Origin of the sequence: Streptomyces ziwulingensis, from assembly GCF_039542605.1 — a bacterium.
Lineage (GTDB): Bacteria > Actinomycetota > Actinomycetes > Streptomycetales > Streptomycetaceae > Streptomyces > Streptomyces ziwulingensis.
In genome coordinates this window covers 56,959-114,269 of sequence record NZ_BAABIG010000019.1, presented here as the reverse complement: position 1 = coordinate 114,269, position 57,311 = coordinate 56,959, and the positions used below count along the sequence as shown (strand labels likewise).

At 72.5% G+C, this 57,311-nt stretch carries 53 protein-coding genes, 1 pseudogene and 1 riboswitch (2 of these 55 only partly in view); of the genes and pseudogenes, 47 read left to right on the top strand and 7 right to left on the bottom strand.

Translation table 11 applies throughout. The features are described 5' to 3' along the window. The 16 genes from hisS to nusB all read left to right on the top strand — a co-directional run. Nucleotides 1–1,056, top strand: the 3' portion of a protein-coding gene (hisS, locus tag ABEB00_RS09590; RefSeq protein ID WP_345618761.1) for a histidine--tRNA ligase. The gene continues 207 nt to the left of window position 1, outside the view; the window shows 1,056 of its 1,263 coding nt (coding positions 208–1,263); its start codon lies beyond the left edge, outside the window; its stop codon occupies nt 1,054–1,056. 179 nt (nt 1,057–1,235) lie between these two features. Next, complete coding sequence (locus ABEB00_RS09585; protein WP_345618760.1) at nt 1,236–1,895, top strand: vitamin K epoxide reductase family protein; 660 nt, start codon at nt 1,236–1,238, stop codon at nt 1,893–1,895. A 50-nt stretch (nt 1,896–1,945) separates the two neighbouring features. Next, complete coding sequence (locus tag ABEB00_RS09580) at nt 1,946–3,301, top strand: replication-associated recombination protein A (RefSeq protein ID WP_345618758.1); 1,356 nt, start codon at nt 1,946–1,948, stop codon at nt 3,299–3,301. Nucleotides 3,302–3,597: 296 nt separating this feature from the next. After that, the gene (gene rpsD, locus ABEB00_RS09575; RefSeq protein ID WP_345618756.1) at nt 3,598–4,212 is read left to right on the top strand and encodes a 30S ribosomal protein S4; all 615 of its coding nucleotides are present in this window, start codon (nt 3,598–3,600) and stop codon (nt 4,210–4,212) included. A 169-nt stretch (nt 4,213–4,381) separates the two neighbouring features. Beyond that, complete coding sequence (locus ABEB00_RS09570; protein WP_345618754.1) at nt 4,382–4,852, top strand: DUF948 domain-containing protein; 471 nt, start codon at nt 4,382–4,384, stop codon at nt 4,850–4,852. A gap of 7 nt (nt 4,853–4,859) precedes the next feature. Then, nucleotides 4,860–5,210, top strand: a complete 351-nt coding sequence (locus ABEB00_RS09565) for a hypothetical protein (RefSeq protein ID WP_345618752.1) — start codon at nt 4,860–4,862, stop codon at nt 5,208–5,210. Next, nucleotides 5,210–7,882 (top strand): alanine--tRNA ligase, encoded by a 2,673-nt coding sequence (gene alaS, locus ABEB00_RS09560; protein ID WP_345618751.1) that lies wholly within the window; start codon nt 5,210–5,212, stop codon nt 7,880–7,882. The genes ABEB00_RS09565 and alaS overlap by 1 nt, the downstream gene beginning before the upstream one ends. Before the next feature lie 23 nt (nt 7,883–7,905). Then, entirely contained in the window at nt 7,906–8,370 is a 465-nt protein-coding gene (gene ruvX, locus ABEB00_RS09555) for a Holliday junction resolvase RuvX (protein WP_345618865.1), read from the top strand. Nucleotides 8,371–8,493: 123 nt separating this feature from the next. Beyond that, a complete protein-coding gene (gene mltG / locus ABEB00_RS09550) occupies nt 8,494–10,269 on the top strand; it encodes an endolytic transglycosylase MltG (RefSeq protein ID WP_345618749.1) in 1,776 nt (591 codons plus the stop codon). Then, nucleotides 10,250–11,089, top strand: a complete 840-nt coding sequence (locus ABEB00_RS09545; protein ID WP_345618748.1) for a shikimate dehydrogenase — start codon at nt 10,250–10,252, stop codon at nt 11,087–11,089. Before mltG ends, ABEB00_RS09545 begins: the two co-directional genes overlap by 20 nt. 199 nt (nt 11,090–11,288) lie before the next feature. Beyond that, nucleotides 11,289–12,473 carry a chorismate synthase gene (aroC, locus tag ABEB00_RS09540; RefSeq protein ID WP_345618746.1) on the top strand — a complete coding sequence of 395 codons (1,185 nt, stop codon included), beginning with the start codon at nt 11,289–11,291 and terminating at the stop codon, nt 12,471–12,473. A 29-nt stretch (nt 12,474–12,502) separates the two neighbouring features. Further along, nucleotides 12,503–14,116 (top strand): 3-dehydroquinate synthase, encoded by a 1,614-nt coding sequence (gene aroB, locus ABEB00_RS09535; protein WP_425586468.1) that lies wholly within the window; start codon nt 12,503–12,505, stop codon nt 14,114–14,116. 316 nt (nt 14,117–14,432) lie between these two features. Beyond that, the gene (locus ABEB00_RS09530; protein WP_345618742.1) at nt 14,433–15,377 is read left to right on the top strand and encodes a Pro-rich N-terminal domain-containing protein; all 945 of its coding nucleotides are present in this window, start codon (nt 14,433–14,435) and stop codon (nt 15,375–15,377) included. 101 nt (nt 15,378–15,478) lie between these two features. Then, nucleotides 15,479–16,585, top strand: coding sequence for an aminopeptidase P family protein (locus ABEB00_RS09525; protein WP_345618741.1), 1,107 nt, complete (start codon nt 15,479–15,481; stop codon nt 16,583–16,585). 65 nt (nt 16,586–16,650) lie between these two features. Next, nucleotides 16,651–17,217, top strand: a complete 567-nt coding sequence (gene efp / locus ABEB00_RS09520; protein ID WP_345618740.1) for an elongation factor P — start codon at nt 16,651–16,653, stop codon at nt 17,215–17,217. Nucleotides 17,218–17,219: 2 nt separating this feature from the next. Then, entirely contained in the window at nt 17,220–17,648 is a 429-nt protein-coding gene (nusB, locus tag ABEB00_RS09515) for a transcription antitermination factor NusB (protein ID WP_345618738.1), read from the top strand. A gap of 133 nt (nt 17,649–17,781) precedes the next feature. On the opposite strand, the gene bldD is transcribed toward nusB, so the two are convergent. Beyond that, nucleotides 17,782–18,285 carry a transcriptional regulator BldD gene (bldD, locus tag ABEB00_RS09510; protein ID WP_018570201.1) on the bottom strand — a complete coding sequence of 168 codons (504 nt, stop codon included), beginning with the start codon at nt 18,283–18,285 and terminating at the stop codon, nt 17,782–17,784. A gap of 286 nt (nt 18,286–18,571) precedes the next feature. Between bldD and pyrR the strand changes: the two genes are divergently transcribed. The 14 genes from pyrR (at nt 18,572) to ABEB00_RS09440 (ending at nt 35,343) form a co-directional block, all read left to right on the top strand. Beyond that, nucleotides 18,572–19,186: a bifunctional pyr operon transcriptional regulator/uracil phosphoribosyltransferase PyrR gene (gene pyrR / locus ABEB00_RS09505; protein ID WP_425586465.1), complete on the top strand. Its 615-nt coding sequence runs from the start codon at nt 18,572–18,574 to the stop codon at nt 19,184–19,186. A 95-nt stretch (nt 19,187–19,281) separates the two neighbouring features. Continuing rightward, a complete protein-coding gene (locus tag ABEB00_RS09500; protein WP_345618737.1) occupies nt 19,282–20,262 on the top strand; it encodes an aspartate carbamoyltransferase catalytic subunit in 981 nt (326 codons plus the stop codon). A gap of 5 nt (nt 20,263–20,267) precedes the next feature. Beyond that, complete coding sequence (locus ABEB00_RS09495; RefSeq protein ID WP_345618736.1) at nt 20,268–21,554, top strand: dihydroorotase; 1,287 nt, start codon at nt 20,268–20,270, stop codon at nt 21,552–21,554. After that, nucleotides 21,551–22,120 (top strand): PH-like domain-containing protein, encoded by a 570-nt coding sequence (locus ABEB00_RS09490; protein WP_345618734.1) that lies wholly within the window; start codon nt 21,551–21,553, stop codon nt 22,118–22,120. Before ABEB00_RS09495 ends, ABEB00_RS09490 begins: the two co-directional genes overlap by 4 nt. Continuing rightward, nucleotides 22,117–23,274: a glutamine-hydrolyzing carbamoyl-phosphate synthase small subunit gene (carA, locus tag ABEB00_RS09485; RefSeq protein ID WP_345618733.1), complete on the top strand. Its 1,158-nt coding sequence runs from the start codon at nt 22,117–22,119 to the stop codon at nt 23,272–23,274. Before ABEB00_RS09490 ends, carA begins: the two co-directional genes overlap by 4 nt. After that, entirely contained in the window at nt 23,267–26,575 is a 3,309-nt protein-coding gene (gene carB / locus ABEB00_RS09480; RefSeq protein WP_345618732.1) for a carbamoyl-phosphate synthase large subunit, read from the top strand. Before carA ends, carB begins: the two co-directional genes overlap by 8 nt. A 153-nt stretch (nt 26,576–26,728) precedes the next feature. Continuing rightward, the gene (locus ABEB00_RS09475; protein ID WP_345618730.1) at nt 26,729–27,835 is read left to right on the top strand and encodes a quinone-dependent dihydroorotate dehydrogenase; all 1,107 of its coding nucleotides are present in this window, start codon (nt 26,729–26,731) and stop codon (nt 27,833–27,835) included. Then, on the top strand, nt 27,832–28,671 hold the full coding sequence (gene pyrF, locus ABEB00_RS09470) for an orotidine-5'-phosphate decarboxylase (protein WP_345618728.1): 840 nt from the start codon (nt 27,832–27,834) through the stop codon (nt 28,669–28,671). Before ABEB00_RS09475 ends, pyrF begins: the two co-directional genes overlap by 4 nt. Nucleotides 28,672–28,924: 253 nt before the next feature. Then, a complete protein-coding gene (locus ABEB00_RS09465) occupies nt 28,925–29,248 on the top strand; it encodes an integration host factor (RefSeq protein ID WP_190206445.1) in 324 nt (107 codons plus the stop codon). Between the two features lie 37 nt (nt 29,249–29,285). Continuing rightward, a complete protein-coding gene (gene gmk / locus ABEB00_RS09460) occupies nt 29,286–29,879 on the top strand; it encodes a guanylate kinase (protein WP_345618727.1) in 594 nt (197 codons plus the stop codon). 71 nt (nt 29,880–29,950) lie between these two features. Next, the gene (gene rpoZ, locus ABEB00_RS09455) at nt 29,951–30,223 is read left to right on the top strand and encodes a DNA-directed RNA polymerase subunit omega (protein ID WP_003988945.1); all 273 of its coding nucleotides are present in this window, start codon (nt 29,951–29,953) and stop codon (nt 30,221–30,223) included. Nucleotides 30,224–30,325: 102 nt separating this feature from the next. Further along, complete coding sequence (coaBC, locus tag ABEB00_RS09450; RefSeq protein WP_345618726.1) at nt 30,326–31,585, top strand: bifunctional phosphopantothenoylcysteine decarboxylase/phosphopantothenate--cysteine ligase CoaBC; 1,260 nt, start codon at nt 30,326–30,328, stop codon at nt 31,583–31,585. Between the two features lie 249 nt (nt 31,586–31,834). Continuing rightward, complete coding sequence (metK, locus tag ABEB00_RS09445) at nt 31,835–33,058, top strand: methionine adenosyltransferase (protein ID WP_345618725.1); 1,224 nt, start codon at nt 31,835–31,837, stop codon at nt 33,056–33,058. Nucleotides 33,059–33,192: 134 nt separating this feature from the next. Continuing rightward, nucleotides 33,193–35,343 (top strand): primosomal protein N', encoded by a 2,151-nt coding sequence (locus ABEB00_RS09440; protein ID WP_345618724.1) that lies wholly within the window; start codon nt 33,193–33,195, stop codon nt 35,341–35,343. 254 nt (nt 35,344–35,597) lie between these two features. Here the strand turns inward: ABEB00_RS09440 and ABEB00_RS09435 are convergent, their stop codons facing one another. Then, entirely contained in the window at nt 35,598–36,146 is a 549-nt protein-coding gene (locus ABEB00_RS09435) for a hypothetical protein (RefSeq protein WP_345618723.1), read from the bottom strand. A gap of 220 nt (nt 36,147–36,366) precedes the next feature. On the opposite strand from ABEB00_RS09435, the gene fmt reads away from it, so the two are divergent. The 10 genes and pseudogenes from fmt to ABEB00_RS09385 all read left to right on the top strand — a co-directional run bounded on the left by fmt (nt 36,367) and on the right by ABEB00_RS09385 (nt 46,588). Continuing rightward, nucleotides 36,367–37,299, top strand: a complete 933-nt coding sequence (gene fmt, locus ABEB00_RS09430) for a methionyl-tRNA formyltransferase (RefSeq protein ID WP_345618722.1) — start codon at nt 36,367–36,369, stop codon at nt 37,297–37,299. 75 nt (nt 37,300–37,374) lie between these two features. After that, nucleotides 37,375–38,856, top strand: coding sequence for an RsmB/NOP family class I SAM-dependent RNA methyltransferase (locus tag ABEB00_RS09425; protein ID WP_345618721.1), 1,482 nt, complete (start codon nt 37,375–37,377; stop codon nt 38,854–38,856). Between the two features lie 265 nt (nt 38,857–39,121). Beyond that, nucleotides 39,122–39,808, top strand: coding sequence for a ribulose-phosphate 3-epimerase (gene rpe / locus ABEB00_RS09420; protein WP_345618720.1), 687 nt, complete (start codon nt 39,122–39,124; stop codon nt 39,806–39,808). A gap of 78 nt (nt 39,809–39,886) precedes the next feature. After that, a complete protein-coding gene (locus ABEB00_RS09415; protein WP_345618719.1) occupies nt 39,887–40,930 on the top strand; it encodes a sugar-binding transcriptional regulator in 1,044 nt (347 codons plus the stop codon). A 137-nt stretch (nt 40,931–41,067) separates the two neighbouring features. Continuing rightward, entirely contained in the window at nt 41,068–41,439 is a 372-nt protein-coding gene (locus tag ABEB00_RS09410; protein WP_345618717.1) for a barstar family protein, read from the top strand. Between the two features lie 108 nt (nt 41,440–41,547). Beyond that, the gene (locus ABEB00_RS09405) at nt 41,548–42,990 is read left to right on the top strand and encodes a GuaB1 family IMP dehydrogenase-related protein (protein WP_345618716.1); all 1,443 of its coding nucleotides are present in this window, start codon (nt 41,548–41,550) and stop codon (nt 42,988–42,990) included. Nucleotides 42,991–43,116: 126 nt separating this feature from the next. Beyond that, a pseudogene (locus tag ABEB00_RS09400) lies at nt 43,117–43,365 on the top strand (amino acid permease); the annotation flags it as partial. 24 nt (nt 43,366–43,389) lie between these two features. After that, complete coding sequence (locus ABEB00_RS09395; protein WP_345618715.1) at nt 43,390–43,842, top strand: Lrp/AsnC family transcriptional regulator; 453 nt, start codon at nt 43,390–43,392, stop codon at nt 43,840–43,842. A 201-nt stretch (nt 43,843–44,043) separates the two neighbouring features. Then, nucleotides 44,044–44,832: a carbon-nitrogen hydrolase family protein gene (locus ABEB00_RS09390; protein WP_345618713.1), complete on the top strand. Its 789-nt coding sequence runs from the start codon at nt 44,044–44,046 to the stop codon at nt 44,830–44,832. Between the two features lie 43 nt (nt 44,833–44,875). Beyond that, nucleotides 44,876–46,588 (top strand): flavin monoamine oxidase family protein, encoded by a 1,713-nt coding sequence (locus ABEB00_RS09385; RefSeq protein ID WP_345618711.1) that lies wholly within the window; start codon nt 44,876–44,878, stop codon nt 46,586–46,588. A gap of 30 nt (nt 46,589–46,618) precedes the next feature. Here the strand turns inward: ABEB00_RS09385 and ABEB00_RS09380 are convergent, their stop codons facing one another. From ABEB00_RS09380 to ABEB00_RS09370, 3 genes are all read right to left on the bottom strand, one after another. After that, nucleotides 46,619–47,314, bottom strand: coding sequence for a DUF5995 family protein (locus ABEB00_RS09380; RefSeq protein WP_345618710.1), 696 nt, complete (start codon nt 47,312–47,314; stop codon nt 46,619–46,621). A 98-nt stretch (nt 47,315–47,412) separates the two neighbouring features. After that, nucleotides 47,413–48,858, bottom strand: a complete 1,446-nt coding sequence (locus ABEB00_RS09375; protein WP_345618708.1) for a uracil-xanthine permease family protein — start codon at nt 48,856–48,858, stop codon at nt 47,413–47,415. A gap of 145 nt (nt 48,859–49,003) precedes the next feature. Further along, complete coding sequence (locus ABEB00_RS09370) at nt 49,004–50,215, bottom strand: MFS transporter (protein ID WP_345618706.1); 1,212 nt, start codon at nt 50,213–50,215, stop codon at nt 49,004–49,006. A 118-nt stretch (nt 50,216–50,333) separates the two neighbouring features. On the opposite strand from ABEB00_RS09370, the gene ABEB00_RS09365 reads away from it, so the two are divergent. Then, nucleotides 50,334–51,614 (top strand): ROK family transcriptional regulator, encoded by a 1,281-nt coding sequence (locus ABEB00_RS09365; RefSeq protein ID WP_345618705.1) that lies wholly within the window; start codon nt 50,334–50,336, stop codon nt 51,612–51,614. A gap of 122 nt (nt 51,615–51,736) precedes the next feature. Here ABEB00_RS09365 and ABEB00_RS09360 read toward each other — a convergent pair whose 3' ends face one another. After that, nucleotides 51,737–52,186, bottom strand: a complete 450-nt coding sequence (locus ABEB00_RS09360) for a hypothetical protein (RefSeq protein WP_345618703.1) — start codon at nt 52,184–52,186, stop codon at nt 51,737–51,739. Beyond that, complete coding sequence (locus tag ABEB00_RS09355) at nt 52,183–52,944, bottom strand: SDR family oxidoreductase (RefSeq protein WP_345618702.1); 762 nt, start codon at nt 52,942–52,944, stop codon at nt 52,183–52,185. Before ABEB00_RS09355 ends, ABEB00_RS09360 begins: the two co-directional genes overlap by 4 nt. A gap of 161 nt (nt 52,945–53,105) precedes the next feature. Then, a riboswitch (FMN riboswitch) is annotated at nt 53,106–53,236 on the top strand. Between the two features lie 158 nt (nt 53,237–53,394). Here ABEB00_RS09355 and ABEB00_RS09350 point away from each other — a divergent pair. From ABEB00_RS09350 to hisG, 6 genes are all read left to right on the top strand, one after another. Next, nucleotides 53,395–53,997: a riboflavin synthase gene (locus tag ABEB00_RS09350; protein WP_345618701.1), complete on the top strand. Its 603-nt coding sequence runs from the start codon at nt 53,395–53,397 to the stop codon at nt 53,995–53,997. After that, nucleotides 53,994–54,638, top strand: a complete 645-nt coding sequence (locus tag ABEB00_RS09345) for a nicotinamide mononucleotide transporter family protein (protein ID WP_345618700.1) — start codon at nt 53,994–53,996, stop codon at nt 54,636–54,638. Before ABEB00_RS09350 ends, ABEB00_RS09345 begins: the two co-directional genes overlap by 4 nt. Then, nucleotides 54,635–55,978: a bifunctional 3,4-dihydroxy-2-butanone-4-phosphate synthase/GTP cyclohydrolase II gene (locus ABEB00_RS09340; RefSeq protein WP_345618698.1), complete on the top strand. Its 1,344-nt coding sequence runs from the start codon at nt 54,635–54,637 to the stop codon at nt 55,976–55,978. The genes ABEB00_RS09345 and ABEB00_RS09340 overlap by 4 nt, the downstream gene beginning before the upstream one ends. 86 nt (nt 55,979–56,064) lie before the next feature. Next, a complete protein-coding gene (gene ribH, locus ABEB00_RS09335) occupies nt 56,065–56,571 on the top strand; it encodes a 6,7-dimethyl-8-ribityllumazine synthase (protein WP_345618696.1) in 507 nt (168 codons plus the stop codon). Between the two features lie 13 nt (nt 56,572–56,584). After that, nucleotides 56,585–56,857, top strand: coding sequence for a phosphoribosyl-ATP diphosphatase (locus ABEB00_RS09330; protein ID WP_345618694.1), 273 nt, complete (start codon nt 56,585–56,587; stop codon nt 56,855–56,857). 50 nt (nt 56,858–56,907) lie between these two features. After that, nucleotides 56,908–57,311: the 5' portion of an ATP phosphoribosyltransferase gene (gene hisG, locus ABEB00_RS09325; RefSeq protein WP_345618692.1), read on the top strand. It continues 454 nt past the right edge of the window; only the first 404 of its 858 coding nucleotides appear in the window; its start codon is at nt 56,908–56,910; the stop codon falls past the right edge of the window.

Genomic DNA, 57,311 nt, shown 5'->3' with positions numbered 1-57,311 from the left:
GAGACCAAGGGCGGCGACCGGCTCGCCCTGCGCCCCGAGGGCACCGCCTCCGTGCTGCGCGCCGCCCTGGAGGCCAACCTGCACAAGACGGGCAACCTCCCGGTCAAGCTCTGGTACTCGGGCTCGTACTACCGCTACGAGCGCCCGCAGAAGGGCCGTTACCGCCACTTCTCGCAGGTCGGCGCCGAGGCGATCGGCGCGCAGGACCCGGCCCTCGACGCCGAACTGATCATCCTGGCCGACCAGGCGTACCGCTCGCTCGGCCTGCGCGAGTTCCGCATCCTGCTCAACAGCCTGGGCGACCAGGAGTGCCGCCCGGTCTACCGCGCGGCGCTCCAGGACTTCCTGCGCGGCCTGGACCTGGACGAGGAGACGTTGCGCCGGGCCGAGATCAACCCGCTGCGCGTCCTCGACGACAAGCGCCCGCAGGTGCGCGAGCAGCTCACCGGCGCCCCGCTGCTGCGCGACTACCTCTGCGACGCCTGCAAGGCGTACCACGAGGAGGTCCGGGACCTGATCACGGCGGCCGGCGTCACCTTCGAGGACGACCCGAGGCTGGTGCGCGGCCTGGACTACTACACCCGCACCACCTTCGAGTTCGTCCACGACGGCCTGGGCGCGCAGTCCGCGGTGGGCGGCGGCGGCCGGTACGACGGCCTCTCCGAGATGATCGGCGGCCCCGCGCTGCCCTCCGTCGGCTGGGCCCTCGGCGTCGACCGCACCGTCCTCGCCCTGGCGGCGGAGGGCGTCGAGCTGGACCTGCCCGCCGCGTCCGCCGTCTTCGCGGTGCCGCTCGGCGAGGAGGCCCGCCGGGTCCTGTTCGCCAAGGTCACCGAGTTGCGCAAGAACGGCGTCGCCGCCGACTTCTCCTACGGCTCCAAGGGCCTCAAGGGCGCCATGAAGAACGCCCACCGCAGCGGCGCGCGCTATGCGATCGTCGCCGGTGAACGCGACCTCGCCGAGGGCGTCGTCCAGCTCAAGGACATGGAGTCCGGCGATCAGAGCGCGATCGGCGTCAACGAGATCGTGGCCGAACTGGAGTCGCGGCTCGGCTGAGCCGCCGCACGGCCGACGCCCGTTCACCTGTACCGCACGGGAACGGGCGTCGGCCGAAACCGCCCCGGAAGGCCCCCGCACGCACTTCCTTATCTCCGTCGAACGGCCGGGACCGCCATGTTTACGGCACAATGGGCCTGCCCGAAGCAGGTCCAGCCTCCAGTGACGGAACCGGCGTGATGAGTAGGACGACAGTGCAGGACGTCTCCGCGGCGCACGAGCCCCCCGCGGAGCCCGTCGCCACCCCGCACGCCGAGGGCGGCAGCCGCGCCCTCGCGCTGCTGCTGGTGATCACGGGCGCGGCCGGAGTGCTCGCCGCCTGGGTCATCACCCTCGACAAGTTCAAGCTGCTCGAGGCCAAGGTCGCCGGCACCACCTTCACCCCCGGGTGCAGCCTGAACCCGGTCGTCTCCTGCGGCAGCGTGATGGAGAGCGACCAGGCGTCCGTCTTCGGCTTCCCCAACCCCGTGCTCGGCCTGGTCTGCTACGGCATCGTGATCTGCGTCGGCATGAGCCTGCTCGCCCGGGCCCGGTTCCCGCGCTGGTACTGGCTCACCTTCAACGCGGGCACGCTCTTCGGCGTCGGCTTCTGCACCTGGCTGCAGTTCCAGTCGCTGTACCGGATCAACGCCCTGTGCCTGTGGTGCTGCCTCGCCTGGGTCGCCACGATCATCATGTTCTGGTACGTGACCTCCTTCAACGTCCGCAAGGGCTTCCTGCCCGGGCCGGCCTGGCTGCGCGGCTTCTTCGGCGAGTTCACCTGGGTCCTGCCGGTGCTGCACATCGGCATCATCGGCATGATGATCCTCACTCGCTGGTGGGACTTCTGGACGAGCTGACCCCGACGGCGCCCGCCGCGTTGTCGGTGCGGTGACTTAGGGTTCTCGACGTGGAGCCCGATTTGTTCACCGCCGCAGCAGAAGAACGCCAGGAGAAGGACCCCGCCGGCAGCCCGCTGGCCGTCCGGATGCGTCCGCGCGCCCTCGACGAGGTCGTCGGCCAGCAGCACCTGCTGAAGCCCGGCTCCCCCTTGCGCAGACTCGTCGGCGAGGGCTCCTCGGGCCCGGCCGGCCCCTCCTCGGTGATCCTGTGGGGGCCGCCCGGCACCGGCAAGACCACCCTGGCGTACGTCGTCTCCAAGGCCACCGAGAAGCGCTTCGTGGAACTGTCGGCGATCACCGCGGGCGTCAAGGAGGTCCGCGCGGTCATCGACGGCGCCCGCCGGGCGGTCGGCGGGTACGGCAAGGAGACCGTCCTCTTCCTCGACGAGATCCACCGCTTCAGCAAGGCCCAGCAGGACTCCCTGCTCCCGGCCGTCGAGAACCGCTGGGTCACCCTGATCGCCGCGACCACCGAGAACCCGTACTTCTCGGTGATCTCGCCCCTGCTCTCCCGCTCGCTCCTGCTCACCCTCGAACCCCTCACCGACGACGACGTCCGCGGCCTGCTGCGCCGCGCCCTGAGCGACGAGCGCGGCCTGAAGGGCGCCGTCGCGCTCCCCGCGGACACCGAGGACCACCTGCTGCGCATCGCCGGCGGGGACGCCCGCCGGGCCCTGACCGCCCTGGAGGCCGCCGCCGGGGCCGCGCTCGACAAGGACGAGGCCGAGATCTCGCTGGAGACGCTGGAGGAGACGGTCGACCGGGCGGCGGTGAAGTACGACCGCGACGGCGACCAGCACTACGACGTGGCCAGCGCCCTCATCAAGTCCATCCGCGGCTCCGACGTCGACGCCGCCCTGCACTACCTGGCCCGCATGATCGAGGCCGGCGAGGACCCCCGTTTCATCGCCCGCCGCCTGATGATCTCCGCCAGCGAGGACATCGGCCTCGCCGACCCCGGCGCCCTGCCGCTCGCGGTCGCCGCCGCCCAGGCCGTCGCCATGATCGGTTTCCCCGAGGCCGCCCTCACCCTCAGCCACACCACCATCGCCCTGGCCCTCGCGCCGAAGTCCAACGCCGCGACCACGGCGATCGGCGCCGCCCTGGAGGACGTGCGCAAGGGGCACGCCGGCGCCGTCCCGGCCGCCCTGCGCGACAGCCACTACAAGGGCGCGGGCAAGCTCGGCCACGGCCAGGGCTACGTCTACCCGCACGACGTGCCCGAGGGCATCGCCGCCCAGCAGTACGCCCCGGACTCCCTGAAGGACCGCGAGTACTACACCCCGACCCGGCACGGCGGCGAGGCACGGTACGCGGACGCCGTCGAGTGGACCCGGAAGCACCTCGGTCGCAAGCGGTCCTGAGCGCCCTGTAGAATCCCCCGGAGTGCTGAGTCCCGTGCCGTCAGAACGGGACACCCAGCCGGAACCCCCAGCGGGTTCCAGGAGCGTCGCGCACCGTCGATCGGTGTCGCGGGCAGCCCACCACCGCCCGGAGTTCCGGAGACGGTCGGTGGGCCACTCGCGTGCTGCACGTATGTGCCCAGACCAGGGGAGCGGCTGCCCGACAGGTCCCGTGCGGACCCGGCGGGTCTCCCCGGCTGCGGATGCGACCTCCCTCAACCCTGACAAGCCGGAAACCTCAGAAAAGAGATCAGACAGTGGCTAACCAGCCCCGTCCCAAGGTCAAGAAGTCGCGTGCCCTCGGCATCGCGCTGACCCCGAAGGCCGTCAAGTACTTCGAGGCTCGCCCCTACCCGCCCGGCGAGCACGGCCGCGGCCGCAAGCAGAACTCGGACTACAAGGTCCGTCTGCTCGAGAAGCAGCGCCTGCGTGCCCAGTACGACGTCTCCGAGCGTCAGCTCGTCCGCGCCTACGACCGTGCCTCCAAGGTCCAGGGCAAGACCGGCGAGGCCCTGATCGTGGAGCTGGAGCGCCGTCTCGACGCCCTGGTCCTGCGCTCGGGCATCGCCCGCACGATCTACCAGGCCCGCCAGATGGTCGTCCACGGCCACATCGCGGTCAACGGCCAGAAGGTCGACAAGCCGTCCTTCCGGGTCCGCCCGGACGACGTCGTGCAGGTCCGCGACCGCTCCAAGGACAAGACGCTCTTCCAGATCGCCCGTGAGGGCGGCTTCGCCCCCGACGGCGAGACCCCGCGCTACCTGCAGGTGAACCTCAAGGCCCTGGCGTTCCGCCTGGACCGTGAGCCGAACCGCAAGGAGATCCCGGTGATCTGCGACGAGCAGCTCGTCGTCGAGTACTACGCCCGCTGATCCCAGCCGGACGCGGTACCCCGGCCCGCCGTCTCCCCGCCCCCACCGGGCGGGCGGGACGGCGGGCTTCGTCGTGCCCCGCCCCCAGCCGCCGGCCGGGCCGCCGCGGACCGTAATCCGGTACGGAGCCCCAGCCCCGGCGCGATAGGCTCGGTGCACGACTTTCCCGATGTACAGGCACGTTTCAGGGAGCGGGTGTCACACAGTGTCCGGTGGAGAGGTGGCCGGGATTCTGGTGGCCGTCTTCTGGGCGATTCTGGTCTCCTTCCTCGCGGTGGCACTGGCGAGGCTGGCCCAGACGCTCAAGGCGACCACCAAACTCGTGGCGGACGTGACCGACAGGGCCGTCCCCCTGCTGTCCGACGCCTCCTCGGCGGTGCGCTCGGCGCAGACCCAGATCGACCGGGTCGACGCGATCGCCTCCGACGTCCAGGAGGTCACGTCGAACGCCTCCGCGCTCTCCTCGACCGTGGCGTCCACCTTCGGCGGCCCCCTGGTCAAGGTCGCTGCCTTCGGCTACGGGGTACGCAGGGCGATGAGCGGCCGCAAGGAAGAGGAACCGGCCAAGCCGTCGAGGCGCGCCGTGATCGTCGGCCGCACGGTCCCGGCGGCCCGACGGGCGAAGCGGAAGAAGGACTGATCCAGCAATGTTCCGTCGCACCTTCTGGTTCTCCTCCGGCGTCGCCGCCGGAGTGTGGGCCACCACCAAGGTCAACCGCAAGCTGAAGCAGCTCACGCCCGACAACCTCGCCGTCGCCGCGGCGAACAAGGCCGTCGAGGCGGGCGGCCGGCTGAAGGACCGCGCGGTGGGCTTCGCCCTCGACGTCCGCGACAACATGGCCCAGCGGGAGGCCGAACTGGACGACGCGCTCGGGCTCGGCGCCCCCGTCGACCGGGAACTCCCCGCACCCCGGCGCCACACCGCCATCGAGAACCGCGACACCTCGCGGTACCTCGACAGGACGACGTACACGCACAACCGGAATGAGGACCACTGATGGAGTCGGCCGAGATTCGCCGCCGCTGGTTGAGCTTCTTCGAGGAGCGCGGGCACACCGTCGTGCCTTCGGCGTCGCTCATCGCGGACGACCCGACTCTGCTGCTGGTCCCGGCGGGCATGGTGCCCTTCAAGCCGTACTTCCTCGGTGCCGTCAAGCCGCCCTTCGACCGCGCCACCAGCGTGCAGAAGTGCGTGCGCACCCCCGACATCGAAGAGGTCGGCAAGACCACCCGGCACGGCACCTTCTTCCAGATGTGCGGCAACTTCTCCTTCGGCGACTACTTCAAGGAAGGCGCCATCAAGTACGCCTGGGAGCTGCTCACCGGCGCCCAGGACAAGGGCGGTTACGGCCTCGACCCCGAGCGCCTGTGGATCACCGTGTACCTGGAGGACGACGAGGCCGAGCGCATCTGGCGCGACGTCGTGGGCGTCCCCGCCGAGCGCATCCAGCGCCTGGGGAAGAAGGACAACTACTGGTCCATGGGCGTCCCCGGCCCCTGCGGCCCCTGTTCCGAGATCAACTACGACCGCGGCCCCGACTTCGGCGTCGAGGGCGGCCCCGCCGTCAACGACGAGCGGTACGTGGAGATCTGGAACCTCGTCTTCATGCAGTACGAGCGGGGCGAGGGCACGTCCAAGGAGGACTTCGAGATCCTCGGGGACCTGCCGAGCAAGAACATCGACACCGGGCTCGGCCTGGAGCGGCTCGCCATGATTCTGCAGGGCGTGCAGAACATGTACGAGATCGACACCTCGATGGCCGTCATCGAGCGGGCCACCGAGCTGACCGGTGTGGCCTACGGCGACGCCCACGCCTCGGACGTGTCCCTGCGGGTGGTCACCGACCACATGCGCACCTCCGTGATGCTCATCGGCGACGGCGTCACCCCCGGCAACGAGGGCCGCGGCTATGTGCTGCGCCGCATCATGCGCCGCGCCATCCGCAACATGCGGCTGCTCGGCGCCACCGGTCCGGTCGCCAAGGACCTGATCGACGTCGTGATCGAGATGATGGGGCAGCAGTACCCCGAGCTGATCACCGACCGCGAGCGGATCGAGAAGGTCGCCGTCGCCGAGGAGAACGCCTTCCTCAAGACGCTGAAGGCCGGCACCAACATCCTGGACACCGCGGTCGGCGACACCAAGGCCGCCGGTGGCGGCGTGCTCTCCGGCGACAAGGCGTTCCTGCTCCACGACACCTGGGGCTTCCCGATCGACCTCACCCTGGAGATGGCCGCCGAGCAGGGCCTGACCGTGGACGAGGACGGCTTCCGCCGGCTGATGAAGGAGCAGCGGGAGCGCGCCAAGGCCGACGCCCAGGCCAAGAAGACCGGCCACGCCGGCGCCGGCGCCTACCGCGAGATCGCCGACCAGGCCGGTGCCACCGACTTCATCGGCTACACGGACACCGAGAGCGAGTCCACGATCCTCGGCATCCTGGTCGACGGCGCCTCCTCGCCGGCCGCCACCGAGGGCGACGAGGTCGAGATCGTCCTCGACCGCACCCCCTTCTACGCCGAGGGCGGCGGCCAGATCGGCGACACCGGCCGGATCAAGGTCGACACCGGCGCCGTCATCGAGATCCGCGACTGCCAGAAGCCGGTCCCGGGGGTGTACGTCCACAAGGGCGTGGTCCAGTTCGGTGAGGTCACCGTCGGCGCCAAGGCCCTGGCCTCGATCGACGACCGGCGCCGCACGGCCATCGCCCGCGCCCACTCCGCCACCCACCTCACCCACCAGGCGCTGCGGGACGCCCTCGGCCCGACGGCCGCCCAGGCCGGTTCCGAGAACCAGCCCGGCCGCTTCCGCTTCGACTTCGGTTCGCCCGCCGCCGTGCCCACGGCCGTGATGACCGACGTCGAGCAGAAGATCAACGAGGTGCTCGCCCGCGACCTCGACGTCCGCGCCGATGTGATGGGCATCGACGAGGCCAGGAAGCAGGGCGCCATCGCCGAGTTCGGCGAGAAGTACGGCGAGCGGGTGCGGGTGGTGACCATCGGCGACTTCTCCAAGGAGCTGTGCGGCGGCACCCATGTGCACAACACCGCCCAGCTCGGCCTGGTCAAGCTGCTCGGCGAGTCCTCCATCGGCTCGGGCGTGCGCCGCATCGAGGCCTTGGTCGGCGTGGACGCCTACAACTTCCTCGCCCGGGAGCACACGGTCGTCGCCCAGCTCCAGGAGCTGATCAAGGGCCGCCCGGAGGAACTGCCGGAGAAGGTCTCCGCCATGCTCGGCAAGTTGAAGGACGCCGAGAAGGAGATCGAGAAGTTCCGCGCCGAGAAGGTCCTGCAGGCCGCGGGAGGACTGGCCGACTCGGCCAAGGACGTCCAGGGCGTCGCACTCGTCACCGGCCAGGTCCCGGACGGCACCACCGCGGACGACCTGCGCAGGCTCGTCCTCGACGTGCGCGGCCGCATCCAGGGCGGCCGGGCCGCCGTGGTGGCCCTGTTCACCACCGTGGGCGGCAAGCCGCTCACGGTCATCGCCACCAACGAGGCCGCCCGCGAGCGCGGTCTCAAGGCCGGCGAACTGGTCCGTGCGGCCGCCAAGACCCTCGGCGGCGGCGGTGGCGGCAAGCCGGACGTCGCCCAGGGCGGCGGCCAGCACCCGGCCGCCATCGGCGAGGCCGTGGCCGCGGTCGAACGGCTCGTGGCGGACACCGCCAAGTGAGCGATCCGGCAACCGGCCCCGCGATGCGCCGCGGCCGCCGCCTCGCGATCGACGTCGGGGACGCCCGCATCGGGGTCGCCTCGTGCGACCCCGACGGGATCCTCGCCACCCCGGTGGAGACGGTCCCCGGCCGGGACGTCCCGGCGGCCCACCGCCGGCTGGCGCAGCTCGTCGAGGAGTACGAACCGATCGAGGTCGTCGTCGGGCTCCCGCGCTCCCTCAAGGGGGGCGAGGGCCCGGCCGCGGTCAAGGTCCGGGGGTTCGCCCAGGAGCTGGCGGGACGTATCGCCCCGGTCCCGGTCCGGCTCCTGGACGAGCGGATGACGACCGTGACGGCGGGGCAGGGGCTGCGGGCCTCCGGGGTGAAGGCCAAGAAGGGGCGGTCCGTCATCGACCAGGTCGCCGCTGTGATCATCCTTCAACAGGCACTTGAATCCGAACGAGTGTCAGGTAATCCTCCCGGTGAGGGCGTCGAAGTGGTCATCTGATCGCGATACGGTAACGTTCCGCGCGATGCGGTGGTGTTCGAACAGCCACCGCACAGAGAGAGGCGGAACGGAAGCCGGGCCCTCCAGCCGCGCTGACCGTCGCCTCGCGGCTCTAGGGGACCGATGACTGAGTATGGCCGGGGCCAAGGCTCCGAACCGTGGCATCCCGAGGACCCGTTGTACGGGGACGGCGGATGGGGAGGTCAGCAGGCCCAGGCGGACCCGCAGGCCCCGTACGGCGGCCAGCCGCAGCAGCAGAACCCGCAGCAGGCGCAGCAGGGCCAGTACGGCGACTGGAACGACGGCGGGCAGGGCGCCTACGGCCAGGGCCGGCAGCAGTACGCCTATGACCAGCAGCAGCAGTACGACCAGCAGCAGTACGGTCCGCAGTACGACCCGCAGCAGTACCCCCAGCCGGACGCGCGGCAGTACCCCCCGCAGTACGACCAGCACCAGCACCAGCACCAGTACGCGGCGCAGGCCCCGCACGAACAGCAGTACGACAACGGGGGCTGGGCTCCGGACGCCGGGCCGCAGGCCCACTACCCCGTCGACCCCACCGATCCGTACGCGCAGCAGGGCGGCGCCCCCGGTGCCGAGCAGCCCGACTTCTACGGGACGCCCGACGCCTATCCGCCGCCGGAGCCGCCGGGCCGTCGGCGCGCCGAACCGGCGCCGGAGCGCGCCGACTGGGACCCGGGCCCGGACCAGGGCGAACACGCCTTCTTCGCGGGTGAGGACGGCGAGGACGGCGAGGACGAGGACGAGCGGGACGGTCGCGAGCGCGGTGACCGCCGCGGCCGGGGCGGCAAGCCCAAGAAGAGGCGTAACGGTTGTGCATGCCTCGTCGTCTGCCTGGTGCTGGGGGGCGGAGCGGCCGGCGTCGCCTATTTCGGCTACCAGTTCTACCAGGACCGGTTCGGCTCCGCGCCGGACTTCGCGGGCGACGGCAACGGCCAGCAGGTGACCGTCACCATCCCCAAGGGCGCCGGCGGCTCGGTGATCGGCCAGGAGCTGAAGCGCAGGGGTGTCGTCAGAAGCGTCGACGCCTTCATCTCCGCCGTGCAGAGCAACGCCGACGCCAAGGGCATCCAGGACGGCGTCTACACCCTGCAGAAGGAGATGTCGGCCGCGAGCGCGGTCGAACTGATGCTCAGCCCCAAGAGCCGGGACAACCTGATCATCGCCGAGGGCAGGCGGAACGTCGTCGTCTACGAGGAGATCGACAAACGCCTCGACGTCGACAAGGGCACCACCGCGAAGATCGCCAGAAGCGACTACAAGGACCTCGGCCTGCCGGCCTGGGCGCTGAACCACGCGGACGTCAAGGACCCGCTCGAAGGCTTCCTCTACCCCTCCAGCTACGCGGTGGCCAAGGGGCAGAAGCCCAAGGACGTGCTCAAGCAGATGGTGACGCGGGCCGCCGACAAGTACGAGGAGCTCGGGTTCGCGCAGAAGGCGGAGGAGCTGGGGCTGGAGGGGCCGTGGCAGCTCGTGACGGTCGCGAGCCTGGTGCAGGCCGAGGGCAAGACCCACGACGACTTCCGCAAGATGTCCGAAGTGGTCTACAACCGTCTGAAGACCACCAACACCGAAACCAATCAGCTTCTCCAGTTCGACTCGACGTACAACTACGCCAAGAAGCAGAGCGACATCCACATCAGCGAGTCCGAGATCAACAGCGACAAGGACCCGTACAACACGTACACCAACAAGGGCCTGCCGCCGGGACCCATCGGCAACCCCGGTGACGAGGCCCTCCAGGCGGCGCTGGACCCCACGGACGACGGCTGGATCTACTTCGTGGCCACCGACGGGGTGGAGAAGACCGAGTTCGCCAAGACGAACGCCGAGTTCGAAAGGCTCAAGGACAAGTTCAATGCCAGCAGGGGCAACTGACACGCGCCGGGCAGCCGTACTCGGCTCCCCGATCGCCCACTCCCTCTCCCCGGTGCTGCACCGCACCGCGTACGCGGAGATGGGGCTGGCCGACTGGACGTACGACCGCTTCGACGTGGACGAGGAGGCGCTGCCGGGCTTCTTCGGGCAACTCGGGCCCGAGTGGGCGGGGCTGTCGCTGACCATGCCCCTGAAGCGTGCCGTGATGCCGCTGCTCGACGAGGTCAGCGCCACCGCCGCCGCCGTGGACGCGGTGAACACCGTCGTGTTCAGCGCGGACGGGCACGCCACCGGCGACAACACCGACATCCCGGGCATCGTCGCCGCCCTGCGCGAGCACGGCGTCGAGAAGGCCGAGAGCGCGGCGATCCTGGGCGCCGGCGCCACCGCCTCCTCCGCGCTCGCCGCGCTGGCCCGGATCTGCACCGGCGAGATCACCGTCTACGTGCGCAGCCGGACCCGCGCCGCCGAGATGCGCGGGTGGGGCGAGAAGCTGGACGCCGAGGTCCGCGTCGTGGACTGGGCGCGGGCCGCGGAGGCGCTGCGCGCCCCGCTGGTCGTGGCCACCACGCCGGCCGGCGCGACCGACGCCCTCGCCGCCGCCGTCCCCGGGCGGCCCAGCACCCTCTTCGACGTGCTGTACGAGCCCTGGCCGACCGCGCTCGCCGCCCGCTGGGCGGCGTACGGCGGGGCCGTGGTCAGCGGACTCGACCTGCTGCTGCACCAGGCGGTGCTCCAGGTGGAGCAGATGACGGGCCGGTCCCCGGCCCCGCTCGCCGCCATGCGCATCGCGGGGGAGCGGGCGCTCGCGCAACGCTGAGCGCTGTCCGGCTCGCACAGCGGGCCGGAAGGGGACGGTCCGGCCCGAGCCGCGGCCCCCGGGTGGCGGCCCGCTGTCCGGTTGGTGGACCGCCGCCCGGGCCGCACAGATGGACATGGGAGGATTGGGGCCGGCGGATCAGGGCCGCGCACCCTGCTCGCGCCGTGATGGCACAGGGCGCGAGCACTGAGGAGCACCGTTGAGCAGGTTGCGCTGGCTGACCGCGGGGGAGTCCCACGGTCCCGCACTCGTCGCGACGCTGGAGGGTCTTCCCGCCGGCGTGCCGATCACCACGGAGATGGTGGCGGACCACCTGGCGCGGCGGCGGCTCGGCTATGGGCGCGGCGCTCGGATGAAGTTCGAACGGGACGAGGTCACCTTCCTCGGCGGGGTCCGGCACGGTCTCACCATGGGCTCCCCGGTCGCGGTCATGGTGGGCAACACCGAGTGGCCCAAGTGGGAGCAGGTGATGTCCGGTGACCCGGTCGACCCGGAGATCCTGGCCGGGCTGGCCCGCAACGCCCCGCTGACCCGCCCCCGGCCCGGCCACGCCGACCTCGCGGGCATGCAGAAGTACGGCTTCGACGAGGCCCGTCCGATCCTGGAGCGTGCCTCCGCGCGGGAGACCGCGGCCCGGGTCGCGCTCGGCGCGGTGGCCCGGTCCTACCTCAAGGAGACGGCCGGCATCGAGATCGTCAGCCACGTCGTGGAACTGGCCGCCGCGAAGGCGCCCCGCGGTGTGCTGCCGGCCCCGGCGGACGTGGCGCGGCTCGACGCCGACCCGGTGCGCTGTCTGGACGCGGACGCCTCGGCCGCGATGGTCGCCGAGATCGACCAGGCCCACAAGGACGGCGACACCCTGGGCGGTGTGGTCGAGGTGCTGGCCTACGGCGTGCCGGTGGGTCTGGGCTCGCACGTGCACTGGGACCGCCGGCTGGACGCCCGGCTGGCCGCCGCCCTCATGGGCATCCAGGCCATCAAGGGTGTCGAGGTCGGCGACGGCTTCGACCTGGCCCGGGTGCCGGGTTCGAAGGCGCACGACGAGATCGTCGCCACCCCCGAGGGCGTCAAGCGGACCTCCGGCCGCTCCGGCGGCACCGAGGGCGGCCTGTCCACCGGCGAACTGCTGCGGGTGCGGGCGGCCATGAAGCCGATCGCGACCGTGCCGCACGCCCTGCGGACGATCGACGTCGCCACCGGCGAGGCCACCGCCGCCCACCACCAGCGCTCCGACGTCTGTGCCGTGCCGGCGGCCGGCATCGTCGCGGAGGCCATGGTCGCGCTCGTCCTCGCGGACGCGGTCGCCGAGAAGTTCGCCGGCGACAGCGTGCCCGAGACCCGGCGCAACGTCACCTCGTACCTCGACGCGCTGGCCATCCGGTGAACCCGCTCCTGATCGTCCTGGTCGGGCCGATGGGCGTCGGCAAGTCGACGGTCGGCGCGCTGCTCGCCGAGCGGCTCGGGACCGGCTACCGGGACACCGACGGGGACATCGTCGCGGAGCAGGGCCGCACCATCGCCGAGATCTTCGTCGACGAGGGCGAGGAGGCCTTCCGGGCGATCGAGAAGCGGGCGGTGCGGCGGGCGCTGGCCGAGCACACCGGTGTCCTCTCGCTCGGCGGCGGCGCCGTGCTGGACGCGGAGGTGCGCGCCCTGCTCGCCGGGCACCGCGTCGTCTACCTCTCGATGGACGTCGAGGAGGCGGTCAGGCGCACCGGCCTCAACACCGCCCGCCCGCTGCTCGCGGTCAACCCCCGCAAGCAGTGGCGGGAGCTGATGGAGGCCAGGCGCCACCTGTACGAGTCCCTCGCCACGGCCGTCGTCGCGACCGACGGCCGTACGCCCGAAGAGGTCACCCGGGCCGCCCTCGACGCACTTCGGTCGCGGACCGTATCCCCCGGGGAGCAGCCCCCGGACCCCCGGCCGGAGGACGCCATGACGAACGGTGTGACAAGGATCCGGATCGGCGGCACCGCCGGCCGGGACTCCTACGAGGTACTGGTGGGCCGTCAGCTCCTCGGCGAGCTGGCCGGACTGATCGGGCCGAAGGCCAAGCGGGTCGCGGTGATCCATCCCGAGGCGCTCGCCGAGACCGGCGACGCCCTGCGCGCCGACCTCGCCGAGCAGGGCTACGACGCGATCGCCGTCCAGGTGCCCAACGCGGAGGAGGCCAAGACCGCCGAGGTCGCCGCCTACTGCTGGAAGGCGCTCGGCCAGTCCGGGTTCACCCGCACCGACGCCGTCGTCGGCGTGGGCGGCGGCGCCACCACGGACGTGGCCGGATTCGTCGCCGCGTCCTGGCTGCGCGGCGTGCGCTGGATCGCCGTGCCCACCACCGTGCTGGCCATGGTCGACGCGGCCGTCGGCGGCAAGACCGGCATCAACACCGCCGAGGGCAAGAACCTCGTCGGCGCCTTCCACCCGCCCGTCGGCGTGCTCTGCGACCTCGCCGCGCTGGACTCGCTCGCGGTCCACGACTACGTCTCCGGGCTCGCCGAGGTCATCAAGTGCGGCTTCATCGCCGACCCGGTGATCCTCGACCTGATCGAGTCCGACCCCGAGGCGGCCCGCACCCCGGCCGGCCCGCACACCGCCGAGCTGATCGAGCGTTCCATCCGGGTCAAGGCCGAGGTCGTCTCCGCCGACCTGAGGGAAGAGGGCCCGCGGGAGATCCTCAACTACGGCCACACCCTCGGCCACGCCATCGAGAAGAACGAGCGCTACAAGTGGCGCCACGGCGCCGCCGTCTCGGTCGGCATGCACTTCGCCGCCGAGCTGGGCCGGCTCGCGGGCCGCCTGGACGACGCCACGGCCGACCGGCACCGCTCGGTCCTCGAAGCGGTCGGGCTGCCGCTGCACTACCGGCACGACCAGTGGCCCAAGCTGCTGGAGAACATGAGGCTGGACAAGAAGTCCCGCGGCGACCTGCTGCGTTTCATCGTCCTGGACGGCCTGGCCAAGCCCACCGTCCTGGAGGGCCCCGACCCCGCCGTCCTCCTCGCCGCCTACGGCGAAGTGGGCCAGTAGGTACCCGGGCGTACCTTCCGCCCGATTCGCCTTCTCCACCGGGCACTTCACACCGCCCCCGGCCGTTCACCAAACGACGGCCGGGGGCGGTACCGTTCGGTAGCGACAGCGGGGCCCGCCGCCCCGTCGTCAGCGCCCATCCCCCGTGGTGAGTGAGCCGAAGGGGCGCGCCGGAGTCGAGACGTCCGAGGTTTTCCCGCTCGCGGAGCCGGGGGAGCGCTCAGGCCCGAAGGGCTGAGCGCGTTCGGGCACTCGGGCCCGGCCGCCGCGCCCCGACGGCGTACCGAGCCCGAAGAACGAGACGGAGTGGCACCGGATGCAGCACGCAGGGGGTCCTCCGCTGCCGCCGCCCCATCAGCCGGGGCACGGATCCGCCCCCGGCTGGTCGTCGGCCGCACCTCACCCGGGCCCGCTCCCGGGAGCGCACGAGGCTTCCGCCCCCGTACCCCCGCCGCCCGCCCCGGGCTATCCGGGCAGGCCCGCCCACCCCGCCCCGGCCCCGCACCACGCACAGCCGCCGGTGCCCGCCCCGCAGCACGCCCCGCCGGCGGCCCCCGCCCCGCAGCACGCCCCGCCGCCCGTCGTGGCCCCGCCGCAGGCGGTCGCCCCGCCGGTGCCGGAGACCACCGGTCACCTCCCGCTGCCCCCGGGCGGTCCCGTCGCCGCGCCCAGCGTGCTGCCGGCCACCGCTCCCGACCCGGCCGGCACCACCCTCGCGGTGTTGCTCATCGGCCCCGCGGGCGCCGGCAAGACCAGCGTGGCCAAGTACTGGGCCGACCACCGCCGGGTGCCCACCGCCCACATCAGCCTCGACGACGTCCGCGAGTGGGTCCGCTCGGGCTTCGCCGACCCGCAGTCCGGGTGGAACGACCACTCCGAGGCCCAGTACCGCCTGGCCCGCCGCACCTGCGGCTTCGCCGCGCGCAACTTCCTCGCCAACGGCATCTCCTGCGTCCTGGACGACGCCGTCTTCCCCGACCGGCCGGTCGTCGGCCTCGGTGGCTGGAAGCGGCACGTGGGCCCGGGGCTGCTGCCGGTCGTCCTGCTGCCCGGCCTGGACGTCGTCCTGGAGCGCAACGCCGAGCGCTCGGGCAACCGCCGCCTCACCGACGAGGAGGTCGCCCGCATCCACGGCCGGATGGCCGGCTGGTACGGCTCCGGGCTGCCGATCCTCGACAACTCCCAGTTGGACGTCCCCGAGACGGCACGGCTGCTGGACGAGGTCCTGGCCCGCTCGATAGCGAGCCCGCCGGCCTGGTAGCGGCGGGGCCGGCGGCCGCTCCCGGGACGGCGGAGGCGGGGTGACGCCCACTCGGCCCCGCTCGACCGGCGCCCCGCGCCCGCCCCTCGTACGCTCGGCTCATGTCAGAGGTGTACGCGGCCCGCCGGACGCGCCTACGGGAACGCTGCAATGCGGGTGGCAGCGCGGCGGCGCTCGTCTCCCGCCCCGCCAATGTGCGCTATCTCGCGGGCGCCGCTCCGCAGGGCGCCGTCCTGCTCCTCGGCAGGACCGAGGACGCGCTGCTGTGCGCCGGTCCGCCGAGCGGCCGGCCGGCCGACGGCCGCCCCGACGAGGCCCTGAAGGTGCGGGTGCTGCCCGGCCCCGGCGGCGACCCGGCCGTCGCCGCCACCGGCATCGCCGCCGACCAGGGCACCGAGTCCCTCGCCGTGGAGGAGCACCACCTGACCGTCGCCCGGCACCGGGCCATGCGCTCGGTCGCCGCCGGGCTGCGCCTGGCCGACCTCGGCTGCGCCGTCGAACAGCTCCGGGTGGTCAAGGACGAGGAGGAGATCTCCTGCCTGCGGATCGGCGCGGAGATCGCCGACCAGGCGCTCGGCGAACTCCTGGAGTCGATCCTGGTCGGACGGACCGAGCGGCACCTCGCCCTGGAGCTGGAGCGCCGCCTGGTCGACCACGGCGCCGACGGTCCGGCCTTCGCCACCTCGGTGGGCACCGGACCGAACTCCGGCCGTCCCGGGCACCGGCCCACCGACCGCCGGGTGGAGGAGGGCGATTTCCTCTCCGTCTGCCTCGGCGCCGCCTACCGCGGCTACCGCTGCGAGATCGGCCGGACCTTCGTCATCGGCACCTCGCCGGCCGACTGGCAGATCGAGCTGTACGACCTCGTCTTCGCCGCTCAGCGGGCCGGCCGGGAGGCCCTCGCCCCCGGCGCCGCCTGCCGTGACGTGGACCGCGCGGCCCGCCAGGTACTGGACTGCGCGGGGTACGCCGACAACCTCCCGGCACTCACCGGGCACGGCGTCGGGCTCGAAATCGACGAGGACCCTCAATTGTCCCCGGCGGCCATGGGTAAACTGGACGCTTGCGTGCCGGTCACCGTCGAACCGGGGGTCCACCTCCCGGGCCGGGGCGGTGTCCGGATCGATGACACGCTCGTCGTACGCCCCGAGGCGGACGGCGGACCCGAGCTACTCACCATCACGACCAAGGAACTGCTCGCGCTCTAGCCTCGCGCTGTGCGCGGGCACCCCGGGGTCGTCCACGTCAGTTACGTCCAGGAGATTCCGCAACCGTGGCTTCCACGAACGACCTCAAGAACGGCCTGGTGCTCAAGCTCGAAGGCGGCCAGCTCTGGTCCGTAGTCGAGTTCCAGCACGTCAAGCCCGGCAAGGGCCCGGCCTTCGTGCGCACCAAGCTCAAGAACGTGCTTTCCGGCAAGGTCGTCGACAAGACGTTCAACGCCGGCGTCAAGGTCGAGACGGCCACTGTCGACAAGCGTGACATGCAGTTCTCGTACATGGACGGCGAGTACTTCGTCTTCATGGACATGGAGACCTACGACCAGCTCATGGTCGACCGCAAGGCCGTCGGTGACGCCGCCAACTTCCTGATCGAGGGCTTCACCGCCACCGTCGCCCAGCACGAGGGCGAGGTGCTCTTCGTGGAGCTGCCGGCCGCCGTCGAGCTGGTCGTCCAGGAGACCGAGCCGGGCGTCCAGGGCGACCGCTCCACGGGCGGCACCAAGCCGGCCACGCTGGAGACCGGTCACCAGATCCAGGTCCCGCTCTTCATCACCACCGGTGAGAAGATCAAGGTCGACACCCGTTCCAGCGACTACCTCGGCCGGGTGAACAGCTAACCGTGGCTGCCCGCAACACGGCCCGCAAGCGCGCCTTCCAGATCCTCTTCGAGAGCGACCAGCGCGGCGTGGACGTCCTGACGGTCCTCGCCGACTGGATCCGGCACTCCCGGTCCGACACCCGGCAGCCGCCGGTGAGCGAGTACACGATGGAGCTGGTCGAGGGGTACGCCGAGCGCGCCGGGCGGATCGACGAGCTGATCGCCCAGTACTCGGTCGGCTGGACCCTGGACCGGATGCCGGTCGTCGACCGCAACCTCCTGCGGCTGGGCGCGTACGAGCTGATCTGGGTCGACGCGACCCCGGACGCCGTCGTGCTGGACGAGATGGTGCAGTTGGCGAAGGAGTTCTCCACCGACGAGTCGCCCTCGTTCGTCAACGGCCTGCTCGGCCGCTTCAAGGAGCTGAAGCCGACGCTCAAGCGCGGGTAGCGCCGCGGTTCGGCTCGGGGGACTGCGCCGACCGGGTGAACCGGGAGCGCGCGGGAGAAGGGCGTACAAAACCGCCGGGGTGGCCGGAACCGATGGGTTCCGGCCACCCCGGCGGCACGTTTCTGCTAGGGGGTCAGGCTTCCTCGTGGGAGGCGACCGCGCGGCGCGCGTCCGCGTCCAGGACACCCCAACTGATGAGCTGCTCGGTCAGCACCGAGGGCGACTGGTCGTAGATCACGGCGAGTGTGCGCAGGTCGTCCTGGCGGATCGAGAGCACCTTGCCGTTGTAGTCGCCGCGCTGGGACTGGATCGTCGCCGCGTAGCGCTGCAGGGGGCCCGCCTTCTCGGCCGGCACCGTGGCCAGCCGCTCCAGGTCCAGGACCAGCTTCGGCGGCGGCTCGGCGGCCCCGCCGGGGGTCGTGCCCGGCAGCAGCTCCTGCACCGGAACGCCGTAGAAGTCCGCCAGCTCGGCGAGGCGCTGCACGGTCACGGCACGGTCGCCGCGTTCGTACGAACCGACCACGACGGCCTTCCAGCGGCCCTGGGACTTCTCCTCGACACCGTGGAGGGAAAGGCCCTGCTGGGTGCGGATGGCCCGGAGCTTGGCCCCGAGCTGTTTGGCGTATTCGCTGGACATATGGCTCCCCGGACACTGTGTCGACGCGACTCGTCTGGATTCCGGCCGCGCGGCTGGTAACTCACTGTGAGGTTACGCAGCGTTACTCTGCTGCGTCAAGCCGAATGGTCCGCACCGACCCTTCCGTGGCGGCGGCACCTCGGTACGCCAAAGGAGTGACGCCGTTGCGCCAATGGGGTGACAGGGGCGCGAGCGGGGCGCTCCAGGGCACCTGCTACCGTAGATGGCGCAATTCCGACGTCCTTTAAGGTCCGTCCCGTGAGGCGGAGAAGGAGGTCCGTCTCGTATGGACGAGCAGGACACGCAGGACACGCAGGACATTCAGCATCGGCAGGGCCGGCGCTCCGACGCCCGGCCCGTTCTCGAAGGACCCGACATCGCTCGGGTGCTCACCCGCATCGCCCACGAGATCGTCGAGCGCGCCAAGGGCGCCGACGACGTGGTGCTCCTCGGCATTCCGACCCGGGGCGTCTTCCTCGCCCGGCGGCTCGCCGCCAAGCTGGAGCAGATCACCGAGCGCAAGGTGCCGTGCGGCTCGCTCGACATCACCATGTACCGCGACGACCTGCGCATGCACCCGCCGCGCGCGCTGGCCCGCACGGAGATCCCCGGCGACGGCCTCGACGGCCGCCTGGTCGTCCTCGTCGACGACGTCCTCTTCTCCGGCCGCACCATCCGCGCCGCCCTCGACGCGCTGGGCGACCTGGGCCGTCCGCGCGCGGTGCAGCTCGCCGTCCTCGTCGACCGCGGTCACCGCGAACTGCCCATCCGCGCCGACTACGTCGGCAAGAACCTCCCCACGTCGTTGCGGGAGACGGTCAAGGTCCAGCTCGCCGAGGAGGACGGTCGCGACACCGTGCTGCTGGGCGCCAAGCCGGACGCCCCGGGCGAGCAAGCGTAGGCAGCCACGGCCGTACGCCCCCGTCGTACGCCTGCCCCGGCATGCCCCCGCACGCCTGAAATCTCCCGAATGAACTGCCTTACGGAGCCTGACAGATGCAGCGTCATCTCATCTCGGCCGCCGATCTCACCCGCGACGACGCCGTCCTGATCCTCGACACCGCCGAGGAGATGGCCCGGGTCGCCGACCGGCCGATCAAGAAACTGCCGACCCTGCGCGGCCGCACGGTCGTGAACCTCTTCTTCGAGGACTCCACCCGTACCCGGATCTCCTTCGAGGCCGCCGAGAAGCGCCTGTCCGCGGACGTCATCAACTTCACCGCCAAGGGCTCCAGCGTCTCCAAGGGCGAGTCCCTGAAGGACACCGCGCAGACCCTGGAGGCCATGGGCGTCGACGCGGTCGTCATCCGGCACGGCGCCTCCGGCGCGCCCTACCGGCTGGCCACCTCCGGCTGGATCGACGCCCATGTGATCAACGCGGGCGACGGCACCCACCAGCACCCCACGCAGGCCCTGCTCGACGCCTTCACCATGCGCCGCCGCCTCGTCGGCCGGGACGCCGGGCTCGGCAAGGACCTCGACGGGCGCCGGATCACGCTCGTCGGCGACGTCCTGCACAGCCGCGTCGCCCGCTCCAACGTCGACCTGCTGCACACCCTCGGCGCCCAGGTCACCCTGGTCGCCCCGCCCACCCTGCTGCCGGTCGGCGTCGAGACCTGGCCCTGCGAGGTCTCCTACGACCTCGACTCGACCCTCCCCAAGTCCGACGCCGTGATGCTGCTGCGGGTCCAGCGCGAGCGCATGAACGCCGCGTTCTTCCCCACCGAGCGCGAGTACTCGCGCCGCTACGGCCTGGACGGCGACCGGATGGCGAAGATGCCCGGGCACGCCATCGTGATGCACCCCGGCCCGATGGTCCGCGGCATGGAGATCACCGCCGAGGTCGCCGACTCCGACCGCTGCACGGTCGTCGAGCAGGTCACCAACGGCGTCTCCATCCGGATGGCCGTCCTCTATCTGCTGCTCGGCGGCAACGAGCCCGCCGTCACCCACACCCGCACCACCGAGGAGAAGTAAGAACGATGGGCAAGATCCTTATCCGTGGTGCGAAGGTGCTCGGCGGCGAGCCGCAGGACGTGCTGATCGACGGCGAGACGGTCGAAGCGGTCGGCACCGGCCTGTCCGCCGAGGGGGCCGAGGTCGTCGAGGCCGGCGGCAAGGTGCTGCTGCCGGGCCTGGTCGACCTCCACACCCACCTGCGCGAGCCCGGCCGCGAGGACTCCGAGACCGTCCTGACCGGCACCCGGGCGGCGGCGACCGGCGGCTACACCACCGTGTTCGCCATGGCCAACACCTTCCCCGTGGCCGACACCGCGGGCGTGGTCGAGCAGGTCTGGCGGCTCGGCAAGGAGTCCGGCTACTGCGACGTACGGCCCATCGGCGCCGTCACCGTCGGCCTGGAGGGCGCCAAACTCGCCGAGCTGGGCGCCATGCACGAGTCGGCGGCCGGGGTCACCGTCTTCTCCGACGACGGCAAGTGCGTCCACGACGCCGTGATGATGCGGCGCGCCCTGGAGTACGTGAAGGCGTTCGGCGGGGTCGTCGCCCAGCACGCGCAGGAGCCGCGGCTGACCGAGGGCGCCCAGATGAACGAGGGCGTCGTCTCCGCCGAGCTGGGCCTGGCCGGCTGGCCGGCCGTCGCCGAGGAGTCGATCATCGCCCGGGACGTGCTGCTCGCCGAGCACGTCGGCTCCCGCGTCCACATCTGCCACCTGTCCACGGCCGGCTCGGTGGAGATCGTGCGCTGGGCCAAGTCCCGCGGCATCGCCGTCACCGCCGAGGTCACCCCGCACCACCTGCTCCTCACCGACGAGCTGGTCCGGTCCTACGACCCGGTCTACAAGGTGAACCCGCCGCTGCGCACCGAGCGTGACGTGCACGCGCTGCGCGAGGCGCTCGCCGACGGCACCATCGACATCGTCGCCACCGACCACGCCCCGCACCCGCACGAGGACAAGGACTGCGAGTGGGCCGCCGCCGCCATGGGGATGGTGGGCCTGGAGACCGCGCTGTCGGTGGTCCAGGCGACCATGGTGGACACCGGCCTGCTGGACTGGGCCGGCGTCGCCGACCGGATGTCCGCCGCGCCCGCGCGGATCGGACAGGCCGCAGGCCAGGGCCGCCCCGTCTCGGCTGGTGAGCCCGCCAACCTCACCCTCGTCGAGGAGGCATACCGTGGCCGGGTGGACCCCGCGGGCTTCGCCTCGCGCAGCCGCAACACCCCCTACGAGGGGCGTGAGCTGCCGGGCCGGGTGACGCACACATGGCTGCGGGGCAAGGCCACGCTCGTCGACGGGAAGCTCACGTGACACCTCTCCTGCTGCTGGCCGCCGAGAAGGAATCGGCGGAAGTGACCGACTGGGCCGCCCGCGTCGGCTGGGTCGTCGGCCTCGGACTCTTCGTCGCGCTCGTCTACTGGCTGATGCGCGAGGGCTGGAAGTGGCGCGGCACGCTCCAGGGCGACCTGCCGGAGCTGCCCACCGCGCCGGAACGGCCCGGCCCGGCCAGACTGACGATGAGCGGCCGCTACCACGGCTCGACCACCGCCGGGCAGTGGCTGGACCGCATCGTGGCGCACGGCCTGGGCACCCGCAGCCGGGCCGAGCTGTCACTGAGCGACGCGGGCCTGGACGTCGTACGCCCCGGAGCGCACGACTTCTTCGTCCCCGCCGCCGCGCTGCGCGAGGCACGGCTCGACAAGGGCATCGCCGGCAAGGTGCTCACCGAGGGCGGACTGCTGGTGGTGACCTGGGAGCACGGCGACAAGCTGATCGATTCCGGCTTCCGCTCCGACCGGGCGGCCGAGCACCACACCTGGGTCGAGACCCTGAACGACATGATCGACAACAAGACGGAAACGGAAGGCGCACGATGACGACCTCCACCAGGGGAGCCGCCAGAACTCCCGCCGTACTCGTCCTGGAGGACGGCCGGATCTTCCGCGGCCGCGCCTACGGGGCCGTGGGGGCCACCTTCGGCGAAGCGGTGTTCTCCACCGGCATGACCGGCTACCAGGAGACCCTCACCGACCCGTCCTACCACCGCCAGGCCGTCGTGATGACCGCCCCGCACATCGGGAACACGGGCATCAACGACGAGGACATGGAGTCGAAGAAGATCTGGGTCTCGGGGTACGTCGTCCGCGACCCCGCACGGGTGCCCTCCAACTGGCGTTCGACCCGCACGCTCGACGAGGAGCTGGCCGCCCAGGGCGTCGTCGGCATCTCCGGCATCGACACCCGCGCCCTCACCCGCCACCTGCGCGAGCGCGGCGCCATGCGCGTCGGCATCTTCAGCGGCGACGCGGTCCAGGACGACGCCGCGCTGCTGGCCCGCGTCCAGGAAGCCCCCCAGATGGCCGGCGCCGACCTCTCCGCCGAGGTCGCCACCACCGAGACGTACGTCGTTCCGGCGGTCGGCGAGAAGAAGTTCACCGTCGCCGCCGTCGACCTCGGCATCAAGGGCATGACCCCGCACCGCATGGCCGAACGCGGCATAGAGGTGCACGTGCTGCCCGCCACGGCGACCGTCGAGGACGTCTACGCCGTCGAGCCCGACGGTGTGTTCTTCTCCAACGGCCCCGGCGACCCCGCCACCGCCGACCACCCGGTCGCCCTGATGCGGGCGGTCCTGGAGCGCGGCACCCCGCTCTTCGGCATCTGCTTCGGCAACCAGATCCTCGGGCGGGCGCTGGGCTTCGGCACGTACAAGCTGAAGTACGGCCACCGCGGCATCAACCAGCCCGTGCAGGACCGCACGACCGGCAAGGTCGAGGTCACCGCGCACAACCACGGATTCGCCGTCGACGCCCCGCTCGACCAGGTCACCGACACCCCCTTCGGCCGCGCCGAGGTCTCCCACGTCTGCCTCAACGACAACGTGGTCGAGGGCCTCCAGCTCCTGGACAGGCCGGCCTTCAGCGTCCAGTACCACCCCGAAGCGGCAGCCGGTCCGCACGACGCCGCCTACCTCTTCGACCGCTTCACGTCGTTGATGAACACCGTCCCGATGGAGGGCCAGCGTGCCTAAGCGCACCGATATCCAGTCCGTCCTGGTCATCGGCTCCGGCCCGATCGTCATCGGACAGGCCGCCGAGTTCGACTACTCCGGCACCCAGGCGTGCCGGATCCTGAAGGCCGAGGGCCTCCGGGTGATCCTGGTGAACTCCAACCCGGCGACGATCATGACCGACCCGGAGATCGCCGACGCCACCTACGTCGAGCCGATCACCCCCGAGTTCGTCGAGAAGATCATCGCCAAGGAGCGGCCCGACGCGCTGCTGCCCACCCTGGGCGGCCAGACGGCCCTGAACACCGCGATCTCCCTGCACGGCAACGGCGTGCTGGAGAAGTACGGCGTCGAGCTGATCGGCGCCAACGTCGAGGCGATCAACAAGGGCGAGGACCGCGACCTGTTCAAGGAGGTCGTGGCGGAGGTCCGCAGGAAGACCGGGTACGGCGAGTCCGCCCGGTCCGTGATCTGCCACTCCATGGACGACGTCCTCGCGGGCGTCGACACCCTCGGCGGCTACCCCGTCGTCGTCCGCCCCTCCTTCACCATGGGCGGCGCCGGCTCCGGCTTCGCCCACGACGAGGAGGAGCTGCGCCGCATCGCCGGGCAGGGCCTCACCCTGTCGCCGACCACCGAGGTGCTCCTGGAGGAGTCCATCCTCGGCTGGAAGGAGTACGAGCTGGAGCTGATGCGCGACAGACACGACAACGTCGTGGTCGTCTGCTCGATCGAGAACTTCGACCCGATGGGCGTGCACACCGGCGACTCGATCACCGTGGCGCCCGCGATGACGCTGACCGACCGCGAGTACCAGGTGCTGCGCGACGTCGGCATCGCGATCATCCGCGAGGTCGGCGTCGACACCGGCGGCTGCAACATCCAGTTCGCGGTGGACCCCGCGGACGGCCGCGTGATCGTCATCGAGATGAACCCGCGCGTCTCGCGCTCCTCCGCGCTGGCCTCCAAGGCGACCGGCTTCCCGATCGCCAAGATCGCCGCCAAGCTCGCCGTCGGCTACACCCTGGACGAGATCCCCAACGACATCACGCGCGAGACCCCGGCCTCCTTCGAGCCGACCCTCGACTACGTGGTCGTCAAGGCCCCGCGGTTCGCCTTCGAGAAGTTCCCGTCGGCGGACTCCACCCTCACCACCACCATGAAGTCGGTCGGCGAGGCCATGGCCATCGGCCGCAACTTCACCGAGGCGTTCCAGAAGGCGCTGCGCTCGCTGGAGAAGAAGGGCAGCCAGTTCACCTTCGTCGGCGAGCCCGGCGACAAGAAGGCGCTCCTGGCGGAGGCGGTCCGCCCCACCGACGGCCGCGTCAACACCGTCATGCGGGCCATCCGCGCGGGCGCCACGCCCCAGGAGGTCTTCGACCACACCAAGATCGATCCCTGGTTCGTCGACCAGCTCTTCCTGATCAAGGAGATCGCCGACGAGCTGGCCGAGGCGCCCGAGCTGACAAGTGCGCTGCTCGCCGAGGCCAAGCGGCACGGCTTCTCCGACCAGCAGATCGGCGAGATCCGCGGCCTGCGCGAGGACGTCGTCCGCGAGGTCCGGCACGCGCTCGGCATCCGCCCGGTCTACAAGACGGTCGACACCTGCGCCGCCGAGTTCGCCGCGAAGACGCCGTACTTCTACTCCTCCTACGACGAGGAGACCGAGGTCGCGCCGCGCGAGAAGCCCGCGGTGATCATCCTGGGCTCCGGCCCGAACCGCATCGGCCAGGGCATCGAGTTCGACTACTCCTGCGTGCACGCCTCCTTCGCGCTGAGCGACGCCGGGTACGAGACGGTGATGGTCAACTGCAACCCCGAGACCGTCTCCACCGACTACGACACCTCCGACCGGCTCTACTTCGAGCCGCTCACCCTGGAGGACGTCCTGGAGATCGTCCACGCGGAGGCGCAGGCCGGCCCGATCGCGGGCGTGATCGTCCAGCTCGGCGGCCAGACCCCGCTGGGCCTCGCCCAGGCGCTGAAGGACAACGGCGTGCCGGTCGTCGGCACCCCGCCGGAGGCGATCCACGCCGCCGAGGACCGCGGCGCCTTCGGCCGGGTGCTGGCCGATGCGGGCCTGCCGGCCCCCAAGCACGGCACCGCCACCACCTTCGCGGGCGCCAAGGCCATCGCCGACGAGATCGGCTACCCGGTCCTGGTGCGCCCCTCCTACGTGCTCGGCGGACGCGGCATGGAGATCGTCTACGACGAGACCCGCCTGGAGTCCTACATCGCCGAGTCCACCGAGATCAGCCCCTCCCGGCCGGTCCTGGTCGACCGTTTCCTCGACGACGCGATCGAGATCGACGTGGACGCCCTGTACGACGGCGAGGAGCTGTACCTCGGCGGCGTCATGGAGCACATCGAGGAGGCCGGCATCCACTCCGGCGACTCGGCGTGCGCCCTGCCCCCGATCACGCTGGGCGGCTTCGACATCAAGCGGCTGCGCACCTCCACCGAGGCCATCGCCGCGGGCGTCGGCGTGCGCGGCCTGATCAACATCCAGTTCGCGCTGGCCGGGGACATCCTCTACGTCCTGGAGGCCAACCCGCGCGCCTCGCGGACCGTGCCCTTCACCTCGAAGGCGACCGCGGTGCCGCTGGCCAAGGCCGCCGCCCGCATCTCGCTCGGCGCCACCGTCGCCGAACTGCGCGCCGAGGGCCTGCTCCCGGCCACCGGCGACGGCGGCGAGCTGCCGCTGGACGCGCCGATCTCCGTCAAGGAGGCCGTGATGCCGTGGTCCCGCTTCCGGGACGTCCACGGCCGCGGCGTCGACACGGTCCTCGGCCCGGAGATGCGCTCCACCGGCGAGGTGATGGGCATCGACTCCGTCTTCGGCACGGCGTACGCCAAGTCGCAGGCGGGCGCGTACGGCCCGCTGCCCACCAAGGGACGCGCCTTCATCTCGGTCGCCAACCGCGACAAGCGCTCGATGATCTTCCCGGCCCGCGAGCTGGTCGCCCACGGCTTCGAACTGCTCGCCACCTCCGGCACCGCCGAGGTCCTGCGCCGCAACGGCATCAACGCCACCGCCGTGCGCAAGCAGTCCGAGGGCACCGGCCCGAACGGCGAGAAGACGATCGTCCAGCTCATCCACGACGGCGAGGTCGACCTCATCGTCAACACCCCGTACGGCACCGGCGGCCGCCTCGACGGCTACGACATCCGTACGGCGGCCGTGGCCCGGTCCGTACCGTGCCTGACCACCGTCCAGGCGCTCGCCGCGGCGGTCCAGGGCATCGACGCCCTGCACCACGGCGACGTGGGCGTCCGCTCACTCCAGGAACACGCGGAATTCCTGACCGCGGCCCGCGACTGAGGGCTGTGGGACAGCCCTTGGGGAGTGTCGGACACCCCCTGGCTGCCCCGAGGGGGACACCGGCGAACGGTGTCCCCCTCTGCACGCGCCCCGGCTCCTCCCGAGCCGGGCCCCGGCTTCCACGCGCCCTCGACGGGGCCTGACGAGGACACGATGTACAAGACCTTCTTCCAGCTCGTCTTCTCCCGGATGGACCCGGAGCAGGCGCACCACCTGGCCTTCCGGTGGATCCGCGGCGCCGCCGGCGTCCCCGTGCTGCGCACCTTCGCCGCGGCGGTGCTCGCCCCCCGCCACCGGGAGCTGCGCACCGAGGCGTTCGGCCTGCGCATGCACGGCCCCTTCGGGCTCGCCGCCGGCTTCGACAAGAACGCGGTCGCCATCGACGGCATGGCGATGCTCGGCTTCGACCACGTCGAGATCGGCACCGTCACCGGGGAGCCGCAGCCCGGCAACCCCAAAAAGCGCCTGTTCCGCCTCGTCGGCGACCGGGCGCTGATCAACCGCATGGGCTTCAACAACGACGGCTCCCGGGTCGTCGCCGCCCGCCTGGCCTCCCGTACGCCCCTCTTCCGGACCGTCGTCGGCGTCAACATCGGCAAGACCAAGGCCGTCCCGGAGGACGAGGCGGTCGGCGACTATGTGAAGTCCGCCGAGCGGCTCGCGCCGTACGCCGACTACCTGGTCGTGAACGTCTCCTCGCCGAACACGCCCGGCCTGCGCGACCTCCAGGCGACCGAGGCGCTGCGCCCCCTGCTGAGCGCCGTCCGCGAGGCCGCCGACCGCGTGGTCACCACGCGCCGCGTGCCGCTGCTGGTGAAGATCGCGCCCGACCTCGCGGACGAGGACGTGGACGCGGTCGCCGACCTCGCCGTGTCACTCGGCCTGGACGGCATCATCGCCACCAACACCACCATCGCGCGCGAGGGACTCGGCCTCACCTCCCCGCCCGACCTCGTCCAGGAGACCGGCGGCCTCTCCGGCGCCCCCCTGAAGGCCCGCTCGCTGGAGGTACTGCGCCGCCTGTACGCCCGTGTGGGTGACCGGATCACCCTGGTCGGGGTCGGGGGCGTGGAGACCGCCGAGGACGCCTGGCAGCGCATCCTGGCCGGTGCCACGCTGGTGCAGGGCTACAGCGCCTTCATCTACGAGGGACCGCTGTGGAGCCGCGCCGTCCACAAGGGCCTCGCCGCCCGGCTGCGCCAGAGCCCGTACGCCACCCTCGCCGACGCGGTCGGCGCCGACGTGAAGGAGACGGTATGACCGAGCCCTTCGGCGCCCGCCTGCGCCGCGCCATGGACGAGCGCGGCCCGCTCTGCGTGGGCATCGACCCGCACGCCTCCCTGCTCGCCGAGTGGGGCCTGGCCGACGACGTGGCCGGGCTGGAGCGGTTCAGCCGCACGGTCGTGGCGGCGGTGGCCGACCGGGTCGCCGTCCTCAAGCCCCAGATCGCCTTCTTCGAGCGGTTCGGCTCGCGCGGCCTCGCCGTCCTGGAGAAGTCCGTGGCGGAGGCCAGGGCCGCCGGGGCGCTGGTGGTGATGGACGCCAAGCGCGGTGACATCGGCTCCACCATGGCCGCCTACGCCGAGTCCTTCCTGCACCGGGACGCCCCGCTGTTCTCGGACGCGCTGACGGTCTCGCCGTTCCTCGGCTACGGCTCGCTGCGCCCGGCCGTCCGGGCGGCCCGCGAGAGCGGCGCGGGACTCTTCGTGCTGGCGCTCACCTCCAACCCCGAGGGGAGCGAGGTCCAGCACGCGGTGCGGTCCGACGGACGCACGGTCGGCGCGACGATGCTGGCGCACCTCGCGGCGGAGAACGCGGGCGAGGAGCCGCTGGGCTCCTTCGGCGCGGTCGTCGGCGCCACCCTCGGCGACCTCTCCTCGTACGACCTGGACATCGGCGGTCCGCTCCTGGCGCCCGGTATCGGTGCCCAGGGCGCCGCCCCGGCCGACCTTCCCCGGGTCTTCGGGACCGCGGTGCGCAATGTGGTCCCGAACGTCAGCCGGGGTGTCCTTCGTCACGGGCCGGACGCCGGCGCGCTGCGCGCCTCGGCCGACCGGTTCGCCGAGGAGATCCGGGCCGCGGTGGCCGCGGTGTGAGCCGTGGGCCGGCCTCCGCGCGACGGTTGAGCCTGGATACATCCTCAAATCCGAGGTGTTATGTCGCTAATGTCCGTCCTGAGCGAGGCTGACCAGGACTTTTCCGCTGTTCTCGCTGACTCTGGAGGACTTGGACGCTAGTCTCCGGGAAGAGTCAGCGAGCAAGCGTGTTGCTCGTAGCTCCCCTGGTGTGGGGCGACTAGGTTCCTCACCGGTCCGTATCCGACAGTTCGACATCCGAGGTGACGTAGGCGTGGCTCTTCCGCCCCTTACCCCTGAACAGCGCGCAGCCGCGCTCGAAAAGGCCGCCGCGGCTCGCCGGGAGCGGGCCGAGGTCAAGAATCGACTCAAGCACTCCGGCGCCTCCCTTCACGAGGTCATCAAGCAGGGCCAGGAGAACGACGTCATCGGCAAGATGAAGGTCTCCGCCCTGCTGGAGTCCCTGCCGGGCGTGGGCAAGGTCCGCGCCAAGCAGATCATGGAGCGACTCGGCATCTCCGAGAGCCGCCGCGTGCGCGGCCTCGGTTCCAACCAGATCGCCTCCCTGGAGCGTGAGTTCGGCAGCACCGGCAACTGAGTCCGGACCACTCCGGTATTGCTGGAATAATCGCCGTATGGCTGCAACACCCCGGGGGACGTCCCCCGTACCCCCGGACGCACGTCCGCGACTGACCGTGCTCTCCGGCCCCTCAGGGGTCGGCAAGAGCACGGTCGTCGCCCATATGCGCAAGGAGCACCCCGAGGTCTGGCTCTCGGTGTCGGCCACGACCCGCAAGCCCCGGCCCGGTGAACAGCACGGCGTGCACTACTACTTCGTCTCCGACGACGAGATGGACAAGCTGATCGCCAACGGCGAGCTGCTGGAGTGGGCCGAGTTCGCCGGCAACCGCTACGGCACGCCGCGCGCGGCCGTGCTGGAGCGGCTGGAGGCGGGCGAGCCGGTGCTGCTGGAGATCGATCTCCAGGGCGCCCGGCAGGTCCGCGAGTCCATGCCGGAGGCGCAGTCGGTCTTCCTGGCCCCGCCCTCCTGGGACGAGCTGGTGCGCAGGCTCACCGGCCGGGGCACCGAACCGCCCGAGGTCATCGAGCGCCGGCTCGCGGCGGCCAAGGTCGAACTGGCGGCCGAGCCCGAGTTCCACGAGACCCTGGTCAACACCTCCGTCGAGGACGTGGCCCGCGAGCTGCTAGCCTTGACGAATGTCGTGTGATCGTGACTACGTGTGATCGAGAACTGCTGATCACCCTGACCGATCGCTTCCCATCCATCGGAAGGTAGAGCGTGTCCTCTTCCATCTCCGCGCCCGAGGGCATCATCAACCCGCCGATCGACGAGCTCCTCGAGGCCACGGACTCGAAGTACAGCCTCGTGATCTACGCGGCCAAGCGGGCCCGCCAGATCAACGCGTACTACTCGCAGCTCGGCGAGGGCCTCCTCGAGTACGTCGGTCCCCTCGTCGACACCCACGTCCACGAGAAGCCGCTCTCGATCGCACTGCGCGAGATCAACGCGGGGCTGCTGACGTCCGAGGCCGTCGAGGGCCCGGCGCAGTAACCAGTACTTGTCGCACGACAGGCCCGGCGGCGTGACCGCCGGGCCTGTGGTGTGTCCCGGTGCTGCGGTGTCATGGAGTCGACTGATCGACGTGTCGACTCCATGGAGCGACGAGACTCGCGGGTCGGCGGGACTCGACGGATCGACGAGAGGGAGACGGTGGACAAGCCCAAGGTCGTACTCGGGGTCAGCGGCGGCATCGCCGCCTACAAGGCGGCCGAACTGCTGCGCAGGTTCACGGAGACGGGACACGACGTCCGGGTCGTCCCCACCGCCTCCGCGCTGCACTTTGTGGGCGCCGCGACCTGGTCCGCCCTCTCCGGCAACCCGGTCTCCACGGAGGTCTGGGACGACGTGCACGAGGTCCCGCACGTCCGCCTCGGCCAGCACGCCGACCTGGTCGTGGTCGCCCCGGCCACCGCCGACCTGCTCGCCAGGGCCGCCCACGGCCTCGCCGACGACCTCCTCACCAACACCCTGCTCACCGCCCGCTGCCCGGTCGTCCTCGCCCCCGCGATGCACACCGAGATGTGGGAGCACCCGGCCACCCAGGAGAACGTGGCGACGCTGCGCCGCCGGGGCGCCGTCGTGATCGAACCGGCCGTGGGCCGCCTCACCGGCGCCGACACCGGCAAGGGCCGCTTCCCCGACCCGGTCGAGATCTTCGAGGTGTGCCGACGCGTCCTGGCCCGCGGGGTGAGCGAGCCGGACCTGGCCGGCCGCCACGTGGTGGTCAGCGCCGGCGGCACCCGGGAGCCCCTCGACCCGGTCCGCTTCCTCGGCAACCGCTCCTCCGGCAAACAGGGGTACGCCCTCGCCCGGACGGCCGCGGCGCGCGGCGCCCGGGTGACCCTCGTCTCGGCCAACGCCGCGCTGCCGGACCCGGCGGGCGTGGACGTGATCGCCGTCGGAACCGCCGTGGAACTGCGGGAGGCCGTGCGCCGGGTTGCCGCCGACGCGGACGCGGTCGTCATGGCCGCCGCCGTCGCCGACTTCCGCCCGGCCGTCTACGCGGGCGGGAAGATCAAGAAGAAGGACGGCGAGGAGCCCGCGCCCCTCGCCCTCGTGCGCAACCCGGACATCCTCGCGGAACTCGCCGCGCACCGCGCCCGCCCCGGACAGGTCGTCGTCGGCTTCGCCGCCGAGACCGACGACGTGCTGGCCAACGGCCGTGCCAAGCTCGCCCGCAAGGGCTGCGACCTGCTCGTCGTGAACGAGGTGGGCGAGCGCAAGACGTTCGGCTCCGAGCAGAACGAGGCGGTGGTGCTCGCCGCCGACGGCGGCGAGACCCCCGTCCCGTACGGGCCGAAGGAGGCCCTGGCCGAAACGGTCTGGGACCTGGTGGCCGAACGGCTCGGCTGACCGCCCCGCGCGCTCCACGCCCCCCGCGCACCCCGGGAACCCCCTACATTCGACCGTGGCGCCACTGGCCAATGACAGCCGTCTCCGGGCAGAATGCGGGTGTCGCAGGTCACAGGCTTCCCGGCAGTCGAGACGGGTGGGACCGCGGCCGACCCCGACCGATAAGCTGTTATCGGACGTCGCCGGGTGCAGCTCCCCGTGCCGTCCAACCATGATCAGCCAGCAGCCGCTGCAACCTCAGGGAGCGTTGTGTCCCGTCGCCTGTTCACCTCGGAGTCGGTGACCGAAGGTCACCCCGACAAGATCGCTGACCAGATCAGCGACACCATTCTCGACGCGCTTCTGCGTGCGGACCCGACCTCTCGGGTCGCCGTCGAAACCCTGATCACCACGGGTCTCGTGCACGTGGCCGGTGAGGTCACCACCAAGGCTTACGCCGACATCCCGAACCTGGTGCGCGGCAAGATCCTGGAGATCGGCTACGACTCCTCCAAGAAGGGCTTCGACGGTGCCTCCTGCGGCGTCTCGGTGTCGATCGGCGCCCAGTCGCCCGACATCGCGCAGGGCGTCGACACCGCGTACGAGAGCCGCGTCGGGGGGGCCGCCGCGGGCGACGACACCGACGAGCTGGACCGGCAGGGCGCCGGCGACCAGGGACTGATGTTCGGCTACGCGTCCGACGAGACGCCGACGCTGATGCCGCTGCCCGTCTTCCTGGCGCACCGCCTGTCCAAGCGCCTCTCGGACGTCCGCAAGAACGGCACGATCCCCTACCTGCGCCCCGACGGCAAGACCCAGGTCACCATCGAGTACGACGGCGACAAGGCCGTCCGCCTGGACACGGTCGTGGTCTCCTCGCAGCACGCCTCCGACATCGACCTGGACTCGCTGCTCGCCCCCGACATCCGCGAGTTCGTCGTGGAGCCGGAGCTGAAGGCGCTCCTGGACGAGGGCATCAAGCTCGACACCGAGAACTACCGCCTGCTGGTCAACCCCACCGGCCGCTTCGAGATCGGCGGCCCGATGGGCGACGCCGGCCTGACCGGCCGCAAGATCATCATCGACACCTACGGCGGCATGGCCCGGCACGGTGGCGGCGCCTTCTCCGGCAAGGACCCGTCCAAGGTCGACCGCTCCGCCGCCTACGCGATGCGCTGGGTCGCCAAGAACGTCGTCGCCGCGGGCCTCGCCTCGCGCTGCGAGGTCCAGGTCGCCTACGCCATCGGCAAGGCCGAGCCGGTCGGTCTCTTCGTCGAGACCTTCGGCACCGCCAAGGTCGACACGGACAAGATCGAGCAGGCCATCGACGAGGTCTTCGACCTCCGCCCGGCCGCGATCATCCGCGACCTCGACCTGCTCCGCCCGATCTACGCCCAGACCGCGGCGTACGGCCACTTCGGCCGTGAGCTGGCCGACTTCACCTGGGAGCGCACGGACCGGGTGGACGCGCTGCGCAAGGCGGCCGGGCTGTAAGGCCCGCCACCACCACGTCCCGAGGCCCGGCGGCCCCTTCTGGGGTGCCGGGCCCCGGTGCGTCCCGGGGCGCCCCCACCGGGAAGGAAAGACGTGCGGGCCGGGCTGTCGGTGGGCTTTGGTAAGAATGCAGGATGAGCAGCGAGAACGAGCGGGCGGAGGGCGGTGCCGAAGGGGCGCCGCCCGAGCAGCTCGCGCTCATTCGGGAGAGTGTGCGCAAGGCGGCCGCGCCCCGGGCCAAGCCGCGGACCTGGCGGGGGGCCGCGCTCGCGGCGGAGCTGCCCGTCGCGCGGGTGCTGGTGGACAAGGGTGTGCTGCACCTGGACCGCTACTTCGACTACGCCGTGCCCGCGGAGCTGGACGCCGACGCGCAGCCGGGCGTGCGGGTGCGGGTGCGGTTCGGCGCCGGGCGGGGCCGGGTCCGGGACGGGCGGCGCGAGGGCGGCGGCCTCATCGACGGCTTCCTCGTGGAGCGGCGCGCAGACTCCGACTACTCCGGTCCGCTGGCCGCACTGGCCCAGGTCGTCTCGCCCGAGCCGGTGCTCGGGGAGGAACTGCTCGGGCTGGCGCGGGCCGTCGCCGACCGGTACGCGGGCAGCCTCGCCGACGTCCTGCAACTGGCCGTGCCGCCGCGCAACGCACGGGCCGAGCGGCGCTCCGCACCGGCCCCGCTGCCCCCGCCGGCGGCCCCCGGCCCCGGGACCTGGGAGCGCTACGCGCACGGGCCCGCGTATCTGGAGTCGCTGGCCTCCGGCGGGGCGCCGCGCGCGGTGTGGAACGCGCTGCCCGGCCCCGAGTGGGCCGAGGAGCTGGCGCGGGCCGTCGCGGCGGCGCTCGCCTCCGGCCGGGGCGCGCTCGTCGTCCTGCCGGACGGGCGGGCCGTCGCCCGGCTGGACGCCGCGCTGACCGGCGTACTGGGGGAGGGGCGGCACGCGGTGCTCACCGCCGACGCCGGACCGGAGAAGCGGTACGCGCGGTGGCTGGCCGTGCGCCGGGGATCGGTGCGGGCCGTGATCGGGACCCGGGCGGCGATGTTCGCCCCGGTCCGGGAGCTGGGGCTGGTCGCCCTGTGGGACGACGGCGACGACAGCCACAGCGAGCAGCACGCGCCGCAGCCCCACGCGCGTGAGGTGCTGCTGCTGCGGGCCGCCCAGGACGGGTGCGCCTTCCTGCTGGGCGGCTGGAGCTGCACCGTGGAGGCCGCCCAGCTCGTGGAGAGCGGCTGGGCCCGGCCGCTGGTCGCCTCCCGGGAGCGGGTGCGGGCCGCCGCCCCGTTGGTGCGGACCGTCGGCGACGGGGACCTGGCCCGGGACGAGGCCGCCCGCGCCGCGCGGCTGCCGTCCCTGGCCTGGCAGGCCGTCCGGGACGGGCTGCGGCACGGGCCGGTACTGGTGCAGGTGCCCCGGCGGGGATACGTACCGCGGCTGGCCTGTGCCGTGTGCCGGGCGCCGGCCCGCTGCCGGCACTGTGCCGGACCGCTGGAGGGGCAGGAGTCCGGGGCCGCGCTGCGGTGCGGATGGTGCGGGCGCGAGGAGAGCGGCTGGCACTGCGCGCAGTGCGGGTCGTTCCGGCTGCGGGCGCAGGTGGTGGGGGCCCGGCGGACCGCCGAGGAACTGGGGCGGGCGTTCCCCGCCGTCCCGGTGCGCACCTCCGGGCGCGAGCAGGTGCTGGACACGGTGCCGGGGGCGCCCGCGCTCGTGGTCAGCACGCCGGGGGCCGAGCCCGTCGCCGAGGGCGGTTACGCGGCGGCGCTGCTGCTGGACGGCTGGGCCATGCTCGGCCGGCCCGACCTGCGGGCCGGGGAGGACGCGCTGCGGCGCTGGATCGCGGCTGCGGCGCTGGTGCGTCCGCAGAGCGCCGGGGGCACCGTCCTCGTGGTCGCCGAGCCGACCCTGCGACCGGTGCAGGCGCTGGTGCGGTGGGACCCCGTCGGCCACGCGGTGCGGGAGCTGGCCGAGCGGGCCGAACTGGGTTTCCCGCCGGTGTCGCGGATGGCCGCGGTGGCCGGTCCCGGCGAGGCGGTGGCGGAGTTCCTCCGGACGGCCGAGCTGCCGCCCGAGGCCGAGGTGCTGGGGCCGGTGCCGATGCCGGGCACGCCCGCGGGCCGGGCCCGGCGGCCGGGGGCGCCGCCGGCCGGCGAGCACTGGGAACGGGCCCTGGTCCGGGTGCCGCCGGGGAGCGGGGCCGCGCTGACCACGTCGCTGAAGGCCGCGCAGGCCGCCCGGATGGCCCGCGGGGGCGGCACGCCGGTGCGGGTGCGGATGGATCCGCCGGACATCGGCTGACGGGGCGCTCGGTGGTGTCGGGGAAGGCCGTCTCGCCCGCTCGCCGGGGCCCAGGAGAGCGGCCGGGTGTGGGGGAGGCCCGGCGGGCGTCGACCGGCGTCGCGGAGGCCGGCCGTCCTGGGTCGGCCGGGGCGAGGAGGCCCGTCGGGCGCCCAGCGGTGTCGGCGGAACCGTCCGCCGGCCGGGCGGACATGCCGAAGCCCTCCCAGGAGGGCGGGAGGGCTGGGGCGGGTGGTGCGGTGGAGCGCGGGATGTCAGCCGTTGCGCGGGCCCGGGAAGACCGTCGGCCTCACCTCTTCGCGCAGGGCCGCCGGGCTGCTCGCGGTGGGCTGGGTCGGCATGGAGCGGGCGGCGGGGACCGTCGGCACCGGGGAGATTCCGGCGCCGACGTTGACCGTGCGGGGAACCGCCGGCTCCGGCGTCAGCTCGGACTCCGGGACGACGGGCTGGGCGACGGGGCGGCGGGCGCCGTAACGGCGGTGCACGGCCTGCTTGGTGACGCCGAGGGCGGAGCCGACCGCGTCCCACGAGAAGCCGAGCGAGCGGTCGAAGTCGACGGCGGCCGTGACCAGGGTCTCGACGCTGTCCCGCAGCTCCTGGGCGAGACGGACCGTCGGGGCGGGCGCGCGGCCGTAGACGACGAAGCCGCTGGAGGGGCCGGAGCGGCGCGGGCGGTAGACGTTGCCAAGCTGAGCGGTGAGCGTACGCAGTGCGTCCACCTGCCGACGGACCCGCTCGATGTCCCGCACCAGCAAGTGCAGGCTGGCCCGAGCCTGGGCGTCGTGGGTTGCGTGGTCGGCCATGAACAAGCCTCTCGAACCGGCGTTGAAAGGAACCGGGCCGCACATGCGGCCCGGGTGGTCAACTCTCTCTTGACAACGCGGCAGCGCTCCGCTGGTCACGGGGTGGGGCGTGGCGGCATGTTCCGTGCGCCCCCTTCGGCCCTCGGCGGCCGCTCCCGGACCGCCTCGTAGACTGGTGGGCCGCTGCCGACCGCCCCCGCCCGAGAGGCCCGTCCCACCCATGAAGCTCGTCTTCGCCGGTACCCCCGAGGTCGCCGTGCCCGCCCTGGACGCCCTGATCGCCTCCGAACGGCACGAGGTGGCCGCCGTCGTCACCCGGCCGGACGCGCCGGCCGGGCGGGGGCGCCGGCTGGTCGCCTCTCCCGTGGCCGAGCGGGCCGCGGAGGCCGGCATCGAGGTGCTCAAGCCCGCCAGGCCGCGCGACCCCGAGTTCCTGGAGCGGCTGCGCGAGATCGGGCCGGACTGCTGCCCCGTCGTCGCCTACGGCGCCCTGCTGCCCCGCGTCGCCCTCGACGTCCCCGCGCACGGTTGGGTCAACCTGCACTTCTCGCTGCTGCCCGCCTGGCGCGGGGCCGCCCCCGTGCAGCACGCCGTGATGGCGGGCGACGAGATCACCGGCGCGTCCACCTTCCTCATCGAGGAGGGGCTCGACTCGGGGCCGGTCTACGGCACGCTCACCGAGACCGTCCGGCCCACCGACACCAGCGGCGACCTGCTGACCCGGCTCGCCCTCGCCGGGTCCGGGCTGCTCGCCGCGACCATGGACGGCATCGAGGACGGCACCCTGAAGGCCGTGCCGCAGCCCGCCGACGGGGTCACCCTCGCCCCCAAGATCACCGTGGCGGACGCCCGCGTCGACTGGGCCGCGCCCGCGCTGCGCGTCGACCGGGTGGTGCGCGGCTGCACCCCGGCGCCCGGCGCCTGGACCACCTTCCGGGGCGAGCGCCTCAAGCTCGTGCAGGCCGTGCCGGTGCCCGGCCGGACGGATCTCGCCCCCGGGCGGCTCGCCGCCGCGAAGAACAACGTGTACGCCGGCACCGGCTCGTACGCCGTCGAGCTGCTGTGGGTGCAGCCGCAGGGCAAGAAGCCGATGCGGGCGGCGGACTGGGCGCGCGGGGTGCGGATCGCCGACGGGGAGCTGCTGGGCGGCTGACCTGCCGGCCGGCCGGGGCCCGTACCGACGTACGCTGGTGGGTGCACCTCTTCTCAGACCCGGAGCACCTTTTTCGTGAGCGATCAGCCTCGTCGTCCCAGCAAGCCCGGCAGCCCCGGCACGCCCGGCAGGTCCGGGAGGTCCGGCACCTCCGGCAAGCCCGGCCAGCCCGGCAAGCCCTACCGGCGGCCCCAGAAGGACCCCGTCCGGCTCCTCGCCTTCGAGGCGCTGCGAGCCGTGGACGAGCGGGACGCGTACGCCAACCTCGTCCTGCCGCCGCTGCTGCGCAAGGCCCGGGAGAAGAGCGACTTCGACCTCCGGGACGCGGCGCTCGCCACCGAGCTGGTGTACGGCACGCTGCGCCGGCAGGGGACGTACGACGCGGTGATCGCCGCCTGTGTCGACCGGCCGCTCAAGGAGGTCGACCCGCCCGTCCTGGACGTGCTGAGCCTGGGCGCGCACCAGTTGCTCGGCACGCGGATCCCGAGCCACGCCGCCGTCTCCGCCTCCGTGGAGCTGGCGCGGGTGGTGCTCGGCGACGGGCGGGCCAAGTTCGTCAACGCCGTGCTGCGCAAGGTCGCCCGCGAGGACCTCGACGGCTGGCTGGCGAAGGTCGCGCCGCCCTACGACGAGGACCCCGAGGGCCACCTCGCCCTCGTGCACTCGCACCCCCGCTGGGTCGTGTCCGCGCTCTGGGACTCCCTCGGCGGCGGCCGGACCGGCATCGAGGAACTGCTGGCCGCCGACAACGAGCGCCCCGAGGTCACCCTGGTCGCCCGGCCCGGCCGGGCCGCGCCCGGGGAACTGCTCACCGAGGACGCCGCCGAACCGGGGCGCTGGTCGCCGTACGCCGTGCGGCTGACCGAGGGCGGCGAGCCGGGGGCCGTCGAGGCCGTACGGGAGGGCCGGGCCGGGGTGCAGGACGAGGGCAGTCAGCTCGTCGCGCTCGCCCTGGCCGCCGCGCCCCTGGAGGGAGCCGACCGGCGCTGGCTGGACGGGTGTGCCGGTCCCGGCGGCAAGGCGGCGCTGCTCGGCGCGCTGGCCGCCGGGCGCGGCGCGTTCCTGGTCGCCTCCGAGAAGCAGCCGCACCGCGCCGGGCTGGTGGCGAAGGCGCTGGCCGGGAATCCGGGGCCGTACCAGGTGATCACCGCCGACGGGACGCGGCCCGCGTGGCGGCCCGGCAGCTTCGACCGGGTACTGGTGGACGTGCCCTGCACCGGGCTCGGCGCGCTGCGCCGCCGCCCCGAGGCACGCTGGCGGCGCCGCCCCGCGGACCTCGACAGCTTCGCCCCGCTCCAGCGCGGACTGCTGCGCGGCGCCCTGGAGGCGGTACGGGTCGGCGGGGTGGTCGGCTACGCGACCTGCTCGCCGCATCTGGCCGAGACCCGGGCCGTCGTCACCGACGTGCTCAAGCAGTTCCCGCAGACCGAGCTGATCGACGCCCGGCCGCTGCTGCCCGGCGTCCCCGAGCTGGGCGAGGGCCCGGACATCCAGCTCTGGCCGCATCTGCACGGCACCGACGCGATGTACCTGGCGCTCATCCGCCGGACCGGCTGACCACGCCCCCGGCCCTCGACGGGCGGCCGGCACCGGGCCGGCCGGGGGGAACGCCCTCCCGGCGGCGCCGTCGGCGTGGCCCGGCACGGCACGCCGACGGCCGCCCGGACAACCGGCGACAGGAGTCCGGACCCCCGGTGACGGCCGCCCGGACAACCGGCGACAGGAGTCCGGATCCCCGGTGACGGCCGCCCGGACACCCCGCGGCGGAAGTAAGGTCCGTACCGGAGAGACCGGGCAGGCGTGGGCATGGCAGGCTTGGTGCATGGCCGCGCAGATCAACCCCAGCATCCTGTCCGCCGACTTCGCCCGCCTCGCGGACGAGGCGAAGGCGGTCCAGGGAGCCGACTGGCTCCACGTCGACGTCATGGACAACCATTTCGTCCCGAACCTCACACTCGGCGTGCCGGTCGTAGAGTCCCTGGCCCGGGCGACGGACACCCCGCTGGACTGCCATCTGATGATCGAGGCCCCCGACCGGTGGGCACCGCGGTACGTCGAGGCGGGGGCCGGTTCCGTCACCTTCCACGCCGAGGCCGCCGCCGCTCCGGTGCGGCTCGCCCGCGAGATCCGGGCCAAGGGCGCCCGCGCCTCCATGGCGCTCAAGCCCGCGACCCCGGTCGAGCCGTACGAGGACCTGCTGCCCGAGCTGGACATGCTGCTGATCATGACGGTCGAACCGGGGTTCGGGGGGCAGTCGTTCCTGGACATCATGCTGCCGAAGATCCGGCGGACCCGCGAGCTGATCAGCAAGCACGGCCTGGAGCTGTGGCTGCAGGTCGACGGCGGGGTCTCGGCCTCGACGATCGAGCGGTGCGCCGAGGCCGGCGCCGATGTCTTCGTCGCGGGTTCGGCCGTGTACGGGGCCGACGACCCGGCCGAGGCGGTACGTGCACTGCGCACCCGGGCGGAGACGGTGACGGCCAAGGCGTCCTGGGCGTGCGACCACTGAAGAACGAGAACGTGAACGGCTCCCGTCAGGGCTGATCAAGTCCGCCGCATCTGCGAGGATGAACGGCGAATCCAGTACGTGAACAGCAGTGAGGAGAACGCCGTGTCGGGTATGTCGGCGGGCCGCGCAGCCATGCGGATGGGACCCGCTGAGCTGGTCCAGGCGGCGGCCATGGCCCGCCGCTTCTACCTTGAGGGCAAGTCCAAGATCCAGATCGCGGAGGAGTTCGGCGTCAGCCGCTTCAAGGTGGCCCGGGTCTTGGAGACCGCCCTCGAACGGGACCTCGTACGGATCGAGATCCGGGTCCCGGCCGAGCTGGACGCCGACCGTTCGGACGCGCTGCGCGCCCGCTACGGCCTGCGGCATGCCGTCGTCGTGGAGTCCCCGGCGGACGCGGAGGAGACGCCCGACCCGGAGAACCTGGGTGAGGTGGCCGCCGACCTGCTCGGCGAGCTGGTCGACGAAGGGGCCGTGCTCGGCCTGGCCTGGGGCCGGTCCACCATCCACATGGCGGCGGCGCTGGACCGGCTGCCGCCCTGCACGGTGGTGCAGCTCACCGGCGTGTACGACGCCGGGACCGCGGAGCGCGGCTCGGTGGAGGCGGTGCGCCGTGCCGCCCAGGTGTCGGGCGGCGACGCCCACCCCATCTACGCGCCGATGCTGCTGCCCGACGCGGCCACCGCCGAGGCGCTGCGCCACCAGACCGGCATCGCGCGGGCCTTCGAGTACTTCGACAAGGTCACGGTCGCCTGCGTCTCCATCGGCTCCTGGGAACCGGGTATCTCCACGGTGCACGACATGCTCAGCGACGAGGAGCGCGCGCACTACGCCTCGCTCGGCGTCGCCGCCGAGATGTCCGCGCACCTCTTCGACGCCGAGGGGCGCCGGGTCGGCCGGGACCTGGGGGAGCGGTGCATCACGGTCAAGGCCGACCAGCTCCGCCGCATCCCCGAGGTGGTGGCGATCGCGGGCGGGCAGCGCAAGGCGGCCGCCATCGACGCGGTACTCCGCTCCGGGCTGGTCACCAGCCTGGTGACGGACACCTCCGCCGCGGACTACCTGATGGCGGCGGGTTCCGCGCCCAAGTCGACACTCAACCGCTCCGACCCCGACGGGATCTGAGGGAATCCGACGGGACCCGACGGACCCGACGGGATCTGACGGGATCTGACGAGATCCAAGGGGTATCTGACGGGACACCGGCAGGGTCGGGCGGGTCGGGCGGGTCGGAAAGATCAAGGGAAAGTGGGCGGAGAGCCGTGCGCGGAGAGGTCGACACGACACAGGACCCGGCGGGGCGCGTCGTGGTCACCCTGGACCTGGACGGGGTCACCGACAAGGCGGGCCTGATGGACCGCTGCGCCGGTGAGCTGGAGCTGCCCGACTGGTTCGGCCGCAACTGGGACGCCCTCGCCGACTCCCTCTCCGACCCCTCCGGGTGGCCGGAGGGGTCGGAGGAGCGGGGGCTGCTTCTCGTCGTACGCGGCTGGCGGGGGTACGCCGAGGCGCGGCCCGCGGAGTGGCAGGTCGCCGAGGAGGTGTTCGCCGAGGCGACGGACCGCGGCCCCGGCCTCTTCGTCACCCTGGGCCCTGGAGGTTCCTCCGAGGCCCCCGCCGGCCGGGCTGGATGATCCGCCCGGGGCGTATCGGACCCCTGTCGTGGGACAATGAGGTACGTGCTCTTTCCCCCGGGCTGACCTGTCCGGGGGCCACCTCTGAACGACTGGGATGTGCAGCACGTGCGTTTCCTCAATGACCTCAAGCCCTCGTACGACCTGACGTACGACGACGTGTTCATGGTGCCGAGCCGGTCCGCCGTCGGCTCCCGGCAGGGCGTGGACCTCAGTTCCCCGGACGGCACGGGCACCACCATCCCGCTGGTCGTCGCCAACATGACCGCCATCGCGGGCCGCCGCATGGCGGAGACCATGGCCCGGCGCGGCGGCCTCGTCGTCATCCCGCAGGACATCCCGATCGAGGTCGTCACCGAGGTCGTCTCCTGGGTGAAGAGCCGGCACCACGTCCTGGACACCCCGATAGTGCTCTCCCCGCACCAGACGGTCGCCGACGCCCTCGCGCTGCTGCCCAAGCGGGCGCACAACGCCGGTGTCGTCGTGGACGAGGAGACCAGGCCGGTCGGTGTGGTCACCGACACCGACCTGACCGGCGTGGACCGCTTCACCCAGCTCGAAGAGGTCATGTCCAAGGACCTGCTCCTCATCGACGCCGACATGGACCCGCGCGAGGCGTTCAACACCCTCGACGCCGCCAACCGGCGCTACGCCCCGGCCGTCGACAAGGACGGCCGCCTGGCCGGCATCCTCACCCGCAAGGGCGCCCTGCGCGCCACCCTCTACACCCCCGCCCTCGACGCCGACGGCAGGCTGCGGATCGCCGCCGCCGTCGGTATCAACGGCGATGTCGCGGGCAAGGCCGAGCAGCTTCTCGCCGCGGGCGTCGACACCCTCGTCATCGACACCGCGCACGGCCACCAGGAGTCGATGATCGGCGCCGTCAAGCTGGTGCGCGACCTCGACCCGCGGGTCCCGGTCGTCGCGGGCAACATCGTCTCCGCCGAGGGCGTACGCGACCTGATCGAGGCGGGCGCGGACATCGTCAAGGTCGGCGTCGGCCCCGGCGCGATGTGCACCACCCGCATGATGACCGGCGTCGGCCGGCCGCAGTTCTCCGCCGTCCTGGAGTGCGCGGCCGAGGCGAAGAAGTACGGCAAGCACGTGTGGGCCGACGGCGGCATCCGCCACCCGCGCGACGTGGCGATGGCCCTCGCGGCCGGTGCCTCCAACGTGATGGTCGGCTCCTGGTTCGCGGGGACGTACGAGTCCCCGGGCGACCTCCAGCACGACGCGAACGGCCGCGCCTACAAGGAGTCCTTCGGCATGGCCTCCGCCCGCGCGGTGCGCAACCGCACCTCGGAGGAGTCGGCGTACGACCGGGCCCGCAAGGCGCTGTTCGAGGAGGGCATCTCCACCTCGCGGATGTTCCTCGACCCGGCCCGGCCCGGCGTCGAGGACCTGGTCGACTCGATCATCGCGGGGGTCCGCTCCTCCTGCACCTACGCGGGTGCCGCCTCCCTGGAGGAGTTCGCCGACAAGGCGATCGTCGGCATCCAGAGCGCGGCCGGCTACGCCGAGGGCAAGGCGCTGCACGCCAGTTGGAGCTGACCCCTCCCACCGGATCGTCCCCGGACGCGCGGGGCCGGTCCGGTGCGACGGCGGCGCGCCGCTCGTGGAGTGCCGCTCGGTACGTGGCGCGGCGGGAACTCCGCTCGGCGGACTCCCGTCCGCGCGGCCTTCCTGCCCGGCGGCGCCCGCGGGTCCGCCCGCGCCCACACCGTCATGGTCCTGATGCGGATCGCCGCCCTGGTGCTGTTCTGCGCCGTCGGCGTCCAGGGCTTGCGGGCCGGCAGTCACGCGGACTTCATGCCGCTCGGCACGGCGGGAGCCGGCGCGGCCGGGGCGACGCTCTTCTTCTCGTACATCGGCTTGGGCTCGTGTTCTACTTCGGGTACGGCCAACGCCGCTGCCGACTCGCCGCGCCGGAAGTGAAGTGAACCACCCGCAGTGCTGAACGATCTCGACGAACGCATCGTGCACGCCCTCGCCGAGGACGCCCGCCGCTCCTACGCGGACATCGGGCACCTGATCGGCCTCTCCGCGCCCGCCGTGAAACGACGCGTGGACCGGCTCCGCGCCACCGGCGCCATCACCGGGTTCACCGTCCGGGTCGACCCCGCCGCCCTCGGCTGGGAGACCGAGGGCTTCGTCGAGATCCACTGCCGCCGCAACACCTCCCCGGAGACCATCCAGCGGGGCCTGGAGCGTTACCAGGAGGTCGTGGCCGCCTCCACCGTCACCGGGGACGCCGACGCCATCGCCCAGGTCCTCGCCTCCGACATGCGCCACTTCGAGCGGGTCCTGGAGCGGATCGCCGGGGAACCCTTCGTGGAGCGCACCAAGTCCGTGCTGGTCCTCTCACCGCTCCTGCGCCGCTTCTCGTCGGGCTCACCGGCCTAGGTGTATTGACCCGCAGCGTTGTTTACACGGCTGATGGGTGGCCGGCCGCGCAACGAATCGCCGCCGGGCGGCGGGAGCGCGCAACGAACCGGGTGCCGGTGCGCAACGGCTGCTCCTTGTCGGCCGTAGGGGCCGACCGTACGGTCTATCTGACCCCCCTGAACACCCCCGCATCCCCCTGCCGACCGGTGAGGATCCCGCATGCGCACCGCCCTGCTCCAGAGCTCCGGCCGGCCCGGTCGCCCCGCCGAGAACCTCAAGGTCCTCGACGAGGCCGCGGGCCGGGCCGCCGCCGCGGGCGCCGGGCTGCTGGTGGCGCCGGAGATGTTCCTCACCGGGTACGCGATCGGCGACGGCGTCGCCCGCCTCGCCGAGCCCGCCGACGGGGACGCGGCCGACGCCGTCGCCGAGACCGCCACGCGGCACGGCCTCGCCGTCGCCTACGGCTACCCCGAGCGGGCCGGCGCGGCCGTCTTCAACTCCGCCCAGCTCGTCTCCGCGGACGGCACCCGGCTCGCCAACTACCGCAAGACCCACCTCTTCGGCGGCTTCGAACGGGACAGCTTCACCCCCGGCGCACAACCGGTCGTCCAGGCCGAGCTGGGCGGCCTCACCATCGGCCTGATGATCTGCTACGACGTCGAGTTCCCGGAGAACGTCCGCGCCCACGCCCTGGCCGGCACCGACCTGCTCCTGGTGCCGACCGCGCAGATGCACCCGTTCCAGTTCGTCGCCGAGTCCGTCGTCCCGGTGCGCGCCTTCGAGAACCAGATGTACGTGGCGTACGTCAACCGGACCGGCCGCGAGGGCGAGTTCGAGTTCGTCGGGCTCTCCACGCTCGCCGGACCGGACGGCGTGGCCCGCGCCCGCGCCGGGCGCGCCGAGGAACTGCTCCTCGCCGACGCGGACCCGGCCTTCCTCGCCGCCTCCCGCGAGGCCAACCCGTACCTGGGGGACCGCCGCCCGGACCTCTACGGCTCCCTCGCCTGAACCCCCCCAGCACTTTTCGCGCAGCGCAAGGAGTCCGCACCCCATGACGTCCACGGTGCCCAACGCCGTCGAGCACACCGACGGGCAGCAGCCGCCGATCACCATGTTCGGCCCGGACTTCCCCTACGCCTACGACGACTTCCTCGCCCACCCGGCGGGGCTCGGCCAGGTACCCGCGACCGAGCACGGCGCCGAGGTCGCGGTCATCGGCGGCGGCCTCTCCGGCATCGTCGCCGCCTACGAACTGATGAAGATGGGCCTGCGGCCGGTCGTGTACGAGGCCGACCGGATCGGCGGCCGGCTGCGGACGGTGGGCTTCGAGGGCTGCGACCCGTCGCTGACCGCCGAGCTGGGCGCGATGCGCTTCCCGCCCTCCTCCACCGCCCTCCAGCACTACATCGACCTGGTCGGCCTCAAGACCCGTCCCTTTCCCAACCCGCTCGCCGAGACCACCCCGTCGACCGTCGTCGACCTCAAGGGCGAGTCGCACTACGCCGAGACCCTCGCCGACCTGCCGCAGGTCTACCGGGACGTCGCCGACGCCTGGGGCCGGTGCCTGGAGGAGGGCGCCGACTTCTCCGGCATGAACCGCGCCCTGCGGACGCGGGACGTACCCCGCATCCGCGAGATCTGGGCCAAGCTGGTCGAGAAGCTCGACAACCAGACCTTCTACGGCTTCCTCTGCGACTCCGAGGCGTTCCGGTCCTTCCGGCACCGGGAGATCTTCGGCCAGGTCGGATTCGGCACGGGCGGCTGGGACACCGACTTCCCCAACTCCATCCTGGAGATCCTCCGCGTCGTCTACACCGAGGCCGACGACCACCACCGCGGCATCGTCGGCGGCTCGCAGCAGTTGCCGCTGCGGCTGTGGGAGCGCGCGCCGCGGAAGCTCACGCACTGGCCCTACGGCACCTCGCTCGCGACGCTGCACGAGGCCGGCGAGCCCCGCCCGGCCGTGACCCGGCTGCACCGCACCGCCGGGAACCGGATCACCGTGACGGACGCCGACGGGGACATCCGCACCTACCGGGCGGCGGTCTTCACCGCCCAGTCCTGGATGCTGCTCGCCAAGATCGACTGCGATGACTCGCTCTTCCCGATCGACCACTGGACCGCCATCGAGCGCACCCACTACATGGAGTCCAGCAAGCTGTTCGTGCCGGTCGACCGGCCGTTCTGGCTGGACAGGGCCGTCGACGACAAGGGGAATCCCACCGGCCGGGACGTCATGTCGATGACGCTCACCGACCGGATGACGCGCGGCACCTACCTCCTCGACGACGGCCCGGACCGGCCCGCCGTCATCTGCCTCTCCTACACCTGGTGCGACGACAGCCTGAAGTGGCTGCCGCTCTCCGCGCACGAGCGGATGGAGGTCATGCTGAAGTCGCTCGGCGAGATCTATCCGAAGGTGGACATCAGGAAGCACGTCATCGGCAACCCGGTGACCGTCTCCTGGGAGAACGAGCCCTACTTCATGGGCGCGTTCAAGGCCAACCTGCCCGGCCACTACCGCTACCAGCGGCGCCTGTTCACCCACTTCATGCAGGCGGACCTGCCCGAGGACAAGCGGGGCGTCTTCCTGGCCGGCGACGACATCTCCTGGACGGCCGGCTGGGCCGAGGGCGCCGTCCAGACCGCGCTGAACGCGGTCTGGGGCGTGATGCACCACTTCGGCGGAGCGACCGACGCGGCCAACCCCGGACCGGGCGACCTGTACGACGAGATCGCGCCCGTGGAACTGCCCGAGGACTGAACCCCCGGGCGATACTGAACCCCCGGGCGATCAGGACGGGAGGGGGGTGAGCAGCATGCGGCCCGCGAACCCGACCGCCGCGTCCAGCCGTTCGGTCATCTCCGCGGCCATCTCCGGCAGCCGGCGCAGCGTCCACAGGGCGCGGGCCGTCGTCCAGGTCGCCTCCCGGGCGCGCTCCAGGCTCCAGGACCCGAGCAGATGGGTCAGCGGGTCGGCGATCTGGAGGAGATCGGGACCCGGCATCAGATCCTCGCGCACCCGCTCCTCCAGGGTGACCAGGAGATCCCCGACCCGGTCGAACTCGTCCTCCAGGTCGGCGGGTTCGCAGCCGAGGCGGTGGCAGGTGTCCACGACGGCCAGCGCCAGGTCGTGGCCGATGTGCGCGTTGATGCCGGCGAGCGCGAACTGCAGCGGGCGTACCTGCGGATGGCGGCGGAACTGGAACAGGGGCCGCCAGCAGGCGGGCGGCGGCTGCCCGCCGTCCAGCGTCCCGACGGCCGCCAGGTAGCGCTCGGCGAACCGAACGTCCAGCGTGGACGCGGCCCGCGCGTCCGTGAACCGCCCGGCGGCGAGGTCCCGGCCGACCGCCTCGGTGACGGTCAGGTAGACGCGGTTGAAGACCGCGATGCCGTCCCGGGCCGGCAGGACGGCGTCGAGGGCGCGCATGCGCACGAGGACGGCGTCCACCGAGTCGGCGGCCAGGGTGACTTGTTCGCGGTGCGCCATGGGAGCAGCGTCGCAGCTCCGCGGTCGCGGGAGGGCCGGCGGGACCGCGGCTTCCCCGGAACGGACGAACGCGCGCGGACCGCCGCGCCGCCGGGCGGTTACGGCTTGGCGCGTCGCGGGCCCTCGACGCTGTCGCCGCCCGCACCGGGCTCGCCGTTCTCCCCGTTCTCGCCGCCCTCGTCGTACGAGGAGGTGCCCTCGTCGAGCAGCGGGGTCTGGGTCTTGAGGTGCGGCGGCGCGAAGGCGCGCAGCGCGTGGTAGCCGGTGATGACCACCAGGGTGCCCAGCGCGATACCGCTGAGGGAGAAGGTGTCGGTGAACTCGATACTGACGTTGCCGACACCGATGATGATGCCCGCGGCGGCCGGGACCAGGTTGAGCGGGTTGCGCAGGTCGACCTCGGCGTTGACCCAGATCTGGGCGCCGAGCAGACCGATCATGCCGTACAGGATGACGGTGATGCCGCCGAGGACGCCGCCCGGGATGGCGGCCACCACCGCGCCGAACTTCGGGCAGACACCGAAGAGCAGGGCGAAGCAGGCGGCGGCCCAGTACGCGGCGGTGGAGTAGACGCGGGTCGCGGCCATCACGCCGATGTTCTCGGAGTAGGTGGTGTTGGGCGGGCCGCCGACCGCGGTGGAGAGCACCGAGCCGATGCCGTCGGCGGAGATCGCGGTGCCGAGCCGGTCGTCGAGCGAGTCGCCGGTCATCTCGCCGACCGCCTTGACGTGCCCGGCGTTCTCGGCGACCAGCGCGATCACGACGGGCAGGGCGACCAGGATCGCCGACCACTCGAAGGACGGCCCGTGGAAGGAGGGCAGGCCGATCCAGTCGGCCTGGCCGACGGCGGAGAAGTCCAGCCGCCAGTGGTCGGTGACCTTGCCGCTGCCGTCCACCGAATGGATCCGCCCGAAGATCCGGTCGAGGACCCAGGAGAGCAGGTAGCCGAAGACCAGGCCCAGGAAGATCGCGATCCGGGACCAGAAACCGCGCAGGCAGACCACGGCCAGACCGGTGAAGAGCATCACCAGCAGGGCCGTCCACTGGTCCTGCGGCCAGTAGGTGGAGGCGGTGACCGGGGCGAGGTTGAAGCCGATCAGCATCACCACCGCGCCGGTGACGATCGGCGGCATCGCGGCGTGGATGATCCGCGCCCCGAACTTCTGCACGGCGACACCCACCAGGAACAGCGCGACCCCGACGACCAGCACGGCACCGGTCACGGTGGCACTGGTGCCGCCCTGGGCGCGGATCACTGCGGCGACGCCGACGAAGGAGAGCGAGCAGCCGAGGTAGCTCGGCACCCGGCCGCGGGTGGCCAGCAGGAAGATCACGGTGGCGACACCCGACATCATGATCGCCAGGTTCGGGTCGAGACCCATGAGGACCGGAGCCACGAAGGACGCCCCGAACATCGCCACCACGTGCTGGGCGCCCAGCCCGGCCGTGCGCGGCCAGGAGAGCCGTTCGTCGGGGCGGACCACCGCTCCGGGGGCGGGGGTGCGCCCGTCGCCGTGCAGCTTCCAGCGGACGCCGAGATCCATGGGGGTGTCGCTTTCTTCGTACGTGAGCTTCGTCCGGACCATTGTCGGGGGTGACCGGCCGTGCTTCGTACAGGTCAGCGCCCGGGCGGGGGTACCGGGGAACCGTCCCGGGCGGCTGCTCGGGACGGCCGCCCCGGCGCCGCGTTCAGGGCCGCGGGCCGGGAACCGCCGCGCTCGGCGGACCGGCCTTCGGCCGGTCGCGGTCACCGGCGCGCAGCACGCTCGCGCCCGCCACCAGACCGCAGGCCAGCACGGTCACCAGCCCGAAGGACACCACCAGGCTGGTCGCCTGGGCGAGTCCGCCGATCGCGCTCGGGGCGACCAGCCCCGAGGTGTAGGTGATGGTGGCGACGCCCGCGATGGCGAGCGAGGGGTTGGGGCCGCTGCGGCCCGCCGCCGCGAAGCAGAGCGGGACGACCACGGCGATGCCGAGCCCCATCAGCGCGAAGCCGCTCATCGCCACCGCCGGGTGGCCGCCGATGACCACGAGCACGCCGCCGAGGGCGGCCAGCACCCCGCTCACCCGTACCGTGCGCACCGCCCCGAACCGGTCCACGACCTTGTCGCCGGCGATCCGGGCCAGCGCCATGGTGAGCGTGAAGCCCGTGGTGCAGGCCGCCGCGAGCCCGGCCGAGGTCTCCAGCTCGTCCCGCAGATACACCGCCGACCAGTCCAGGCTCGCACCCTCCGCGAAGACCGCGCAGAACCCGATCGCGCCGATCAGCAGCGCCGACCTCGGCGGCAGCGCGAACCTGGGCGGCGGGTCCTCGTCCTCGGCGGGCTGGAGATCCAGCACCCAGGTGCACGCCACCGCGCCCAGCACGGTGAGTACCGCGGCGGCCAGCGCGTGGTGCAGGCGGGCGTCCGTGCCCAGGTGGGCGGCGAGGGTGCCGGCCGCGGAGCCGATGAGGGCGCCCGCGCTCCACATGCCGTGCAGCCCCGACATGATCGACCTGTCGAGGCGGTTCTCGATCTCGACGCCGAGCGCGTTCATCGCCACGTCCGCCGTGCCGGCCGTGGCGCCGTAGACGAACAGCGCGAGGCAGAGGGTGAGCAGGTTCGGGGCGAGCGAGGGCAGTATCAGCGCCAGCGTCCACAGGGCCAGCAGCCCGCGCAGGGCCGTGCGGGCGCCGAAGCGGTGACTGATGCGTCCGGCCAGCGGCATGGCGAGCGAGGCGCCGAGCGCCGGGAAGGCGAGCGCGAGGCCCAACTGGCCCGCACCGACCCCGGCGTGGTCCTGGATCCACGGGATGCGGGTGGCGAACGAACCGGTGACCGCACCGTGCACGGCGAAGACGGCCGCCACCGCGTACCGCGCGCGCTTCACCTCGCGTCCTGCGTAGACCATTGTGCTCATGATCGGGTCTCCCTCCCGTGGTGTCCTGCCCCCGCAGCGCGGTAAACTATCAGGAACCCTGCCTGATAGATAGTGGAGAGTCCGTCCGACGCGTCCGCAGATCTGGAAGGATCCCGGCATGCCCGCATCACCGAGCACCGCCCGGGCCATCAACGACCGGCTCGCCCTGCGTCTGCTCCAGCAGGAGGGCGCGTTGACGGCCACTCAGCTCAAGCAGCTCACCGGCCTGTCCCGGCCGACCGTGGCCGACCTCGTCGAGCGTCTCACCGAGGCCGGACTGATCACGGTGGTGGGGGAGGCGGGGGAGCAGCGCCGCGGCCCCAACGCCAAGCTCTACGGCATCGTCGCCGGCCGCGCCCACCTGGCCGCCCTCGACGTGCGCACCGAGAGTGTCTCCGTGCTCGTCTCCGACCTCGTCGGCCGGGTGCTCGCCGAGGCGTCGGTGCCGATCGGCGACGACGCGGGAACGGGGCCGGCGGTGGAGCAGGCGGTCGCACTGGTCGAACGCGCGGCCAAGGAGGCCGGGGCGGACCGGCCGCACACGGTCGGCATCGGCGCCCCCGGCCTGATCGACCCGGCCACCGGCGAACTCCGCGCCACCATCGGCCTGCCCGCCTGGCACCGCCGCCTGGTCGCCACCGTGCAGGAGCGGTTCCCGGAGTCCGTCGTACGCGTCGAGAACGAGACCAACCTCGCCGCCCTCGCCGAGCAGCGCGAGGGTGCCGCCCGGGACCGGGAGACGTTCGTGCTGCTCTGGCTCGGCCGGGGCATCGGCGCGGCCGTCGTCCTCGACGGGACCCTGCGCCGGGGCGTCTCCGGCGGCGCCGGTGAGATCGGCTTCCTGCCGGTGCCGGGGACCTCCGCCCTGCCCTCGGCCACCGACTGCGACGGCGGTTTCCACTCCCTGGCCGGGGCGACGGCCGTGGTCGCCCTCGCGGCGGAGCACGGGCTGACCGGGCCGCCCGGCGCGCGCCCCCCACGGGCGGAGACGCTGGTGCGCGAGGCGGTGCGGCGTGCGGCGGCGACGGGCGAGGCGGCGGCACGCGAGGCGGCGGCACGCGAAGGGGAGGCGGGTGAAGGGGAGGCGCGTGAGGCGGCGGACGGTGCTGACCCGGCCGCCGCCGGGCGCTTTCTCGACGCCCTCGCCGAACGTGTCGCCCTCGGCGCCGCGGCCGTCGTCTCCGTCCTCGACCCGGGCTGCGTGGTGCTGGCCGGCGAGATCGGCCGGGCCGGCGGCGAGGCCCTCGCCACCCGCGTCGGCGCCCGCCTCGCCCGTCTCTCCCCCCTGTCGACAGAGGTGCGCCACAGCCTCCTGGGCGGCGAGGCGGTCCTGCGCGGCGCCCTGCTGACGGCCCGCGACCGCGCCCAGGACGATCTGTTCGGACCGGCCGCGCAGTAGTCCCACCTCCGGTCAGGCCCGCCAGGCCGGCCGGCCCCGCCAAGCCTCGTCAGGCAGGGTCAGGCCCGTCGGGCCCGGGGCCGGCGCGCCCGCCCCGGTGATCCGCATGGCGGACGCCCGCGTCAGACCTGGTCGTCGGCGAGGTCACCCGGGCCGGCGGGGGCCCGGCGCGCGGCGAACGCCGTCGCGTCCGCCGCCAGCCACAGCAGGACGGCCGGCAGGACCACCGCCACCCCCAGCAGCGCCAGGAAACCGGCGCCGCTCGCCGCCGACAGCGTCGCCAGGTGCTGGGTGTGGAAGACGAGGTGCGGGACCGAGGCGGCCAGATAGGCGGCCAGCGCGGTCAGCACCAGACGGCGGTCCATCGTCGCGACCGCCGCGCAGAGCACCACCGCCAGCCCCACGCTCGCCCCGCCGAAGTCCCGCACCAGATGCTCGTTGTACGGCGGCAGATGCGAGACCCAGGGCCACTTCCAGAACAGCTCCGGCAGCAGCAGTACCCACAGTCCGAGCGCCACCTGCGTGGCGGCGAGCCCGCCCAGACCGGCCCGCAGTACCTCACGTCTGCTCATCCACGCCGCCCGTCCCGCCCGCCGAACCGTCCCGCGAGGTACTCCTCGAAGGTCCCCTTGCCGACCGCCCGATCGGGCGCGAGATGCCCGCCCGCCCGGAACTCGCGGTAAGTCCTACCCACCAGGGGCACCTTCACCACCGCCCGCCGCCGTCCCGTCGCCGCCAGATACGCGCGGGCCAGCGACTCGAAGGACCGCACCTCGGGACCGCCCATGTCCGCGGCCCGCCCGGCCGGCGCGCCCCCGGCCAGTTGGGCCAGGCGCGCGGCGACCTCCGCCACCTCGATCGGCTGATCCGCGATCCGGGCCGGCAGCACCAGCACGGGTGGCCCGGACAGCGCTCCCAGCACCCGCGCCACCAGGTCGTGGAACTGCGTCGTACGCAGCACCGTCCAGCCCAGCCCCGACTCCTCGACCAGACGCTCGACGGCGAACTTGGCGCGGTAGTAGCCGTACGGCACCCGGTCGACGCCGACGATCGAGATGTACACGAGGTGCCGTACCCCTGCCCGCCGCGCCGCCTCGATCAGATGCGCGGCCGCCCGCTCGTCACCCCCGCGCGGCGTGGAGGCGCAGTGCACCACCGTGTCCACGCCGTCGACCGCCGCGCCCAGCCCCGCGCCGCCCTCGCGCAGGTCGACGGCGTACGGCGGGGTGCGCCGGCTGAGCACCCGCACCTCGTGGCCGTCCGTCCGCAGCCGCCCGGCGACCAGCCGGCCGAGGGTTCCGGTACCGCCGGTCACCAGGGTCGTCGTCATGCTGCCTCCACTTCTCGCCGGTGCCCTCGGGGCACCTGTCGCCGCCCAGGGACGCGCGGTCCCGCGGAGAGGTGACATACCCGGTGGCTCTGTGAGGCAGGCCACATCCTTCGTCCGTATGGGCGTCGATCAGGCGTGGCACACTGGCCGTGTACCAGAAGCAGCGCACTCCGGGGTCGGTGAAAGTCCGAACCGGCGGTTACAGTCCGCGACCCGGTCGCTTCCAGCGGCCGGTTGACCAGGTGAAATTCCTGGACCGACGGTTAAAGTCCGGATGGGAGGCAGTGCGCGGCGGGCGGACACTTGTGTGCGTGCGGCCGTATTTCTCTCGGTTCCCTCCTCCGTGGCGGGTCCGGCGGAGGCCCGCGTATCCGGTCGCCCCGTCCGTTGATTCTGTCGCTCTCGACAGCCCCGGAGTCCGTGCCCGAAGAGGCAGGGAGGACCCGGGAAGTGTTCACCGGAATCGTCGAAGAGCTGGGCGAGATCACCGCCGTCGAGAATCTCGACGACGCCTGTCGCTTCCGCCTGCGCGGCCCCGTCGTCACCGAGGGCGCCCGCCACGGCGACTCCATCGCCGTCAACGGCGTCTGCCTCACGGTCGTGGACCACGAGGGCGACGAGTTCACCGCCGACGTGATGGCCGAGACCCTCACCCGCTCCAGCCTGGGCGTCCTCGCCGTCGGCTCCCGCGTCAACCTCGAACGCCCCACCGCCGTCGGTGCCCGCCTCGGCGGCCACATCGTGCAGGGCCACGTCGACGGCACCGGCGAGATCCTGGAGCGCAGGCCCTCCGAGCACTGGGAGATCGTGAAGATCTCCCTCCCCGCCGGCCTCGTCCGCTACGTCGTCGAGAAGGGCTCCATCACCGTCGACGGCATCAGCCTCACCGTCGTGGACGCCGGCCCGGACTTCTTCACCGTCAGCCTCATCCCCACCACCCTCGCCCTGACCACGCTCGGCCGCAAACAGCCCGGCGACCCGGTCAACCTCGAGGTCGACATCATCGCCAAGTACGTCGAGCGGCTCCTCACCGCCCAGGGGGGCACCAAGTGAACTGGCTCAACTCCGAGGCGTTCGTCCTCTTCGGCCAGCACATCAAGTGGTCGGACATGATCGGCAACGTGGTCGGCCTGCTCGGCCTCGCGCTCGGCTGGCGGCGCTCGATCTGGAGCTGGCCGGTGCAGTTCGTCTCCGGCCTCATCCTCTTCACCGCCTTCGCCACCGCCCACCTCTCCGGCAGCGCCGGCAAGCAGATCGTCGTCATGGCCATCGCCGCCTGGGGCTTCTGGCAGTGGAACCGCGGCCGGCGACAGAGCCAGGACGGCTCCGTCGCGGTCCGCTTCGCCACCTGGCGCGAGCGCGGCGCCCTGCTCGGCGCGGCGGCCGTCGGCACCCTCGCCGTCGGCGGCCTGTTCACCGCCGTACCCAGCCTGTCCTGGGACCCCTGGCCGGACGCGTACATCTTCGTCGGCACCGTCGTCGCCATGTACGCCCAGGCCCGCGGGATGGTCGAGTTCTGGTTTGCCTGGCTCCTCGTCGACCTGGTCGGCGTCCCGCTGAACTTCGCCAACGGCTTCGCCTTCTCCGGCTTCGTCTACGTCATCTACGGCGCGCTCGTCCTGTGGGGCATGCGCGACTGGTGGCTGCGCTCCCGCCGGGGACCGCGGCCCGTCATGGAAGGAGCGCCCGCATGAGCGCCCGCCCGTCGCCCCTCACCGCCCCGCACGAGACGCCCGGCGCCACCTCTCTGGCCCGGCCCGGCCTGTACAGCGCGCACGCCGTCGAGGACCTCCTCCTCGACCCCGTCGAACAGGCCGTCGCCGACATCGCCGCCGGCCGCCCGGTCGTGGTCGTCGACGACGCCGACCGCGAGAACGAGGGCGACCTCGTCATCGCCGCCGAGAAGGCGACCGAGGAGATCGTCGCCTTCATGATGAGCGAGTGCCGCGGCCTGATCTGCGCCCCCATGGAGGGCGCGGAACTGGACCGGCTGAGCCTCCCGCAGATGGTCGAGGACAACACCGAGTCCATGAAGACGGCGTTCACCGTCTCCGTCGACGCCTCCGGCGACCACGGCGTGACCACCGGCATCTCCGCCGCCGACCGCGCCGCCACGCTCCGCCTGCTGGCGAGCGGCGCCGCCGCCCCGGCCGACCTGGTCCGCCCCGGCCACATCTTCCCGCTGCGTGCCCGGCCCGGCGGCGTCCTGGCCCGCGACGGCCACACCGAGGCCGCCGTCGACCTCGCCCGCCTCGCGGGACTGCGCCCGGCCGGCGCCATCGTGGAGATCGCCGGCGAGGACGGCCGGATGCTGCGGCTGCCCGAGCTGATCCCGTTCGCCCGCAAGCACGGCCTGACGATCATCTCCATCGAGGACCTGATCGCCTACCGCCGCGGCGAGGAGCCCACCGTCCGCCGCGAGGCCGAGGTCCGCCTGCCCACCGCCCACGGCACCTTCACGGCGTACGGCTACCGCTCCACCGTCGACGGCGTCGAGCACGTCGCCCTGGTCCATGGCGACCTCGGCGACGGCGACGACGTACTCGTCCGGGTCCACTCCGAGTGCCTGACCGGCGACGTCTTCGGCTCCCAGCGCTGCGACTGCGGCCCCCAGCTCGACGCCTCGCTGGCCCGCATCCAGGCGGAGGGCCGCGGCGTCGTCGTCTACCTGCGCGGCCACGAGGGCCGCGGCATCGGCCTGATGTCCAAGCTGCGCGCCTACGAACTCCAGGAGCGCGGCCGGGACACCCTGGACGCCAACCTGGAACTCGGCCTGCCCGCCGACGCCCGGGACTACGGCGCGGGCGCCCAGATCCTCCAGGACCTCGGCGTGCGCGGCGTCCGCCTGCTGACCAACAACCCCGAGAAGAGCGACGCGCTCGCCCGGCACGGACTGACCGTCACCGGCCGCGAGCCGATGCCCGTCCAGGCGGGCGAGCACAACCTCCGCTACCTGCGCACCAAGCGGGACCGGATGGGCCACGACCTGCCCTGGCTCGACGCCACCGCCGGGTCCACCTGCGGCAACCAGTGAGCAGTGACCAGCAGTTCCAGTAGGTCTGGCAAGTCAAGCAAGTCCAGTAAGTACTGAGCGCCGAGTAAGGCAGCGGAGGAGAGACGTTGAGCGGCAAGGGTGCACCGGAGCTGTCCGTACGCGAGGTGGGGGACCTGCGGGTCGCCGTCGTCGCGGCCCAGTGGCACGAGAAGGTGATGGACGGCCTGGTGGACGGCGCCCTGCGCGCCCTGCACGACCTCGGCATCAGCGAGCCGACCCTGCTCAGGGTCCCCGGAAGCTGGGAACTGCCGGTCGTCGCCAAGGTCCTCGCCGAGCGCGGTTACGACGCGATCGTCGCCCTGGGCGTCGTCATCCGCGGCGGCACCCCGCACTTCGAGTACGTGTGCCAGGGCGTGACCCAGGGCCTCACCCAGGTCTCGGCCGACACCGGCGTCCCCGTCGGCTTCGGCGTCCTCACCTGCGACACCGAGGAGCAGGCCCTGGACCGGGCCGGCCTGGAGGGCTCCAGCGAGGACAAGGGCCACGAGGCCGTCACGGCGGCCGTGGCGACCGCCGCCACCCTCCGTTCGGTGTCCGAACCCTGGCGTCAGGTGGCCGGGCACAACGCGTAGAGTGGTCGCCACCATGTCCAAGAAGACGTTCGAGGAGCTGTTCACCGAGCTCCAGCAGAAGGCCGCCACCGGCGACCCCGCCACCTCCCGCACCGCCGAACTGGTCGGCAAGGGCGTCCACGCCATCGGCAAGAAGGTCGTCGAGGAGGCCGCCGAGGTCTGGATGGCCGCCGAGCACGAGGGCAAGGAAGCGGCCGCCGAGGAGATCTCGCAGCTCCTCTACCACGTCCAGGTGATGATGGTCGCCCGCGGTATCTCGCTGGACGACGTCTACGCCCACCTGTGAGCACCCCGCATCCCGCCCGTCAAGAACACCACGCGAAGGAAGCCGACCTCATGCTGCGCATCGCCGTCCCCAACAAGGGTTCCCTCTCCGGCCCTGCGGCGGACATGCTGCATGAGGCCGGCTACCAGCAGCGCCGCGAGTCCAAGGAACTGCGCATCGTCGACCCGGTGAACGAGGTCGAGTTCTTCTACCTCCGCCCCCGCGACATCGCGATCTACGTCTCCTCCGGCCGGCTCGACATCGGCATCACCGGCAGCGACCTCCTCGTCGACTCCGGCGCCGACGCCGAGGAGATCCTCCCGCTCGGCTTCGCCCGCTCCACCTTCCACTTCGCCGCCAAGCCCGGCACCGCGACCGGCATCGAGGGCCTCAAGGGCCGCACGATCGCCACCTCCTACGAGGGCATCGTCGCCGCCCACCTCGCCGAGCGGGGCGTCGACGCCTCCGTCGTCCA

Excerpts from the sequence above, each read along its gene's own strand:
- ABEB00_RS09585 (WP_345618760.1), top strand. The coding sequence starts at position 1,236 with ATGAGTAGGACGACAGTGCAGGACGTCTCCGCGGCGCACGAGCCCCCC.
- ABEB00_RS09570 (WP_345618754.1), top strand. The coding sequence starts at position 4,382 with ATGTACAGGCACGTTTCAGGGAGCGGGTGTCACACAGTGTCCGGTGGA.
- ABEB00_RS09565 (WP_345618752.1), top strand. The coding sequence starts at position 4,860 with ATGTTCCGTCGCACCTTCTGGTTCTCCTCCGGCGTCGCCGCCGGAGTG.
- alaS (WP_345618751.1), top strand. The coding sequence starts at position 5,210 with ATGGAGTCGGCCGAGATTCGCCGCCGCTGGTTGAGCTTCTTCGAGGAG.
- ruvX (WP_345618865.1), top strand. The coding sequence starts at position 7,906 with ATGCGCCGCGGCCGCCGCCTCGCGATCGACGTCGGGGACGCCCGCATC.
- mltG (WP_345618749.1), top strand. The coding sequence starts at position 8,494 with ATGACTGAGTATGGCCGGGGCCAAGGCTCCGAACCGTGGCATCCCGAG.
- ABEB00_RS09545 (WP_345618748.1), top strand. The coding sequence starts at position 10,250 with ATGCCAGCAGGGGCAACTGACACGCGCCGGGCAGCCGTACTCGGCTCC.
- aroB (WP_425586468.1), top strand. The coding sequence starts at position 12,503 with ATGGGCGTCGGCAAGTCGACGGTCGGCGCGCTGCTCGCCGAGCGGCTC.
- ABEB00_RS09530 (WP_345618742.1), top strand. The coding sequence starts at position 14,433 with ATGCAGCACGCAGGGGGTCCTCCGCTGCCGCCGCCCCATCAGCCGGGG.
- ABEB00_RS09525 (WP_345618741.1), top strand. The coding sequence starts at position 15,479 with ATGTCAGAGGTGTACGCGGCCCGCCGGACGCGCCTACGGGAACGCTGC.
- bldD (WP_018570201.1), bottom strand. The coding sequence starts at position 18,285 with ATGTCCAGCGAATACGCCAAACAGCTCGGGGCCAAGCTCCGGGCCATC.
- pyrR (WP_425586465.1), top strand. The coding sequence starts at position 18,572 with ATGGACGAGCAGGACACGCAGGACACGCAGGACATTCAGCATCGGCAG.
- ABEB00_RS09500 (WP_345618737.1), top strand. The coding sequence starts at position 19,282 with ATGCAGCGTCATCTCATCTCGGCCGCCGATCTCACCCGCGACGACGCC.
- ABEB00_RS09495 (WP_345618736.1), top strand. The coding sequence starts at position 20,268 with ATGGGCAAGATCCTTATCCGTGGTGCGAAGGTGCTCGGCGGCGAGCCG.
- carA (WP_345618733.1), top strand. The coding sequence starts at position 22,117 with ATGACGACCTCCACCAGGGGAGCCGCCAGAACTCCCGCCGTACTCGTC.
- ABEB00_RS09475 (WP_345618730.1), top strand. The coding sequence starts at position 26,729 with ATGTACAAGACCTTCTTCCAGCTCGTCTTCTCCCGGATGGACCCGGAG.
- pyrF (WP_345618728.1), top strand. The coding sequence starts at position 27,832 with ATGACCGAGCCCTTCGGCGCCCGCCTGCGCCGCGCCATGGACGAGCGC.
- gmk (WP_345618727.1), top strand. The coding sequence starts at position 29,286 with ATGGCTGCAACACCCCGGGGGACGTCCCCCGTACCCCCGGACGCACGT.
- coaBC (WP_345618726.1), top strand. The coding sequence starts at position 30,326 with ATGGAGCGACGAGACTCGCGGGTCGGCGGGACTCGACGGATCGACGAG.
- ABEB00_RS09440 (WP_345618724.1), top strand. The coding sequence starts at position 33,193 with ATGAGCAGCGAGAACGAGCGGGCGGAGGGCGGTGCCGAAGGGGCGCCG.
- ABEB00_RS09435 (WP_345618723.1), bottom strand. The coding sequence starts at position 36,146 with ATGGCCGACCACGCAACCCACGACGCCCAGGCTCGGGCCAGCCTGCAC.
- fmt (WP_345618722.1), top strand. The coding sequence starts at position 36,367 with ATGAAGCTCGTCTTCGCCGGTACCCCCGAGGTCGCCGTGCCCGCCCTG.
- rpe (WP_345618720.1), top strand. The coding sequence starts at position 39,122 with ATGGCCGCGCAGATCAACCCCAGCATCCTGTCCGCCGACTTCGCCCGC.
- ABEB00_RS09390 (WP_345618713.1), top strand. The coding sequence starts at position 44,044 with ATGCGCACCGCCCTGCTCCAGAGCTCCGGCCGGCCCGGTCGCCCCGCC.
- ABEB00_RS09385 (WP_345618711.1), top strand. The coding sequence starts at position 44,876 with ATGACGTCCACGGTGCCCAACGCCGTCGAGCACACCGACGGGCAGCAG.
- ABEB00_RS09380 (WP_345618710.1), bottom strand. The coding sequence starts at position 47,314 with ATGGCGCACCGCGAACAAGTCACCCTGGCCGCCGACTCGGTGGACGCC.
- ABEB00_RS09375 (WP_345618708.1), bottom strand. The coding sequence starts at position 48,858 with ATGGATCTCGGCGTCCGCTGGAAGCTGCACGGCGACGGGCGCACCCCC.
- ABEB00_RS09370 (WP_345618706.1), bottom strand. The coding sequence starts at position 50,215 with ATGAGCACAATGGTCTACGCAGGACGCGAGGTGAAGCGCGCGCGGTAC.
- ABEB00_RS09365 (WP_345618705.1), top strand. The coding sequence starts at position 50,334 with ATGCCCGCATCACCGAGCACCGCCCGGGCCATCAACGACCGGCTCGCC.
- ABEB00_RS09360 (WP_345618703.1), bottom strand. The coding sequence starts at position 52,186 with ATGAGCAGACGTGAGGTACTGCGGGCCGGTCTGGGCGGGCTCGCCGCC.
- ABEB00_RS09355 (WP_345618702.1), bottom strand. The coding sequence starts at position 52,944 with ATGACGACGACCCTGGTGACCGGCGGTACCGGAACCCTCGGCCGGCTG.
- ABEB00_RS09340 (WP_345618698.1), top strand. The coding sequence starts at position 54,635 with ATGAGCGCCCGCCCGTCGCCCCTCACCGCCCCGCACGAGACGCCCGGC.
- ABEB00_RS09330 (WP_345618694.1), top strand. The coding sequence starts at position 56,585 with ATGTCCAAGAAGACGTTCGAGGAGCTGTTCACCGAGCTCCAGCAGAAG.